We start from the raw sequence: 52,488 nt of genomic DNA on the forward strand, positions 1-52,488 counted from the left end.
GGTGTGGCTGGCCCCGGCGGAGATCCCGCAGACGTAGTCGATGTGGATGCCCGCGCTGAGCAGCGTGGTGACCACTCCGGCCGTGTAGCTGCCGCGCATGCCTCCGCCCTCGAAGACGAGAGCGACGTCCGTGACGTTGCTGGTCAGGGGCGCGCGGGGGATCTCGGGCGCTGACGTCGGGGGCTGCTGATCCACCTGACGGAGCCTACCTGCGCCTGACGACAGGCGTCAGTGCCCCGAGGTCCGGCGCCGAGCTTCAGCCCGTGACCTCCATCGACAGCTGATAGCGGTCGCCGCGGTACACGGAGATCGAGTACTCGATGGGGATCTCGCCGTCCGCGCCCAGGCTGTAGGAGCGGCGGTGGAACACCAGAACGGGCGCCCCGGGGGCGATGTCCAGCAGCTGGGCGTCCTCCGGGGACGCGCCGGCGGCCTGCACCGTCTGCTCTGCACGGGTGATCCCGACTCCGGTCTCGGCGAGCATGCCGTAGAGCGAGGCGGACCAGTCCGTCTCCACCGGCAGCACACCCTCGGGCACCCAGCAGTCGTCGACGCTGACGGGGGTGCCGTCGCCCAGGCGCAGACGCCGGATCCTCAGGGCCCGCGCGGCACCGAGGTGCGCGGCGGCGGTCGGCGGAGCGTCCTCTTGGCCGATCAGGACCGGCACGGTCGAGGGCGCGAGCCCTGCGGTGCGCATGTCCTCGTGGAAGGAGGCCAGATGCAGCCGAGAGCGGGCAGGGGACGGGGCCACGAAGGTGCCGCGTCCGTGCTCGCGCACCAGCAGACCGTCGCGCACGAGCTCGGCGATCGCGTGCCGCACGGTGATGCGCGAGACGCCGTGCTCCTGCTCGAGTCGCCGCTCCCCGGGCAGCTGATCGCCGGGGGAGAGCTCCTGTGTGATCAGGCGCGCCAGCTCCGCACGCAGGCGCTCGTGCTTGGCCGTCGGGGCCTGGTCCTGCGACGGAGGCGGCGACGCCTGCCGTTGCGGCAGCGACTGCGCGTCCGGAGCGGTCACGGCATCACGGCGCGGGCTGCAGTGCGAACAGAGGACCCAGAGCCTCGACGTGCGCGCCGGCAGTCGCTTTCAGCTCGAGGCGCTCGGGCGCAGTGTCCATGGCCACGACCGGAGTGCACAGGCTCAGTCCGGCCTCGCGCACCACGGCGGCGTCCACGCGCAGCATCGGATCGCCGGGCTGGACCGCCTGCTTCTTCTCGACCAGCACCTCGAACCCCCGGCCCTTCAGGCCCACGGTGTCCAGACCGACGTGGACCAGGACCCCGGTGCCATCCTCGGCGATCAGTGCGATCGCGTGCGGCATGGCCTTGAGCACCGTGCCGGCCACGGGGGCCACCACCTCGACGGTCGCGGCGTCGTCGGCGGGCATGAGCGCCAGGCCGGCGCCCACCATGCCCTGGGCGAAGACCGGATCCGGGACCTCGTCGAGCCCCATGATCCGCCCCGCGAACGGGACGCGGATCTGGAGGCTCACAGCAGGTCCTGGATGTCCTCGGCCAGGTTCTCGGCCTCGGGGCCCACCACGACCTGGACGATGCCGCCGGAGACCATGACGCCGTGGGCGCCGGCCGCCTTCAGCGCGGGCTCGTCGATCACGGAGGAGTCCGCGACCTCGGTGCGCAGGCGCGTGATGCAGCCCTCGATGTCCTCGACGTTCTGGGCGCCGCCGAGCGCTCGCAGGATGTCCTCGGCCTTCGACATGGTGTCCTCCTGGTCTCTGCCCGTCCGGCGGGCGTCGGGGCCCGGCTGTCGGGCATCGGGATCGCGGGGGAGCGGATGCTCCCAGGTCATTGACAGGTTCGCATGAGGTCGCGCACAGTGTCACCCATCACTGGTCATAACCAGTAGGGCAGAACGATACGGAGCGAGGAACCCCATGTCCACGGCGAATCCGGCGGCCGCGGCCGGCGACGGGGCAGGCGCGAGCCAGCCCGAGAAGAAGCCCTCGCGGGCCATGCAGCAGCTGCAGCGCTTCGGACGCAGCCTCATGCTCCCCATTGCCGCGCTGCCGGCGGCGGGCATCCTGCTGCGCCTGGGCCAGGACGACATGATCGGTCGGTTCGAGAACAGCGAGCTGCTGATGGGCGTGGCTGCGGTGCTGGCCGGGGCGGGCGACGCGCTGTTCGCGAACCTCGGCTACCTCTTCGCGGTGGGGCTGGCCTTCGGCTTCGCCAAGAAGGGAGACGGCTCCGCCGCGATGGCCGGTCTGGTCGGCTACCTGGTGCTGCTCGGCGTGTTCGATGCCATGGCCCCGATCGTGCTCGGCGCGCCGGAGGAAGGGGCGGAAGACCCTGTCATCAACTACGGCGTGCTCGGCGGCATCCTGGTCGGCGTGATCGCCGCCAAGCTGTGGGAGCGCTATCACCGCATCAAGCTGCCGGACTGGCTCGGGTTCTTCGGCGGGCGCCGCTTCGTGCCGATCGTCGTGGCCGCCATCTGCGTGCCCCTGGGCGTGGTCATGGCGCTGGTCTACCCGTTCTTCGACGCCGGCCTCACCTGGCTCAGCGATGCCGTGGCGCAGAACGCGGTCGTCGGCGGCGGCATCTACGGCGTCATCAACCGGCTGCTGATCCCTCTGGGCCTGCATCACATTCTGAACTTCCCCCTGTGGTTCCAGATCGGCGAGTACGACGGCGCCCACGGCGATATCTACCGCTTCTTCGCCGGTGATCCCTCGGCGGGCATCTTCACCACCGGCTTCTTCCCGATCATGATGTTCGCCCTGCCCGCAGCGGCCCTGGCGATCTACCACGAGGCCAAGCCGAAGAAGAAGAAGGTCACCGGCGGCATCATGCTCTCGATGGCCCTGACCGCGTTCGTCACCGGCATCACCGAGCCGCTCGAGTTCTCATTCATGTTCGTGGCCTGGCCGCTCTACCTGATCCACGCCGTGCTCACCGGCACGTCGATGGCCCTGGTCAACGCCCTGGACATCCACATGGGGTTCAGCTTCTCCGCCGGCGGGATCGACTACCTGATCAACTTCGGCCGGGCGCAGAAGCCGCTGCTGCTGCCGCTGATCGGCATCGGCTACGCGGTGGTCTACTACGTCCTCTTCCGCTTCGTGATCCGCAGGTGGAACCTGCGCACCCCGGGGCGCGAGGACGAGTCCGTGGACGCCGAGATGCAGGGAAAGGTCTGACGTGCTGCGGGTCGTCGTGGTCGAGTCGCCGCAGCGCGCCGGCGAGCTGGCGGGAGAGGCCGTGGCCGCCGTCGTCGCTGCGGCCGAGCGTCCGGTGCTGGGGCTGGCCACAGGCTCCAGCCCGCGGCCCGTCTACCGCGACCTGGCCCGCAGGGTCCACGACGGCAGCCTCAGCCTGGCGCGCACCCGGGCCTTCCTGCTCGACGAGTACCTCGGCCTGTCGAGCGAGGATCCTCGGTCCTACCGGGTGGAGATCGAGCGGGAGGTGGTCGAGCGAACCGACCTGCCGAGTGCGGCAGTGCGCGGCCTGGACGGTGCCGCCGAGGACGTCGAGGCCGAGTGCAGCGCCTATGAGCGGACCATCCGCGGCGCCGGCGGGATCGATCTGCAGCTGCTGGGGGTCGGCACCGACGGGCACATCGGCTTCAACGAGCCGGGCTCTGCGCTGGATTCGCGCACCCGCCCCTTGGAGCTGGCCCCGCGCACGCGGCAGGACAACGCCCGCTTCTTCGGCGACGATGCGGAGCAGGTTCCCACGCACTGCCTGACCCAGGGCATCGCCACGATCCTGGAAGCGGGCGAGCTGCTCCTGCTGGCCTTCGGGGACTCGAAGGCGGAGGCGATCCGCCAGGCGGTCGAGGGCCCGGTTACCGAGCGCTGGCCGGTCACCGCGCTGCTGCGCCATCCGCACGCGACCGTGGTCGTGGATCGGGCCGCGGCCTCCCTCCTGGAACGGGCAGACTCTTCGGCATGACCGAGCGCATCTTCCACTCCACGACCGTCGTCCTGCCCAGTGGTCCTGCCCGCGAGGCCTGGGTCGGGCTCGACGGGGAGCGGATCTCCTCCGTTCTCGAGGGGGCATCGACTGCCGATCTCGGGGGCGCGCCCGTCGAGGAGCTCGGCGACCGCATGCTGGCGCCCGGCTTCGTGGACCAGCACGTCCACGGCGGTGGGGGCGGTGCCTTCTCCGATGGTCCCGAGGGAGCGGCAGCCGCATTGAGCGCGCACCGCAGGGCGGGCACCACGACGTCGATGGCATCCCTGGTCACCGACACGATCGACAGCCTCGAGCAGCAGATTCGCGCGCTCGTGCCGTTGGCGCGGGCGGGGGAGCTCGCGGGGATCCACCTGGAAGGGCCGTGGCTGGCCGAGTCCCGCTGCGGGGCCCACACCCCGGAGCTGCTGCGGGACCCGCGCCAAGAGGACCTCGAGCGCCTGCTGGCCGCGGGGGAGGGCACGATCCGCATGGTGACCCTCGCCCCCGAGCGCAAGGGCGCCCTGGACGCGGTCCGGCTGCTCGCCGATCGGGGCGTGATCGCCGCGATCGGGCACACCGACGCCGATGAGGAGGTCGTCGGGCGGGCTCTCGAGGCCGGAGCGAGCGTGGCGACCCACCTGTTCAATGCCATGCCCTCGATCCATCACCGCACGCCAGGGCCCATTCCGCGTCTGCTCACCGACTCGCGTACGACCGTCGAGCTGATCGCCGACGGCGTCCACGTCCAGCCGTCCGTGCTGCGTCTGGCGATCGAGGCCAGTGCCGGTCCCTGGCTGCTGATCACCGATGCCATGGCCGCTGCCGCCGCTCCGGACGGTGCCTACCGCCTGGGGCCGCTCGACGTCGACGTGGTGGACTCCGTGGCTCGCATTCGCTCCACGGGAGCGATCGCCGGCTCGACCCTGACCCTGGATCGCGCCGTCCGCTTCGCGATCCAGGAGGTGGGGATCGACCCGGCCGACGCCGTCCGGGCGGCCTCTCAGACGCCCGCGGACCTGCTGGGACGGCCCGACCTGGGCCGTATCCAGGCCGGCGCCCGGGCCGATCTGGTCGTACTGGGCGACGACAGGACGGTCGAGCGGGTGATCCGCGGAGGCGTCGATCTCTGAGGTCACGGGCACGGGGGGCGGCAGTGGGATGATCGGAGTCATGACCGATCAGTCCTCCCCCTTCACCGGATTCCCCGTCTCGCCCGTCTATGACGGCATGACCTCGACCGCCGTGCGCGATCTGCTCGATGTGCTCTCCGTCCCCGGCGTCATCTCGTTCGCCGGGGGTGCTCCAGCCGCCGAGTCCTTCGAGATCGACGACGTCCGGGAGTGCTTCGACTGGGTCTTCGCGAACCGGGGCGCCAAGGCCCTGCAGTACTCGTCGACCCCGGGGGAGCCGGAGCTGCGCGAGCAGGCGGCCCGCCGCGTGTCGCGCACGCTGCCCACGACCGCGGATCAGATCCAGATCACCACGGGCTCGCAGGAGGCCATCTACCTGGCGGGCCACGCGATGCTGCGCCCCGGGGACGTCGTGCTCGTCGAGCGGCCCACATACCTGGCCGCGGTCCAGGCCTTCGCCTCCTCCGGCGCGCGGCTGATCGGGATCCCCTCCGACGACGACGGCGCCCAGCCAGAGGCGCTCGAGGAGCTGATCCGCGAGCACGACCCGCGCTTCGTCTACCTGATCCCCACGTTCCAGAACCCGTCGGGCGTGTCCATGCCAGCTCAGCGCCGTCGTGAGATCGCCGAGGTCCTGCTGCGCACCGGGGCCCCGCTGGTCGAGGACGACCCGTACGGCGAGCTGCGCTTCGAGGGCGAGACGGCCCCGCAGATCGCCGCGCTGCCCGGGATGGCGCGGCAGACGCTGCTGCTGAACTCGATGTCCAAGATCATGTCCCCGGGCATCCGCGTGGGCTGGATCCGCGGCGAGGGCCCCATCATGAACACGCTGTCGATCGCCAAGGAGGCCATGGGCCTGCACTCCTCGGTCGTGGATCAGCTGGCCGTGGCCCGCTACCTGGAGCACTACGACGTCGACGCCCACGTGGCCGAGGTCGCTGCGCTGTACCGGGGGCGCCGCGACGCGATGGCCGCAACGCTGCCGTCGATCCTCCCGGAGGGCGCCACCCTCACCCGTCCGGAGGGCGGCATGTTCCTGTGGGCCACCCTCGGCAACGGGATCGACACCACCGCGCTGCTGCCCATGGCCGTGCAGGAGGGCGTCGCGTTCGTGCCCGGGGCGTCGTTCTTCGCCCACGACCCGGACCGCACGACCATGCGGCTGTCCTACGTGACGAACCCGCCGGAGGTCATCGACGAGGGCGTCGAGCGGCTCGGGCGGGCGCTGCAGCGCTGGCGGGGCTGAGAGGCGAATCTCGATGCGGGGATGCATCCGAAACATCCGGAGCATAGGTCACCCTTGCATGAGACGATGAGGACGCCCAGAGTCCCACTGCCGGGGCCGGCTCAGACGCGCGAGGAGATGTTCGGTGCCCGAGTTCACGTTCATGCGGGAGATCCAGATCCCTCAGGACATCTTTCCCCTCCTGATCCAGGGGGAGCAGCCCGTCTGCGCCTTCGCCACGTTCCGCGACGGCTCCGTGTTCACCAACAAGCGGCTGATCCTGCGCGATGTCCAGGGGATGACGGGCAACAAGGTCCAGGTCATGTCGCTGCCGTACTCGCAGATCGTCTCGTGGGCCTCGGAGAACGCCAGCTCCTTCGACATGGACTCGGAGCTGACGCTGAACACCCGCGCCGGGATCTTCAAGCTCAACCTGCGCGGCGGGATCGACGTCCGCGCGCTCGACAACCTGATCGCGCAGGTCGTCCTGGTCTGACCCTCTTCCCCATTGCCGAGTGGATACTCAGTTGCGCTGACCATGCGAACAGCGCAACTGACTGACCACTCGACAGGGGTGAGGACAGGCGGTCCCGTGCGCTGCGCAGCGCACAGGGCCGCCCGTTCTTCGTCCGCGACGCGGGGTGGCTCCATGCGTTTGCGTCTGTTATCGAATCGTGAGCGTCACATAGCGATTGTTTTGCAAACGTGATCGAATGTGCGGTCGCACAGTGGTTTGCTTCAGCTACTGGGGCCGCCGCACCCGCGACAGGGCCTCAGAACTTCCGTTCACCACCCAGACACCGGGAGCTCTGCCATGAAGAAGACCACCGCCACCACTGCCCTGGCCGCCACCATCGGCCTCTCCGCTTGGACCATGACCGCTGCATTCGCCGTCGCGCCCGCACCTGCGCCTACTGAGGCTTCCCCCGAGGATGTCCAGGCGCCCCTCGAAGACGGCATCGTCGACGAGTCGGGTGCCACGGCACCCGCCGCGGAGGAGATCGTCATCCCCGACTGGGCCCGCGACCTGGAGAACAACGTCTCCTGCGCCGATGCCGTGGGCACTCCGTACCAGGACAACGTCCTCAAGCCGGGCTGGCCGTCGATCCTCGATGCCGACGGCGACGGCATCATGTGCGAGTCCAATGGCGACGACGACGCCGCACGGGCGCCTTCGCTCGATCCGTGGGAGGGCGCTGGCCCGCCCCTCCCGGTCGGGTACGTGTACCCGAACTGCGACACCGCCTTCGCCGTCAGCGGCCGGCCCTACCCGTTCCCGATGTTCATGCAGTTCACGGGCCCTCACCTGGACATCGACGGCGACGGCATGGCCTGTGAGACTAATGGCGACGACGACGCGGCCTTCACCGGCGTGATCCACGAGGCCCCGCTGGTGACCGAGCCGGTCGCTCCGGCTCCGGCGCCTGAGACGCCCACGGGTGAGGCTCCGGCCGCCGAGGCCCCTGCCGCTGCCGCTTCGGCCGCGGAGGGCTCCCAGGTCGAGGAGGTTCCGGTGGGCGGTGCCGACACCGGCGTCTCCGAGTCGCCGAACCGCACGGGTCTGCTCGCCGGCGGTGCTGTGCTGTCTGCTCTGGCCGGCGCCGGTCTGCTGGCCCGCCGCGCGCGCCAGCACTGATCCGGTCCGGCCGCTCGACGGCGCTCCGGCGCGGCGGGTCTGCCTCGCCGCGCCGGAGCTCTCGTCTCGCATGATGCAGGGATCGGGATCCGCACGGGTTCGGCTCCCGGTATCGAACATCGGCACCATGTCCGATGGAACCACCCACCGGCAGCACAGGAGCACGACGATGAAGACGCCCTGGCCCCGCCAGCTGATCGCCGCGCTCGGGCTCGCCCTCCTCCTGAGCGGCTGTTCGGGCGGCGAGGTTCAGGACGATCGGTCTCCGGAGTCTTCGGCCTCGGCGGCCTCCGCCGCCTCGACGACGCCCTCCGCGGCAACATCAGCGTCGTCGTCGGGCCAGGACCCCGCCGTCATGCCCGAATCCGCCCCCACGGCCGTGCGGATCCCGGCGATCGGCGCCGACTCCGAGCTGCTGCACCTGGGGCTGCGGGACAACGGCTCGCTCGAGGTCCCGCCCACAGACCCTGACTCGCCGGCCTCCTGGTACGACAAGTCACCGACCCCGGGTGAGCTCGGGCCGTCGATCCTGCTGGGCCACGTCAACGAGGAAGACGGCAGCGACGGCGTGTTCGCGGGCCTGCGCGATCTGCAGCCCGGCGATGAGATCCAGATCGAGCGCGAGGACGGCTCCACCGCAACCTTCGCGGTCGACTACGGCGAGGCCTACCCCAAGGACGACTTCGCCACGGACAAGGTCTACGGCAACACCGACGACTCCCAGCTGCGCCTGATCACCTGCGACGGCTACGACCCCGAGACCGGGCTGTGGGACGACAACTACGTCGTCTACGCCACGCTGACCCCCTGACCCCGCGCCGAGTGGATGCTCAATTGCGCTGTTCGCCCCGATAGCGCAACTGGGTATCCACTCGGCGCGGGGGAGGTGGGACGAACCGGCTTAACCACGCACCCGGGGCTCAGAGCTCGAGCAGCATGGTGCCCTCGGCGGCCGTCGGGGCCTCGCGGTAGCCCATGGACTCGTAGAGCTGACGCGCGGGGTTGCCCGACTCCACGCTCAGCGACAGCGCGCTCAGCCCGCGCCGACGGGCCTCCTCGTGCAGCTCGTGCAGCAGCATCCGGCCCACGCGTCGATTGCGCCACTGCGGCAGCACATGGATCGAGACCTCCGGGATGCCCTCCGCCACGAAGCCGTACCCCGGATCCTGCTCCGGCAGATGAAGCGCCCAGGCCGCTCCTGCCCATTCGTAGGTCGGCAGGGTCGCGATCGGCATGGCGACCACACCGAAGTCCCCGCGCTCGAGCTTCAGACGCGTGTAGTGCGCGAACTCGGGGCGACGATCGATCTCTGCGGGCTCGAAGCGCGGACCCTGCCAGTTGAAATTGCCCAGGGCGGCCTCCCGCAGGATGGCCGGGGCCTCGTTGGCTTCGAGCGGGCGGACCGTCAGGCCGGTGAGGCGTGGCTGAGGCAGCATCAGGCGGCCCCGCCGTCGAGCCGCTGGGGGGAGGAAGCAGAGGATTCGCGGCCCACCGAGCGGAAGAACCACGTGTAGAACGCGGTCCAGCCCAGGAGGAAGATCGCCAGCTCGACAGTGCGCGGCGAGACCCCCAGCAGCCGCGGGAGGCCGCGATCCGGGGCGCTGAGCCCGCAGCGCCGGGACAGGACCGCGATTCCGGAGATCGCGCCGGTGACCGGCACGAAGCGCGCTAGCCGGGCGGGGAGAGTCCAGAGAACGAGCCCGCTGAGGGACATGCCCTGCGCTGCGGCCGAGCGGGCGTAGAGCTTGTACGGGGTGCCGGTGAACGGCCCGATCATCAGCGCGGAGAAGCCCCGGGTGCCCATCTGGGCATCGACCTTGGCGACCATCGTGGAGCTGATGGCGGGGATCCGCGCCGCCAGGGTCGCGGAGCGAGCGGGATCCGTGCGCGCCGACCAGCGGTGGACCACGGCCCCGCCGAGAACGGCCCCGGCTGTGGCTGTGAGGGTCAGGGCCTGCGCCCGACCGGGGCGGCGCAGCCCCACGGCGGAGGTCCAGGCATCCGGGACGACGAAGAAGACCGTGGCTTCCGCGAATCCCCAGGTGAAGGCGACCCCGTGCTGGAGCAGCGCGCGACGGGCCCTGCGGCGCTTCTGCGATGGCTCGGTCATGTCCGCAGCTTGCCAGCTGGGGCTCGCGACGGGGATGCAGGGCTGGACATCCGGGCTCACGGGTGGTCAGATCACATGACGAGCCATGCATTCATGATGGCAAACACTCGCGGCTGCACCGCGGGATCTCGGCTCAGGAGGCGCAGTGAGCACGTCTTCGCAGGAACCGCGCGACGACCGGAGCACCCGGAGCGAGTCTGCGGGGTCAGCGGTCACCGGGGAGCGGACCATGCGCCGCGAGATCCCGCAGCGCAGCACGTCCTGGGCGCGGGCAGTGGCAGCGGCCGTCGGGCGCACGGGGATCACGCCGAACATGATCTCCTCGGCTTCCGTCGTCGTGGCCGCGATCGGGTGCGCGGCCCTCGTGGGCTCGGGGTGGGCGGTCTACCTCCACGACGACGGGGTGCGGGCGGCGCTGCTGATCATCGCCGCGCTCATGGCCCCGCTGCGTCTGCTGCTCAACATGCTCGACGGCATGGTCGCCGTCGAGGACGGCAAGCAGTCCCCGGTCGGCGACCTCTACAACGAGGTCCCCGATCGGCTCGCCGATCTGCTCTTCCTGGCGGGGGCCGGCTATGCGGCCGCTTCGATCCACGGAGGGATCACGATCGGCTGGGTCGCCGCCTCGCTGGCGGTGCTGACCGCCTACGTCCGCTCCCTCGGAGCCGCGCAGGGGCTGTCGAATCACTTCGACGGGCCCATGGCCAAGCCGCGGCGCATGTGGCTGCTGATGCTCGGCTGCCTGCTCTCGCTGCTGGAGCCGGCGCTGCTCGTCCCGATGGGCCTTCCGCGGGGCACGGTGCTGGGCGTCGTGCTGGGTGTGATCGCACTCGGCTCGCTGGCCACCGTCGTGATCCGGCTGCAGCTGATCGGCAGTGATCTGCGGACCAGGGCCGCAGGGGCCGAGGGCGTGCCCGGCGCCGCGCCCGGTGGACAGGAGTGCTGAGCGGCATGGGGATCGCCATGATGCCTTCGGGGATGCTCGGTGCGGGCTGGCTGCCCGAGCGGGTCGGCATGATCGGCGGGGCGGCTGCGTGGCTGCTGCTGGGCGCCGTCGTCGTCCTGGTCCTGGCCTCGATCGCCGTGCTCGCGATCTCCGCCCGGCTGCCGGCGTCCAAGGAGGGCTTCAGCACGGAGCTGCGGCAGCGGACCTGGGCCTGGTGGTACATGATCGGCGTCCTGGGGGCTGCGCTGCTGCTCGGGGAGACCGTGACGCTGCTGCTGTTCGCGGTGCTGTCCCTGCTGGCGCTACGCGAGTTCGCCGCCCTGCTGCCGGATCGACGCCATGACCGCACGGCGCTGATCTGGCTGGGGATCATCACCCCGCTGCACTACTGGTTCCTGTGGGAGCACTGGTATGGGATGGCGGCGATCTTCATTCCGGTCTACGCGTTCCTGTTCCTGCCCGCGGTCGCGGCGCTGCAGGGGCGCACGGAGCACTTCCTGTCCCGCGCCGCCTCGCTGCAGTGGGCCCTGATGGTCTGCGTGTACGCGGTCTCCTACGTCCCGGCGCTGCTGCAGCTGCCGGTGGCTCTCGCGGAGGGGAAGACGGCTGCCGAGGGCTCGGCACCCGGCTCGGGCGGCTGGCAGGGGGCGGCACTGATGCTGTTCCTGGTGATCGTGGTCCAGGGCTCCGACGTCCTGCAGTACGTCTGGGGCAAGACGCTGGGCAAGCACCCGGTGGCGCCGTCGGTGAGCCCGAACAAGACGTGGGAGGGGCTGATCGGTGGAGTCCTCTCCGCCACGGCGCTGGGAGCTGCGCTGTGGTGGGCGACCCCGTTCGCGCCGTGGCAGGCGGCGCTGCTGGCGCTGGTCAGCTGCGTGATGGGCTTCGCGGGAGGTCTGGTGATGTCGTCGATCAAGCGGGATCGCGGCGTGAAGGACTTCGGCGCGGTGATCCCGGGCCACGGCGGGATCATGGATCGCTTCGACTCGCTGGTCTTCGCCGCTCCGGTCTTCTTCCACCTGGTGCGCTTCTTCTTCTCCCCCTGACCTTCCTGGGCCGAGTGGATGCCCAGTTGCGCAGAATGGGCGAACAGCGCAACTGGGTATCCACTCGGCGGAGGGAGGGGAGGGTCAGGAGGGGTCCGGGGCCAGGACGCCCCGACGGGCCAGCTCCGGGCGCAGGCCCTCGCCCACCCAGTACGCCTCCTCCAGATGCGGGTAGCCCGAGAGGATGAAGTGCTCCACGCCCACCGCGTGGTACTGCTCGATCAGATCGGCGACCTCCTCGTGGCTGCCCACGAAAGCCGTGCCGGCGCCGCCGCGCAGCAGGCCGACGCCCGCCCAGAGCCCGGGGTGGACCTCCAAGTCGCGGGCTCTGTCCGGGACGGTGTCGCCGTGCAGCTCGGTCATCCCCTTCTGCGCCGTGGACTCGGACGCGGCCAGATGCTTCTGCGAGGCCTTCACCTCCTCCGGATCCATCTGCTCCAGGAAGCGCTGCGCCACGGCCCAGGCGTCCTCGGAGCGATCCCGGGTGATCACGTGGGCGCGCACGCCGAACTCCAGGGTCCGGCCCTCTGCGGCCGCCAGCTCGCGCAGCCGCTCGATCCGTGCACCGACCTTCTCCGGGACCTCGCCCCAGGTCAGATGCACATCCGCCCGGCGCGCGGCCACGGGCAGCGCGGCCTCCGAGTTTCCGCCGAAGTACAGCGGCGGCACAACAGCAGGCTGCTCGAAGGCCCGGGCGTCGCGCGTCTTGTAGTGGGCGCCGTCGAAGTCGACACCGCCCTGGGCCCAGATCGACGAGACGATCTCCATGAACTCATCGGTGCGCTCGTAGCGCTGATCGTGACCGAGCCAGTCGCCGAAGCGCTGCTGCTCGGCCGACTCCCCGCCGGTGACGATGTTGAACATCAGCCGCCCACCCGAGATCTTCTGGTAGGTCACGGCCATCTGGGCGGCCAGGGTGGGGGTGATCGTGCCGGGGCGGAAGGCCACCAGGAACTTCAGCTTGGAGGTGGCTCCGATCAGCGCGGCCGTGGCGATCCAGGCGTCCTCGCACCAGGACCCGGTGGGGGTGAGCACCGCGTGGAAACCGTTGGCCTCCGCCGCGCGAGCCACCTGTGCCAGGTAGTCGAGGCTCGGCTCGCGAGGCGTCGTCACTGCGCGGTCGTTCGAGTGCGGTCGGTCGACCACGGAGCGGCCGTCGCCGTTGGTGGGCAGGAACCAGTTCAGAGTCACGCTCATCGCGCAGGAAGCCTTCTCTCGAGCCGTGGGATGCTTGCCGTCGGCTCGAATCTACGTCCCCTGAGGCGCGCGTCCGGGAAATGCGACTCGATCCGTAGGAATAGTTGACAGACGCTCATCCCCAGGCTGGGCACTGTGTGACGACATGACGCCCGACCGGGGGAAATCCCCACAGATTCGGTAGGTTTCGGACTCCGAGAGCTTCTCCGCCTTCCCCAGATCGGATGCCCCATGTCCCTCCAGGCCACCGAGACGACCCCGCCGTCGTCGGAGACGCCCGACGAGACGGACAGCCCCCGTCGTCCGCAGCGACGACGACGGCGTGAGCGCCTCCAGCGCATTCGCACCACCGCGGTGAGCCTGGTCGTGCTGGTCCTGCTGTGGTGGCTCGTCACCGCCGTCGGGTTGGTCCAGCCCCTGTTCCTGCCCTCGCCGGGGGCTGTGTGGTCGGCGTTCGTGCAGGCCAGCTCCTGCCGTCCGGTCGACGATGACGCCACCCGATGGGCCTGCGGCGAGCAGGGCTACTTCCTCTGGGAGCACCTGGCGCACAGCCTGCGCCGGATCGCGATCGGCGTGGGCGTCGGTGCGGTCGTCGGCGTGGCCCTGGGTGTGCTGCTCGGCGCGTTCCGCCCGGTCCGCGAGATCGTCGAGCCGTTCCTGCACTTCCTGCGCGCCCTGCCGCCGCTGGGCTACATCGGCCTGCTGATCGTGTGGTTCGGCATCGGGGACACCTCCAAGATCTGGCTGCTGTTCCTGGCCGCGTTCCCGCCGATCGCCGTGGCCACCATGCAGGGGGTCCAGGGCGTGCAGGTCTCCCGCGTGAACGCGGCGCGCTCGCTGGGTGCGACGCGCTGGCAGGTCCTGCGCCACGTGACCATCCCGTCGGCGCTGCCCGAGGTCATCGGCGGCATCCGCATCGCCACCGGCTTCACCTGGACCACGGTGGTCGCCGCCGAGCTGAACAACGGCATCCCCGGCATCGGAGGCCTGGCCTATGTCTCAGGAACGCAGCTGCAGACGCCGCTGACCATCGCCTGCATCATCGTGATCGGCCTGGCGGCGGTGGGGCTGGATGCTCTGATCGCGGCCGTGGGCCGCGTGGCGACGCCGTGGCAGGGCCGCGCATGAGCGCCCCCGGACAGCCCAGCCGCAACGGGCACGACGACCCCCAGCACCGCGCCGATCAGGAGCACTCGCCGATGGATGACCGGAGCGCTGCCGCCAAGATCCGGCTGACGGCCGCCGCCAAGGACTACACGACCGACTCCGGCGACATCGTGCACGCGCTGGCGTCCACCGATCTGGAGATCGGGGAGGGCGAGTTCGTGTGCATCGTGGGCCCTTCCGGCTGCGGCAAGTCCACGCTGATGGACATGATCGCCGGGTTCCACGCGCCCTCGGGCGGGGTCGTGGCGGTCGACGGCGAGCCGGTCACCGGTCCATCGGCGGCGCGAGGCGTGGTGTTCCAGCAGGCCAACCTGCTGCCGTGGAAGTCGGTGCGCGCCAACGTGGAGCTGGGCCCGCTGCTGCGCGGGGCGCCGGCGCAGGAGCGCCGGGAGATCGGCGAGCGTCAGCTGCGGCTCGTGGGCCTGGAGTCCTTCGCGGACCGCAAGCCCTACGAGCTCTCGGGAGGCATGCAGCAGCGCGCCCAGATCGCCCGTGTGCTCGCCAACGACCCGGACGTCATCCTCATGGACGAGCCGTTCGGCGCACTCGATGCCCTGAGCCGCGAGCGGCTGCAGGTCGAGCTGCGCGGGATCTGGCGCCAGGACCGCAAGACGATCGTGTTCATCACGCACTCGATCGACGAGGCCGTCTACCTCGGCACCCGCGTGCTCGTGATGAGCCCGCGCCCGGGCCGGATCGCCCTGGACCTGCCGGTCGAGATCGGCCGGGACCACGACGACGTCTCCGTGCGCACCAGCCCCGAGTTCACCGCCCTGCGGGAGCGGATCGCCGGGGCGATCTACGGGGACGCCGCAGGCACGTCCCGCAGCACGACGGTCGGCGAATGATGATCAGCCACGAGGAGCGCCCCATGACCACCAGCATCCGCAGGGGCTCCGTCGTCGTGTCCCTGGCCGCCGTCGCGGCCCTGCTGCTCAGCGGCTGCACCGCAGCCCAGACCGAGCGTCGTCTCAATGCCGAGCACGGCGGCGCGGTCGCCGAGTGCCCCTGGGAGGCCGATGAGTCCGTCACCGGCACGATCGACCTGGGCTATCAGCTGCTGCCCAGCGGCGACCTGATCGTGCGCGATCAGCAGGTGCTGGAGACCTGCATGCCCAACGCCGACATCCGCTGGACCCAGTACGCCTCGGGTGCCGAAGTCGTGCAGGGCTTCGGCGGCGACTCCCTGGACATCGCGACGGTGGGCTCGTCCCCGGCGGTGAAGGCGCTGTCCGCGCCGCTGGACCTGCCCGTGGAGGTCGTGTGGATCCAGGACGTGATCGGCGAGTCCGAGGCCCTGATCGGCGCGGAGGGCATCACCGACCTCGAGGACCTGCGCGGCGGCAGCGTGGGCGTGCCCTTCGGTTCCACCGCCCACTTCAGCCTCCTGGCGCTGCTGGAGCAGGAGGGCCTGTCCGACGAGGTCACCGTGATCAACCTGTCCCCGGATGCCCTGCTCGGGGCCTGGCAGTCGGGGGAGATCGACGCCGCGTACATCTGGGACCCCACGCTCGGGGAGCTCGAGGCCGACGGCGGCACCCGGCTCGTCTCCAGCACCCAGGCCGCAGAGATCGGGGCGCCGACCTTCGACCTGTCGGCAGCCGATTCCGGGTTCGCCGAGGAGAATCCCGAGGCTATGGAGCAGTGGACCCGGGCGCAGGACTGGGCGGTGCAGATGCTGCAGGACGATCCCGATCGCGCCGCCGAGATCCTGGCGCTGCAGATGGGCTCGGATACCGAGACCGTCCGCCGCCAGATCGACGGCACCGGCTACCTGCGCGCCGGCGAGCAGCAGGAGCAGTTCTTCTCCGGGCCCCTGGCCGATGCCCTGATCGACACCGGGGACTTCCTGGACCAGCAGGGAGAGATCGACGCCCCCGCCGATCCGCAGCACTACCGGGACGCGGCGGCGTCGTCGGCGATCGAGGAGGTCGCGGGCTGACTCGAGGGCAGCAGGCGGGGAACCAGCCGCACGAGCACCACCATGCCCACGAGTTCGACCATGGTCTGCATGACCACGGCCAGCGGGATCAGCGGGGCCTGGTCCGCGACGGCCACCGCCAGGGGCAGCACCACTAGGGAGTTGCGCGCCGTCGCGCTGAAGACTGCGGCGCGCGCCGAGGCCACCGGCAGTCGAGCGGCGCGGACGACCAGCACGGTCAGGGCCGTCATGAGCACCAGGAAGGCCACGTAGACCGGAACGGACAGCGCGATCTCGGCCAGCTGGCCGCGCACCGCAGCGACCTGCGAGGCGATCACGGTGAGCAGCACCAGCATCAGCGCGGGGACCATGAGGGCCTGGCCGAGACTCTCGAAGCCCCGCGCAGCACAGGAGGCCCTGGCGTCGTCGCCGCGGCGTGCCGCGAGCTGCACCACGACGGCCGCGCCCAGCGGCACCAGCAGCATCCACACCAGGGCGCTGAGGAACGGCCCGGGCTCGATCCGCAGGGGGACGTCGGACCCGGCCAGCAGCCACAGCAGCGGGCCCAGCAGGAGCATCTGCGCCAGCATCAGCAGCGGGGCCGCGGCGGTGAGGCGGGCGCGGTCACCTCCGGCCAGCCCGGCGAACACGATGACCCAGTCGATGCACGGCACCAGCAGCACCACCAGGATCCCCAGCACGAGCTCGGGATGCCCGGTCAGCGGGCGGGTCAGCAGCCACGCGACCACCGGGACCACCAGGAAGTTCAGCCCCAGCAGCACCAGCAGGAAGCGGCGGTCGCGCAGTCCGTCGCCCAGCTGGGTCAGCGGGATCCCCAGGAACGTGCTCCACAGCAGCACCGCGATCAGCGGCGGCACGGCCAGCTCCCAGGCGGCGGTCGCGGCGGGGAAGACCAGGCCCAGCGCGGCCCCGAGGACCATGGTCGCCAGGTACAGAGGCACCTGATGCCGCTCCAGCCACGCGACCATGACCCCTCCGCTCCCGAGCTTTCCGAACCTCCAGTCTCCGGTGGCCGTCGCGGCGGCACAAACCGGCGTCGCCGCGCGTTGCACGGACATGACCGATGCACTGCCGCCCTCGCCCACCGCCGATCTCGAGCTGCGCCACGACACCGCCGCGCACGCCTTCCAGGCGCTCGACGGCGGTCGCGTCGTCGGCGAGGCCCACTACACCCCGTACGAGACCGACGGTCGCTCCCAGCGGATCTTCGACCACACCCTTACCCAGCCCAGCCATCGCGGCCGCGGCGTGGCCGATCGGCTGGTCTCCTGGGCGATCGCCGAGACCGTGGCCGAGGGAATCGAGCCGCAGGCCACGTGCTGGTACGTCCAGGGCTGGCTGCGCGAGCACCCGGAGGCGCTGCGGGGCTGAGCCGTTGTCGGCGCACCCCGCAGTCCGTGACGCATCACGTGAACTGTGCTGGAATGTCTCCATGAGCAACGTGGAGCCCGTCCCGCTGGAGACCCTCTGCACCGCCGAGCCAGGGTACGAGATCCAGATCCTGCCGCCGCGCGTGGTCCCGCTGGGCGGGCCGCGCGCCATGGACGTGCGCCGCGTGCTGCCGCAGCGCAAGCGCTCGCTGATCGGCGCCTGGTGCTTCCTGGACTGCTACGGTCCCGACGACGTCGCCCAGACCGGAGGCATGGACGTGCCCCGCCACCCGCACACCGGCCTGGCGACGGTCTCGTGGCTGTTCATGGGCCAGATCGACCACCTGGACTCGGCGGGCAATCGCGCCGTGGTGCGTCCCGGCGAGCTGAACCTCATGGTGGCCGGTGGCGGGATCACCCACCAGGAGATCTCCACCGCGGACACGTCGGTCCTGCACGGCGTGCAGCTCTGGTACGCGCTGCCCGAGTCCACGCGGCACATGGAGCACGATTTCATCCATCACGTTCCGCAGCCCGTGTGCGGCGACGGCTCGCAGATCCGCGTCTTCATCGGGGAGCTGGCCGGCGACGACGTCCAGGTGGAGACCTCCACGCCTCCGCTGCTGGGCGCGGAGATCCTGCTCGAGCCCGGCGCCGTGCTGGAGCTCGACGTCCAGGCGGGATTCGAGCACGGCGTCTACCTGGACTCCGGCTCGTTGTCGGTGGACGGCGTCGCGGTGGAGGCCGAGCACCTGGCGTACATCGGCCCGGGTCGGGAGAGCCTCCGGCTGGAGGTCGACGACGACGCCGAGCCCGTGCGCCTCATCCTGCTGGGCGGGGAGCCGCTGGGTGAGGAGATCGTCATGTGGTGGAACTTCATCGGCCGCACGCACGACGAGGTCGCGGCCTACCGGGCGATCTACCAGCACGAGCTCGCCTTCGAGGATGCCCCGTCCGAGGAGATCCTGGCCGCCGCGGGCCTGAGCCCGGACGATCCGCCGCGCTTCGGGCCCTACCCCGACGGCGAGCCCGATCCGCTGCCTGCCCCGCCGCTGCCGAACACCCGGCTGCGCTCGCGGGGCTGAGGCGCCTCAGCGGGTCTCGGCCGGCGAGCCGATCGCCTCGCGCAGCGCCTCGACAAACCCCTCCGGGAAGCTCACCGCGTGCGGCAGGGGCACCGCGACGGTGTCGCGGTGGGGACCGTCGACCAGCAGGAGCGTGAGCTCGCGGTCGGAGAGGGACACCGGGTAGGCGCGCCCCGTGGCGCAGCGCACGCCACCCGGCGCGTCTGAGTGCTCGGCGATCGGCGTCGACGCCGGGCGAAGCTCGGTGAGAAGGCCCGTCAGGTGCGTGCCCCATTCGGAGCGCAGCAGCTCGACGGTCTCGAGCTCCTCTGCCGGTCCGGGCCACGACGGCCGCGGGGCCAGGGCCTCGCGATCCAGCATGTGGCACCCGGGGATGTGGTGGATCGTCATGCGCAGGGGCTCCACGCGCCACAGCTGCGAGCCCGGCCAGCAGGTGAAGGTCCGGGCGATCTCGCTGGGCAGGGGCCCCTCGGAGAGCAGTGCGGTCTCCTCGTCCTCCGTGCAGCGGGTGACCACGGCATGGCCGCTGAGCTCGGCGACCGTCATGCGGATCTCGGCCACGGGGGCCTCCGCTGCGATCGTCATGGAGACGTGCTGCGGGCGCTCGATCGGCATGGGCGGCCACTGCCCCTCCTGCGGGGACACCACCATGTAGCGGGTGCCGTCCTGTGCGGCCCCGTGGAAGGACGTGTCCAGGAGGTGCCCGCGGACGCCGTCATGGCAGGAGATCGTCATCCGGCCGGCGCCGTTGAGCAGGCGTGCCGCGGCATCTGCGGCGGCGACGTCCAGGTGGCAGGGGGTGCCCTGTGCCGGAGCGGCTGTCTCGGCGTTCTCGCTGGGGGTCATGATCCCTCCAGAGGGTGTCGGCTGCGGTGGTGCGGCGGGCTCTGTCGCACCCTCGATGAGGTGAGCCTAACCTGATCTTGAGGTGCGCCGTCAAGAGCGGATGCCCTGTTGCGGGTCGAGCTGAGCGTCGTCGTGCCAGGATCGGGGCATGCACATGCCCTCTGAGCCCGTCTGGAGCTGGGTCGAGACGCCGATCGGCGACGGCCTGATCGTGATCGGGCCGCAGGGTGCGATCCGGGCGGCGTTCTCCCGCCCCGACGGCACGGGCATGCCCAGCGAGGAGTCCGTTCTGATCGAGGCGGGCGCTCAGCTCGCAGCTGCGCCTGCGCACGACCCTGCCGCGCTGGCCGAGATCCTGGAGCGGATCGAGGCCTGGTTCGACGGCTCCGTGCAGGACCTCGACGTGCCCGTCGACCTCGCTCCGGCTGACGGCTTCAGACGGGCGGCGTGGGAGCGGATCGCGCAGATCCCGTACGGGCAGACCCTGGCCTACGGGCAGCTGGCCGCCGAGGCGGGCCGTCCCCGAGCCGCACGTGCGGCGGGGACGCTGTGCTCGGAGGTCCAGGTGCCCCTGTTCCTCCCGGTGCACCGCGTGACCCGCGCCGACGGCAGCACCGGCGAGCCCGACCCCCGCCATGCCGTGCGCCGCATGCTGATCGACCACGAGCGCGCGGTCCTGACCGGCGGCCCATCCCCCTGGGCGTGAGCGCTGCCCCGTCGAGGCCGCAGCACCGCATGCCCCCACCGTTGAGGCCGCACAGTCGCATGCCATCCGCGCTGATGGGTGGCCCTTCTGCGGCCTCAACGCGTGCGGCGGCGAGGCGATGCTGAATGAGAGCGCCGAGCTGATCACCGGCGTGGTGTGCGGCGTGCGCGTGGAGGAGATCGAGGAGCCGCTGATGCAGCAGGTCCGCTGGTTGGACAAGCTGGTCGACGAGCTCGCCAAGGGCAAGGCGCTCGAGAAGATCCTGCGCGGCTGAGGTCTCAGAAGCTCACGATGCCGGTGATCGTGACCTCCGCAGGCCCGCCGACCCACACGTCCTGACCGTCCGAGCGCACGCGCACCCGTCCGCTGCGACCGATCGCCGTGCCCTGCGCCGCCGTGTACTCCTCCGGTGCCATGCCGGCGCGGATCAGCCATGTCCCGAAGCCCGCCTGGAGGCTGCCCGTCACAGGGTCCTCGCGCATGCCGTGCTCCGTGGGCACGAACGCGCGGACCTCCACGTCGGCATCCCGTCCCGGCTCATGCGGGCCGAAGATGCCCAGGCGCAGATCGTGCTCCGCGATCAGGGCAGCATCCGGCTCCAGGGCCAGGACGGTCTTGGCATCGACCAGCACGATCCCCAGCCACCCGGGCCCGTTGTCCACCCAGTTGGCGCCCTGGACATCGCCGGGCTTCAGCCCGAGCGCCTCGGTGGCCACGGCGAGCGTCGAGGACTCGACCTCGCCGCTGCGGCGCAGGGGAGGGGCCGAGAAGGACAGGCCGTCGTCGTCGGACAGGACGGTGATCAGACCCGCACCGCACTCCTGGACCACGGTCCCGTCCCGGCGCAGTGCGCCGCCGGCCGCCAGCCAGGCGCGTGCCGAGCCCAGGGTGGGGTGCCCTGCGAACGGCAGCTCCTCCTGCGGGGTGAAGATCCGCACGCGGTAATCGGCCCGCTCGTCCTCCGGCGGCAGCAGGAAGGCAGTCTCGGAGAGGTTGGTCCAGCTCGCGAATTGGGCCATCTGCTCGTCAGTGAGCTCGGCGGCATCGTGCACGACGGCCAGCGGATTGCCCCCGTGCGGCACCGCGGAGAAGACATCGACCTGGGAGAAGCGGAAATCGACCATGGTCGTGAGTCTGGCACTGGGCTCGGACGGCACAACGGCCCCGCGCGGTCATGGTGATCGTCGTGCTGAGGGCGGATCGGCTCTTCTGCGACGTCAGCCGTAGGTGGCAGGCTGGAGGCACAGTCAACCGCGGACCCGCGTGCGGTCCGTTCGAGAGGAGCCCGACCATGAAGCAGTTCATCGTCCCCGCCGGCGGCGGTCTGGAGAACCTGCGCCTCGACGACGTCGACGAGCCCGGAGCTCCCGGCCCCGGTGAGATCCGTGTGGACGTGAAGGCCTCGAGCCTGAACTTCCACGACTACATGGTGATCTCCGGCGACATGCCCCCGAACGAGGATCGCGTGCCCCTGGCGGATGCCTCCGGCGTGGTCGCGGAGGTCGGCGAGGGTGTCGACGAGTTCGCGGTCGGCGACCACGTGGTCTCCGTGTTCTTCCCGCGCTGGCAGTCCGGCGACGACGTCGAGTCCTCCTTCTCGAGCTCCCCGGGCGACGGGGTGGACGGCTATGCCCGTGAGTCCGTGGTGCGTCCGGCGAGCTGGTTCACCGCAGCGCCCGAGGGGTGGACCCACCCGGAGGCTGCGACCATCACCACCGCCGGCGCCACCGCCTGGCGCTGCCTGGTGACCGAGGGCGGTCTGAAGCCCGGGCAGACCGTGGTCCTGCTGGGCACCGGCGGCGTCTCGATCCTGGCGCTGCAGATCGCCAAGGCCATGGGCGCCCGCGTGGCGATCACGTCGTCGTCGGACGAGAAGCTCGCCCGCGCTCGCGAGCTCGGCGCCGACATCACGGTGAACTACAACGACGACCCCGAGTGGGGCCGCACGATCAAGAAGCAGACCGGCGGGGCGGACATCGTCCTGGAGTCCGCCGGCGCGCAGACCCTGCCGCAGTCGCTGCGGGCCGTGAAGCCGGGCGGGGTGATCTCGCTGATCGGCGTGGTCGCCGGCGACAAGGGCGATATCCCCACTGCGCTGCTGATGACCAAGCAGGTGCGCCTGCACGGCGTGCTGGTGGGCTCGCGGGCCATGCAGCAGGAGTTCGTGGCGGCCATGGACGGCCTGGGCATCCGGCCGGTGCTGGATCAGACCCTGCCCATGACCGATCTGGCGAAGGCCTGCGAGCTGATGCAGGACCAGTCCCACCTGGGCAAGATCGCCCTGGAGTGGTGAGACCGCGTCCCTGAGTACGCGGCTGCCTGCCGAGATCCCGTTTCCCTGCGCCCGTTCCGCCGAGATCCCGCCAGAATGCGCGGAATCCGGGCACGGAAGCGGGATCTCGGCATCAGCGGCGCACGCAAGCATGATCTCGGCGAGGAGAGAGGGCGCTATGGGCGTGATGTCCTATTGGGCCGGCGTCCGGGCTGAGGTCGCTGGTCTGCCTGAGCAGGTGCCGGATGCATGGACCTTCGGGGGCACGAGCGAGCAGGCCGACGAGTTGCTGGGCCTGGTGCTCGCCGGGACCAAGACGGGGACTGCATCCTCCTGGACGGCCGCGGGGAGCCGCGCGCTGTGATCCGCACGACCGACGTGCACGTGGCCCCTTTCCGCGAGGTCGGCGCAGGGCATGCGCGCGCCGAAGGGGAGAGCACCGGTCCCTGGCGCATTGGTGCACCCGGTGCCGTCCAGCTGACGCTTTCGCGCGCGGCTGCCTGCCGAGCTCACGCTTCCGTGCTCCCGGTCCGTCGAGATCACGCCAGAATGCACGGAATCGCTCATTCTGCCCATGGAAGCGTGACCTCGGCACGGGCGATGCACGGATGCGTCGATTCGACGACCGCCGCGTGTCCATCATCACCCAAAGTGCAGTTGTGCAGAAATAGCGCGAGTGCAAAAATGCACTAGTGCAAGAAGAGAGTCTGAGAGAGCGCAAGAAGGCCCGGACGTGGCATGACATCCATGTCGCCGCCGCCGAGGCCGTTCTGGAGCGGGGTCTCCAGGCCGTGACGGTGGAGGACATCGCCGCGTCCGTGGGGATCTCCCAGCGCACGTTCTTCAACTACTTCCCCACCAAGGACCACGCGGTCATGGGGGTGCGCGAGCCCGCCATCTCGGACGGCGCCGCCGAGCGGCCCCCTGAGGGCGCGAGCACGCTGCGCAGTGTCGTCGAGCTCTACATGCAGCTGCTGGCCTCCGCCATGCCCGCGAACTCCGCGGACTTCCGAGTCCGCCTCATGCAGGTCCACCCGGACCTCGGGCGTCTGCTCAAGGACACGATGCACGGCTGCGAGCACATGGTGCGCGACGTCGTGCACGGCTGGGCCGAGCAGGGCCTGGAGCCGCGGCTGCTGGGCCCCGGGCATGACCTCGACGAGCGCATCAGCATGCTCGTGCTCACGGCCGGTGCCGCCCTGCGCTTCGTGTTCTCCCGCCCGGACCGGGTTCCGGGCTCAGATCCTTCCCCGGAGGACCTCGACCACGCGGTCGACGTCCTCGTCAGTCTCATCAGAACGGACCACGCATGACCACGACACCCCCTTGGGGCGACTCCACGGAGCGTCCCTCCGACGAGCGCCAGCCCACGGGCGCGCTCACGGCCGTCGACTCGGCCAGCCTGGGCCTGCCCAGCTCCTCGCCGATGACCGGCCAGCTCACCGCCGTCCGCGGCTCTTCCGCCGCGCATGAGGCAGAGAGCGCGGACCGGGCGCAGGAGGCCGACCAGCCGCGCCCCCGCCTGATCCCGATCTTCATCGCGCTGATGCTCGCGATGCTGCTGGCCTCGCTGAACCAGACGGTGCTCTCCACCGCGCTGCCCACCATCGTGGGCGAGCTCGACGGCGTGCACCAGATGCAGTGGGTCATCACCGGCTACATCCTGGCCTCGACCGTGACCATGCCCTTCTACGGCAAGATCGGCGACCAGATCGGGCGCAAGCCCCTGCTCGTGGGCGCGATCCTGGTGTTCATGGCCGGCTCCGTCGTGGGCGGGCTGGCTCCCACCATCTGGTGGCTGATCGCCGCCCGCGTGGTCCAGGGCCTGGGCGGCGGCGGCCTGATCATCCTCTCCCAGACCGTGATCGCAGACATCGTCCCGGTGCGCGAGCGCGGCAAGTACATGGGCGTCATGGGCGGCGTCTTCGCGCTGTCGTCGGTGGTGGGGCCGCTGATCGGCGGCTGGATCACCGAGGGTCCGGGCTGGCGCTACGCCTTCTGGATGAGCGTCGCGCTCGGCGTGATCGCCCTGGCCGGCGTCGTCTTCTTCCTCAAGCTGCCCAAGCACAACGGCCGCGTCTCCGTGGACGTGTGGGGCATGCTGACCCTGGGCGTGGCGACCGTGGCCGTGATCCTGACGATCACCTGGGGCGGCAGCACCTACGACTGGGCCTCGGCACAGATCTTCGGGCTGATCGCGATCGCCGTGGTGTTCACCGGGATCTTCATCGTCATCGAGTCCCGCGTGGCCGAGCCGGTGATGCCGCTGTCCATGTTCTGCAGCCGCACGTTCCTGCTGGCCACGGCCTCCGGAATGATGATCTCCGTGGCCATGTTCGGCGCGATCGGCTACATGCCGACCTACCTGCAGATGGTCCACGGCGCCAGCGCGACCAGCTCGGGCCTGCTGATGACGCCCATGATGGCGGGCGTGCTGATCGCCTCGACCGGATCGGGAGCCCTGGTCTCGCGCTACGGCCGCTACAAGGCCTACCCGCTGGTCGGTGCGGTGCTCGTGGTCATCGCCCTGTACCTGCTCTCCCAGCTCACCGCTGAGGCCGCCGTGTGGCACGTGTGCCTGGCGCTGGGCGTCATGGGCGTGGGCCTGGGCCTGATCCTCCAGATACTGGTGCTCGCGGTGCAGAACGTGTTCCCCGGCTCGATGGTCGGCACGGCCACGTCGGGCAACAACTTCTTCCGCCAGGTCGGGGCCACGATCGGCTCGGGAGTGGTCGGCGTGATCTTCGCCGGTCGCCTGACCGACCTGATCGCCGAGCGGATGCCCGCCCAGGCCCAGGCGGCCATGCAGGGAAGCGGCTCGGACGCCTCCTCCGGGCTGACGCCCGAACTGGTGGACTCGCTGCCGGCGCCGATCCAGGACGTGATCACCTCGTCCTACAACGACGCCCTCACGCCGATCTTCATGGTGATGATCCCGCTCGTGGTGCTCGCGCTGATCCTGATGGCCTTCATCCCGGAGACGCCGCTGGCCACCTCCATGAAGCGCGACGTCCGGTCCGAGGGCGGCGGCGCCGACGACGCCCGCGGCGAGGTCTCCGGCTCCGCTGCGCGCCCCGCCGCTGAGGGGGCCGACGTCGACCGGTCCGCTGCCGATCGCACCGCCGACGACGAGCGCCGCGACCCGGCGCCCGAGCCCCTGCCGGTGCTCGACCCCCAGGAGCAGCCCCGCCGCTGACCTGCGCAGCTCAGCCGCTCCCACAGCGCCCCGCCGACCATGGTCGGCGGGGCGCTGTCTCGTTAGGCTCGAGGGCATCGAGCGACGCGGATCACACCTGTTCCGCGCGCATCCCCGCGACGCCCGCTGCGGGCGCGCAGAAGGAGGACAGCCCTGTGACTCTTCTGGACACCTCGGCCTTCGACGGCCGCATCTTCACCGGCACGTGGGAGCAGGGCGAAGGCGAGCCGATCGTCGTGCGCAACCCTGCCGACAACGCCGAGCTGGCCACGATCGGCTCGGCCTCGGCGGAGCAGGTCCATCAGGCCGCCGCACGCGCCGTCTCGGCGCAGGAGAAGTGGATCGCGTTGAAGCCCTCCGAGCGCGCCTCGGTGCTGCGCCGCGCCGGCCAGATCATCCAGGAGAACCACGACGAGCTCGCCGGCTGGGTCATCCGCGAGACCGGCGGCATCCCTGCCAAGACCGGGCTGGAGGTCGGCAATACGGCCGCCGAGTGCTTCGAGGCCGCCGCCCTGCCGAGCCACCCGCACGGCCAGTGGCTGCCCTCCGACGGCGCCCACTGGTCCTTCTCTCGCCGCCGCCCCTGCGGCGTGGTCACGGTCATCGCGCCGTTCAACTTCCCGCTGCTGCTGGCCATGCGCTCCGTCGCCCCGGCCCTGGCCGCGGGCAATGCCGTGCTGCTCAAGCCGGATCCGCGCACCTCGGTCATCGGCGGCTTCGCCCTGGCCCGGATCTTCGAGGAGGCCGGGCTGCCCGAGGGCGTCCTGCAGGTGCTGCCCGGCGGCGGAGACATCGGCGCCGCATGCGTGGAGGCCGAGGAGGTCCGCGTCATCTCCTTCACGGGCTCCACCGCCGCGGGCCGGAAGATCGGCGCCGTCGCCTCGGAGAAGCTCAAGCGCGTGCACCTGGAGCTCGGCGGCAACAACGTGGCGATCGTGCTGCCGGGGGCTGATGTGGACCTGGCCGCCTCTGCCGGGGCCACCGGCTCGTTCTTCCACCAGGGCCAGATCTGCATGAGCACCGGCCGGCACATCGTCCATCAGGACGTCCACGACGAGTACGTCGACCGGCTGGTCGCCCGGGCCGAGGCCCTGGCGGTCGGCGATCCCTCGACCGGGCAGGTCCACCTGGGCCCGATCATCGACGAGAAGCAGCTCAAGAACATCGACTCGGTCGTCCAGGACTCCCTGACGGCCGGCGCCGTGGCGCGCACCGGCGCGGATCACGACGGCCTGTTCTACCGCCCGACCGTCCTCACCGACGTCACGCCGGACATGCCGGCCTGGTCGCAGGAGATCTTCGGCCCGGTCGCCCCGGTGCACCGGGTGGCCTCCGTGGACGAGGCCGTCGAGCTGGCCAATGCCTCCGAGTACGGACTGTCGGTCTCGATCATGGGCCCCGTGGGCGAGGCCATGAAGGTCGCCGATCGCATTCGCTCTGGCAAGGTGCACATCAATGAGATGACCGTGGCCGATGAGGCCAATGCGCCCTTCGGCGGCGTGGGCGATTCGGGCAACGGCAGCCGCTTCGGAGGTGCTGAGGCCAATCTCGAGGCCTTCACCGAGATCCAGTGGGTGACGGTCTCCCCGGACGAGATCCAGCACCCGTTCTGAACCACGTGCCCGCTGCGCTGTCGGGCAGCGGGCTCAGGCCAGCAGGGTCCCCCCGCTGCGGGCGACGACGGCCCCGCCGACCCAGGTGCCGTCGTCGCCGGTGGTCACGCGCATCAGGGCGCTGTGGCCGACGGCGCGACCCTGGGCCACCGTGAACGACGCCGGGGCGAGTCCGCGCGGCACGAGCCAAGAGGCGAAGGCCGCCACGAGGGTCGCGGTGGCCCGCTGCTCGTCGATGCCGCGGGACGGGGCGAAGGAGCGCAGCTCGAAGTCGGCGGGGCTGCCATCGGCGTGCGGGCCCAGGACGCCGACCATGTGCTGGCCGAGCTGGTCGATGTCCGGCTCCATGGCCAGCACGGTCTCGGCGCTGTCCGCGAGCAGCCCCAGGAACCCGGTGCCGGAGTCCAGCCAGGCCGACCCCTGCACCTGATCGGGCTCCAGGCCGAGGACCTCGCAGATGATCTCGACGGTGAGCTCATCGGGTTCTCCGCGGTCGAACAGCGGCGGGGCCGTGAAGCTCAGGGTCTCGTCATCCTGCACCTGGACCGGGGTCAGCCCGATCTCGCTCTGCTGGACGAGGGTGCCGTCGCTCGCCGAGGAGCCTTCGCGGTCGAGCCAGGCCCGGGCGGCCGCGAGGGTGGACATGCCCGCGAAGCGCACCTCGGTCTTGGAGCGGAACGCTCGTGTGCGGAAGTCTGCTCCGCTGTCGGTGGGGGAGAGCACGAAGACGGTCTCCTCGTGCGGCAGCCACTCGGCCAGGCCGTGGATCCGCTCCTCGGAGAGGCCGTCGGCCTCGAGCACGACGGCGATGGGGCTGCCCTCGAAGGGCTCGGTCGCGAAGACGTCGATGACGGCGTGGGGAAGGGCGCTCATGGCCACGAGCGTAGGGCGCGAAAGCCCCTGGATCGGTCGCAGAACAGGCTTTCGGAGCCCTTGCAGAATCAAGAGCGGACGGGTCGATGCGGACTCGTCGGCAGGACCCCGACGACCGCTCAGCCGGCTCGGTCGGAGCCGGGCGTCGGCACGGTGCGACCCCACCGCAGCACCCATCGCACGCTCAGCCCGGCGACCAGGGCCCAGAAGGCCGCGGACATCCCGGCCACGCTGACCCCGGAGGCGACGACGGCGAAGGTCACCGCGGCGGGCACGAGATCCTCGGTGCGCTCGAGCGCGGCCCGCAGGGAGGAGGCGAAGGTGCCGAGCAGGGCGAGTCCGGCCACCGCCGGGATGACGCCCTCCGGAGCCAGGCTCACCAGCGCCCCGAAGGCGCCTGCTCCCCATCCGATCAGCACGAGCAGGCAACCGGAGGCCACGCTGGCGATCCAGCGCCTGGAGCGGTCCTCTCCGGCCTCGGGCCCGGCGGCCAGGGCGGCGCTGATGGCGGCCAGGTTCACGCCCGGGGCCCCGCCGGTGGCGCCCAGCAGCGAGCCCAGACCGGTCACGGTCATGCTGCGGCGCCACGGGATGCGATACCCGAGCCCCTGCATGACCGCGGCACCCGGCACGTTCTGCGAGGCCATCGTGACCAGGAACAGCGGGACGGCCAGCCCGAGCACCGCAGGCGCGCTGAGCTGAGGGGCCGTGAGGTGAAGGTGCGGCACGAACCCGGCCGGGTCGATGCTCTGCCCGGTGCGCAGCACGTGCACGGCCACCACGACCGCGGCCGCGGCGAAGGCCGAGGGCACGGCCCAGCGCGGGAACAGCCGGAGACCCACGAGCCACACGAGGATCACGGGCAGGACGCCGGCGGGCTGGGCCACCGCTGCCTCGATGGGGCCCAGGCACAGCTGCAGCAGCACGCCGGCGAGCATGGCCTGGGCCACCGCCGGCGGGATGCGGGCGATGAGTTCCCCGAGCGCCGGGATCAGGCCGGTGGCGACCACGAGCAGGCCGACCACCAGGAACGCTCCGACAGCGGCCGGCCATCCGCCCTCGACGGCCCCCGTGGAGGCCAGCAGGGCGGCTCCGGGCGTGGACCAGGCGATCGTGATCGGCTGCCGGGACCAGACGGCCAGCAGGATCGAGCCCAGGCCCATCAGCACGGTCACGACCATGAGGCCGCCGGCAGCCTGCGCGGGATCGGCCCCCACCGCGGACAGCCCGGCCAGGACCACCGCGAACGTGGAGGTGAAGGCCACCAGAGCCGAGACGACTCCCGCCGAGATCGGCTGCATCACCTCGGCGCGGGTCGCGCTCAGCGCGCGCTCACTTCTTGGGCGACCAGAAGCGGCGGTCGCGATCCCACTGCACGGTGCCGTCGTGGGCCTTGCGGAAGGCCTTCACGACCGACTGATCCAGGGCGGGGTGTCCGTGGGGGCTGGTGCGCACCCACTCCTGCCCGAACTTCTCCGGCACCAGGCGGACGGCATCGTCCTGGTCGAGCCGTCCCTCCGTGCGGATCGTCTCGAGCATCCAGTCTGCGATCTCCTCAGGCGTCGTCATGCGGGCAACCCTACGCGTCCTGCGGGCTCGCTCCGCGCTCCGATGGCGGGATGCCGGGCCGCGGCGGGCGGTCCGCCTCCAAGGCGGCGACCGCGGCGCAGATCCGGCGGAACGACGCCGGCAGATCCTCCGCCTGCGCTGCGGCCGCGGCCTCCGCGAACCGCTCCGGGCGCTTGGCGGCCAGTGTGCCGCCGCGGGCCTGCAGGGCGGACACGAACGACGGCCACCGGGACAGCTCGTCCTCCAGATCCACCTCGAGCGCGGACCAGGACGGCCCCACGACGGTCGGCCCGCCGAATCCCCACCCGGCGACGGCGGGGTCCTCGCCGCGCCAGCGGGGATCCGCGGCTCGATCGGCGGCCGTCGGGTCGATCGCGGCCGCCGCCGTCGAGCCCGGTGCTGCGGCGGACGACGACCGCAGCGACGCCACGAGCGCCTCCGTGGCCTGGCGCCGACTGCGCAGGATCCGGTGCCGAGCGGTCGAGGACCCCGAGACGGGGCCGCCGTCGCCGTCGAAGAGCACGTGGTGCGGGATCCCCAGGGCCAGGTGGAGGTGGTGCAGGACGGCCAGGCGGGTCTTGCTGCCGGCCGGCTGCACCAGGGACAGGCGGTCGCCGCTGCGCCGCAGCACCTGCTCCAGCACGGCCTGATCCGTGGTGCCCTCGACCAGCAGGGTGCGCGGGGCGGCGAGCATCCGGCCGAGGTCGTGCTCGGGGACGGCCCCGAGCTCGCGGGCGACGTGATTGCGCGCCCGGCCCATCGACCGAGCGAGCTCCTGCAGGCGCACCGTGCGGGGGCCGTCGCGGGTCAGGCGGACGACGGATTCGAGCTGGGACGGCGGGACGGGGGCCGCCCCGGCGGCAGAGGCGGCCACCGGCACCTCGAGCCGCTGCGCGTCCGAGGGCCGCTCGTGCGCCGGCGGAGGACTCAGACGGGGGTCGCGGGATGCCACGCGGCCCAGGGTAGGCGTCCGCGCCGGGCACCGCGCGCCCCGCAGGACGCGCGGGCCTCCCCAGAAAGGATGAGCCGGGCCCAGCTGGGCCCCGAGAGTTCACTCTCTGGTCTGATGCCGTCAGGTGCGCATGTTTGGGAGGATGGCGCACAGCTGATGCGGAAGGCACCACCGGATTCGAGTCCGGCTGCCGCGACGCCCAACCCCCTACACAGGAGGCACCACGATGGAACCCCCGGTCCTGGAGACCGAGAACCTGGTCAAGGTCTACGGCAAGGGCGAGACGCGCTTCGACGCGCTGAAGGGACTCACGCTGGAGATCCACCGCGGCGAGTCCGTGGCCGTGGTCGGCAAGTCCGGCTCCGGCAAGTCCACCCTCATGCACCTCATGGCGCTGCTCGATCGGCCCAGCCAGGGGGTCGTGGCGCTGGACGGCAGCCCCGTCTCCGAGCTGAGCACCAAGGAGATCAACCGTCTGCGCAACGAGCGCTTCGGCTTCGTCTTCCAGCAGTTCTTCCTCAACGCGAACCAGACGGTGCTCGAGAACGTCGTCCTGCCGCTGAAGATCGCCGGTGTGGGCAAATCCGAGCGCAACCGCAAGGGCATGGAGGCCCTCGAGCGCCTGGGCATGGCCGACAAGGCCGCGAACAAGGCCACGAACCTCTCCGGCGGGCAGAAGCAGCGCGCGTGCATCGCCCGAGCTCTGGTCACGGAGCCGTCGGTGATCTTCGCCGACGAGCCCACCGGCAACCTGGACAGCCGCACCTCCGAGGTCGTCGAGGACATCCTCTTCGGCCTGCAGCGCGAGCAGGGCATCACGCTGGTCATCGTCACCCACGACGACGACCTCGCCGCCCGCTGCGACCGCCGGATCAACCTGGTCGACGGCGAGATCACCTCCGTCCAGGACCACGACGACTCCGTGAGCACGGATTCCCCGGCGCGGCCGGCCGCTCCGGGCCGGGGCGCAGCTGCCGAGCAGCCCGCCGCGGCCCCGTCGGCCGCAGCTCAGGACACAGCGGCGGCCGGACCGTGGGCGCAGATTCCCGACGGAGACGGAGCCCACCGCGGGGAGCCGCAGCCGCAGGCCGATGCGGCCAAGGCCCAGGCCGAGCAGACCAAGCACGCTGACAAGGGCGGCCTGCGCCGTCTCTTCTCGAAGGGAGACCGTCGATGAAGTCCACCGACATCGTCGCCACCGCAGCGGGCAACACGCTGCGCTCCAAGGCCAGGACGCTGCTGACCGTCGTCGCGATCTTCATCGGCGCCTTCACCCTCACCCTGACCTCCGGTCTGGGCGTGGGCATCAACAAGTACATCGACACCCTGCTGCAGGGATTCGGCAGCGAGGACCAGATCTACGTCATGAAGACGGCGGATCAGGCCTCCGGCACCTCGCAGGAGGGCCCGCAGGAGTACGACCCCGAGGCGGCGCAGGCCTCGAGCATGTTCGGCGGCTCGGAGATGCTCACCGAGAAGGACATCGAGAAGGTCGAGGGCATCGACGGCGTGGAGTCCGTGGAGCCGGTGGTCTTCGTGCAGCCGTCGTTCCTGGAGGCCGAGGACAGCTCCCAGTACCAGCTCACCATGGGCTTCCCCACGGATGTGGAGGCCTACTCGTACATGGCCGGTGAGGCTCCCGCCTCCGACGCCGACGAGATCACGATCCCGCAGTCGTGGGTCGAGCCCCTGGGCTACGACTCGGACGACGACGCCGTGGGCGGAACCGTCCAGATCGGGCTGTCGAACGCCGTGGGCGAGGAGAAGACCTTCGAGGCCGAGATCACCGGCGTGACCGAGGAGCTCGCCTCCGGCCAGGGCGGATCCCCGACCCCGTCGGATCAGCTGAACCAGAAGCTGTACGACTACCAGACCTCCGGCATGGTCGAGGAGCAGCCTGAGGGCTACATCCAGGCCGTGGCCAGCGTCCCGGACACCGAGCAGCAGGGGGCCGTGAAGTCCGCCCTGATGGACGAGAGCATGATCGGCATGACGGTCGAGGACCAGATCGGCGCGCTCAAGGGCATCATCAACGCGGTGACCTGGGTGCTCAACGGCTTCGCGCTGATCGCGCTGCTGGCCGCCAGCTTCGGCATCGTGAACACGCTGCTGATGTCCGTGCAGGAGCGCACCCGGGAGATCGGCCTGATGAAGGCCATGGGCATGTCCGGCGGCAAGATCTTCGGCCTGTTCTCCGCCGAGGCCGTGCTGATCGGCGTCTTCGGCTCCGTGGCCGGCGTGATCGGCGGCGTGGCCGTCGGCTCGATCGCCAACGCGCTGCTCACCGGCGAGGGCGGCGCTCTGGCCGAGGTCTCCGGGCTGTCGCTCTACGCGATCGCCCCGCTGCAGCTGCTGGTCATCGTCCTGGTGATCATGCTGATCGCCTTCCTGGCGGGCACCCTCCCGGCGGCTCGCGCCGCCAAGAAGGACCCGATCGAGGCGCTGCGCTACGAGTGACGACGCCGGCGGCCGGGCTCCCCGCTCGGCCGCCGGCTCCTGGTTCCCATCCGAGAAGTCCGCACCACAAGGAGAGATGTCATGACGAACACCCCTCAGAACGCTCCGGGCCCCGACTATGGCCAGGGCAGCAAGTACGGCACCGCCGCCTACAACCCCCAGCAGTCCTTCGAGCAGGGCCGGCCCGCCAAGGTCGCCACCCTGCACAAGATGACGATCGCCTCGCTGGTGATCTGGCTGCTCTCCATCATCCCGGGCATCATCATGTCGCTGTCGCCCGAGTTCGAGGAGCAGATGCGGCAGGCCTATATCGACGGCGGCATGGGCGAGGAGATGGCGGCGCAGGCTGCTGAAGCTGCCGGGACCTTCGGCATCATCACGACCGTCGTCATGGCCATCGTGGCGCTGATCCCCTACATCCTGGTGCTGATCGGCGTGCCCAAGGGCAAGAACTGGGCTCGCATCCTGGGCATCGTCTTCGCCATCATCGCCGTGCTCTTCACGATCTACGGCCTGGCGACCTCCGGGATGAGCCTGCAGATCGGCGGGGCCATGTCCATCGTCGGGCTGATCCTCAACGTCCTGTTCCTCGTCGTGAACATCTACTGGCTCGTGCTGGCCTTCAACGGCCGCGTGGCCGACTGGTTCAAGGCCGCCCGCTGAGCTCAGCGGGCTCCCGAGTCGCGGTCCCTCGCGCTCATGACGGCCACGTCGTCGTCTTGGGCGCGGGGGACCGCTCATCTCAGTAGGCTGGCGCCAGAACTCAGGAACGGCGCGATGCGTCGCCGGTCCATCCAGCGTTCCAGAGAAGGAGCACGACGTGTCGCAGAACCCCCACGACGACGCCCGCCCCGAGGGCGAGCAGCCCCGGTACGAGGCCCCCAGCTACCAGGCGCCGCAGTACGGCGCCCCGGCGGAGCAGACCCCATCCGAGCCCGAGGCCGTGAACCCGGAGGCCGCCGCGGATTCCGCGCAGACCGCAGACTCCGCCGAGACCTCCGCCCCGCAGGGCGGCTACAGCGCTCCCGCCTACGGCTCGCAGCAGCCGGCTGAGGGCCGGGCCGGGGCCGCAGACGCGCAGCGCTCTGGCTCCACGGCCGTCCCGGCCGCGGGCGAGGGCGCAGCGCCTTCGTACTCCCAGCCGACCTACGACGCCTCCGCTCAGCAGCAGTCCTCCTATTCCGCCCAGGGGCAGCAGGGCTACGACCAGTCCGGCCCGCAGCAGGCGCCGTCCTACGGCCAGTCGGCTGAGCAGCCGTCGTACGGCCAGCAGGCGCCCTCCTACAGCTCGCAGCAGCCCGCCTACGGCGACCAGCAGCAGCCCTCGCCCTATGGGGAGCAGCCGTCCTACCAGCAGCCGTCCTACGGCTCCGCTCAGCCGTCCAGCCCCTACGGCGAGCAGCCGTCGGCTCCGCCGTTCGGCGGCGCCCAGCAGCCTTCGGCGCCTCAGTATGGCGGCCAGCAGTACGGCGGGCAGCCCGGCAGCCAGGCCCCGCAGTATCAGCCAGCAGGCGGCGGCAGCCAGGCGCCGCAGTACCAGCCGAGCGGCGGGAACCAGTGGGCCGGTGGCGCTGCAGCGGGCGGAGCGGCCTCGGGCGCGGCGTTCGCCAACGCGGGTCGCCTGCGCACCCTGCTCTTCGCCTCGGCGGGGCTGTTCCTGCTGCTGGGCATCGTGCAGGTGCTCGGCCGCACCACCATGGCCTATGCGCTCTCCCTGCAGGAGGCTGCAGACGCGGCCGAGCAGTTCGGGATCGACCTGGGCGGTCAGACCGCCGGCGGACTCGCGATCGGCGTGTTCAACATCATCAGCTGGATCATCACCCTGGGGCTCTACGCCTTGGTGCTGTTCCTGCTCAACAGCAAGCCGGGTGCCGGACGGATCGTGGGCATCATCCTGGCGATCCTGGGCTCCCTGGGGGCACTGGGCGCGTTCATCAGCGCCTTCAACTACGGCTGGGTCGCCATCCTGGTGATCCTCGTGGGCATCGCGTTCATCGCCGTGAACGTCATGTGGATCATCCAGGCGATCAAGGCCAAGCCGGCCGCACGCTGATCCCCGCAGGCTGAGCGATCAGCCCCGACGCCCCGGTCCCTGCCCCTCGGCAGCGGCCGGGGCGTCGTCGTCTTCCGGCTCCGCGGCCGACGACGAGCCCCCGGGCGGCTGCTCCCGGGGCGAAGCCTCCGCAGCGGAGCCGGCCTCTGCGCCGCGACGGCGTCGATCGAGCTGGTGTTGCAGCGCCCCTACGGCCGTGGACCCGCCGCGGTGCACGGCGCGGGATGTGGCCCCGCGCAGCTCGTCCCAGCTGTGCACGAGCGCCACGCGGAAGGCCTGGGCTGAGCTCTCGTCGGCCTCGGGAGACTCATCCCGGGCCCGCTCCTCGTCGGCGGCTTCCCGGAGCCTCTCCTGCATGGCCGGGGTGCCGGTGACGGCGAAGGGGCTGTCGGCCTCGGTGAGCCACAGCGAGCGGGGCAGCCGCCGCGGCAGATCGTCCAGGGCGCTGTCGGCCACGATCCGCCCGAGCTTGCCGGCCATCCGGCGGTCCTCGCGCAGGAAGTCCAGGGTCCAGCGGTTGCGGGGGCGCAGGTCGATGCGATCCCAGGCGCGCAGCCCGATCGCCAGCTGGCGGGCGCGCAGCAGCTCTGCATCCAGGGCGGCCCCGGCGATCAGCACGATGCTTGCGAACCAGGCGAGCACGAGCAGGATCGTCACGCCGTTGAGGGTGCCCAGCAGCGCGTCCACGGTTCCGGCCAGCGAGCTCAGCCAGCCCAGCAGCACGGCCATCGCGAACAGGGCGCCCACGCTCACCAGCGACCCGGCGCTCATGATCCCGAACCGCGGCAGATCCACGTTGGGGCCCATGTGGTAGGCCACGTTGACGTAGACCACGAGCACGAACAGCAGCAGCGGCCAGCGCAGGAGGTTCCAGGCGGCCACCACGGTCTCGTCGAAGCCCAGCGCCTCGCCGAGCGCCGCCGCCATGTCCCCGCCGACCGTGATCAGCAGAGCCGCGGCCGCCACGGCCACCAGCAGCGCGATGGTCTCGAAGAACACGATCGTGCGGAACGGCAGGAACTGCCGGCCCTCGCGGGTGTCGTAGATGCGGTGCATGGAGCGGTGGAAGGCCGCCACGGAGTTCGACGCCGCGATCAGCGTGCCGATGAATCCCAGGACGGCTCCGGCCACGGTGCCGCCGTCGGGGTTCAGGGAGTGCAGCGCGTCGGTCAGGGCGCCGGGGTCCACGGGCGGGAAGAGCACGCTCACCAGGTCGACGATCCCGCGCAGCACGGACTCCTCGAGACCCAGCAGATTGATGATCGAGACCAGCGAGATCAGCAGCGGGGCGATCGACAGCAGCAGGAAGAACGTCATGGACGCCGCCTGGTCCCACACCTGGATGTAGATGAGCTTCATGACCGCTCGCCGGATGACGTGCAGCACCGTGAGGCGGGGCTGCTGGAGGGTCACGGAACGGGTCACGCTGGCGGTTCCCTAGGGCTCGAGTGCCCACTCACAAGGGGCGGGGAGGACGGGGACCATCCTCCCACGATCCTCCCAGCGCGGCTCGCGTAGGCTCTGAGGCATGCTCGGAAGAATCCCCCAGCCGCTGCGACGGGCCATCACCACGACCGCCACGCGAGCCGCTGTCGGGGTGGTGGGCGTCCAGTTCGCCACCATCGCGACCCTGGTCGGCTACGACGCGGTGAAGAAGCGCGGCCGCAAGACTCGCTCTGGCTTCCCCAAGCCTGGGCACTACGCCGCCGACGTCGCCGGCTCGGACATGGACGTCTTCACCTTCGGCGCGGAGCTCTACGACGACATGATCGCCGCGATCGATGCCGCCGAGCGCACGGTGTACCTGGAGACCTACCTCTGGAAGAGCGATGACTACGGCAAGCGTTTCCTGGATGCCCTCAACCGCGCAGGCGCTCGCGGTGTGGACGTGAAGGTGATGTACGACGGCGTCGGCAACATGGTCGTGGACCCGCGGTTCTACCGGTTCGGACCGGGAGTCGAGCACTACCGCTTCCCCGTGGTGCGCCCGCAGCTGCTCGTGACCCCCCTGCGCTCCAGCGGCCTCACCCACCGCAAGCTGCTCATCGTGGACGACGAGTACTCGTACGTCGGCGGCTACAACCTGGGCTCCACGTACGCCACCGAGTGGCGGGACACCCACCTCAAGATCAGCGGCGCGGACTCGTGGCTGCTGCGTCAGGCGTTCGTGTCCTCCTGGAACTCGATCGCGGTGCGGCGCGGGGGCTGCGAGCCCATCGCCCGTCTGGATCCGGTGGAGTGGGAGTCCCGGATCCGGGTGCTGACCAACATGCCCGTGCGCCGCGTCTACCCCATCCGCAACATGTACCTGCAGGCCATCGACCAGGCGGCCAAGTCCATCTACATCTCCACGGCCTACTTCATCCCGGACCAGCAGATCCTCGATGCCCTGATCCGCGCCCGGAACCGCGGTGTGGATGTCCGTCTGATGTTCCCCATGGACTCGAACCACGTCCTGGCCGACTGGGCCTCGCGCGGGTTCTACGCGCAGCTGCTGCGCGAGGGCATCACCGTCCTGCTCTACAAGGACGCCATGATCCACGCCAAGACCGCCACCATCGACGGCGTCTGGTCCACGATCGGCACCGCGAACATCGACCGCCTGTCCCTGAGCTTCAACTACGAGGTCAACATCGAGATCGTCGACCACGACCTCGCGGCCGTGATGGAGCGGATCTTCGAGTTCGACAGCGAGAACTGCTGGCGGATCACCAAGCAGGAGTGGGACGAGCGTCATCCGCTGGCCTGGATGGGGGAGTGGGCGCTGGCTCCCCTGCGACCGCTGCTCTGAGATCTGCCTGAGCCTGCGGGCTGGAGGGGGGGCGGGGACGACGAAGGGGGCGCCGGCATCTGCCGGCGCCCCCTTCGTGCGCTGTTGCGAGCAGCGCGTCTGCGGCCTCAGTCCTCGTCGGCGCGGTGGACGTACCAGGCAGCCACGAGCCCGCCGATGATCACGAGGCCCGAGACGGCCAGGCCGAAGCGGTCGTCGTCGTACCAGGGGCTGCGGCCGGCACGGCGGCGCCCGCCGCGGCGGTCGGCGGAGCCTGCGTCGGAGCGGTCATCACCCAGGGGGCCGCGGGCTGCGGCATTCGGATCCGAGATCGCGGGCTGGCCGTGCTCGGCCGCGAAGGCGTCGGGGGTGGTGCCGGCGTGCTGAGCGGCGATGGCCGTGGGGGTGCCGGCTGCGGGGGTCTCGTGGAACTCGCCGTGTCCGGGGATGGAGTTGTGCGGCACGTGGGACTCCTCTGTGCTCGTGGGGCTGACGTGTGGGCCGGGGCGTCGCCGCCCGGCTTCTGGTCCCAGCGTATCCCGCGTCACCCGGCTTGCGGCTGGTCCGGTCGCGGGGGCGGCCGTCGAGCGCGCACTGCGCGATCCGGGAATGCTGAAGGCGCCCGGTGCGATCGCACCGGGCGCCTTCAGCGAAGTATCAGGTGATCAGTTGATCACGGTGATGTTCGCGGCCTGGAGGCCCTTGGGGCCCTCCTGGACCTCGAACTCCACGCGCTGGTTCTCCTCGAGCGAACGGTAGCCGTTGCCGTTGATGGCGGAGAAGTGAGCGAAGACGTCCTGCTGGGAGTCATCGGGGCTGATGAAGCCGAAGCCCTTGTCGGCGTTGAACCACTTGACGGTGCCGGTCTGCATTGTTCTGGTCGATCCTTCCGGAACGGTGGCGAAGCACCGACTCTCGGTGCTCGCGTGCCGTCGTGCTCCACATGACTACATCCGAGTGGACTACGTCGACCGCTGGGTGCGCGGCAGTGGTCCCGTCAAAAGCGGGGGTCGTACGACAACTAGTATCGACGGTACACGAGTCGGACACGGTGCGGAGGGCCGAGGGCAAGAATTCACCTCCGATTCGGCGATGAGGCCGTGCCGCCGATCACATCGGAGCCGAATGCGGTGTTCAGGCAATCCCCAGTGCTTCCCCCGCCGGGGTGCAAGTCGAGTCCAGGACTGCTTCAGGTGCGCGGTGTTGAGTAGTCATCACCTCGGCAACGAGGGCAGCGGCGTCGACTGGAGGGTTCGCGCCGCTGGAGCTTCCTGCACCGGGAGGACGGTGGTGGTGCGTCGTCCATCTGGAGCGAATCGGTGCGGGAGGGGGACAGACAGAGAGCCGTTCGACGCCAGAGCCTGGCGCCGAGCGGCTCTCTTCTCATCTGGGCTCCATTGGGCGGACACAGAAGGCAGAGATCGTCTGTCGCCATTAGCGGGGACGGCCTTCGAGGGCTCCGGGCAGCCTGTTGCAGCGGCCGGTGGATACCCTGACTGGACCCCTTCATGAGCTGCCGCAGACGGCGGCCCCGTCGTCCCAGACCCGGAGGGCCCGGCCCATGACTCCCGGTCAGCGTGCAGATGACCCCTACCTCACCGACAGTCCCACCGCCTGGCGAGTGCGCATCCGCGTGCTCGATCAGCAGGGGCAGCCGGCGCACGTGGAGTCCGCCACGATCGAGCGCTTCCGAGCCGGGATCGCCCGGATCTTCGCCGCAGCCTTCGACGCCGTGGTCCATGCACAGCAGGCCGAGCGCACGGTCAGGGGCCTGCGCCTGCAGGTCGAGCACAGGGAGCTGGGGCCCGGCAACATCGGCCTGTGGTTCGACGCCCTCGACGAGCGCAGCCGGTTCTCCCGCCTGCTCACCCATGCCTCGGTGTGGGTCGAGACCGTCGGCACGCTGCTCGGCAGCGCGTCGAAGGAGCTGATCGCGGTTCTGCGGGGGCAGGTCATGCAGCTCGATGCCCCGGCAGATCAGGTGCTGGTGCGGCCGATCCCCGGGCCAGGTGGGCCGAGATCGCGGATCGAGCTCTCCGTGCCCGGCGCTGCGCCGTCGCGGATGTACTCCGATGTCTGGGAGTGGATCTACAGCGACGAAGGCGAGAGGGCTCGGCGGGACCTGGTGGCTGCCATCGCTGCTCCGGGGGTCGCGAAGATGGACATCATCTTCTACGAGGGCCAGGAGTCCGAGCACGTGCTGCAGCTGAGCAGCTCACAGAGACTGCGGGACTTCGCGGCAGGACGGTAGGGGGACATGGCAGGAGCAGCGGGGGGCAGTCCGGTGACAAGGTCGGGGCGGCAAGCGGTGCTGGCGCTCACGGGGGCGGCCGCGATGATGCTGAGCGGATGCTCGGCGGTCAGCAGCTCGCCGTCGGGCGGGCAGGGCGCGCAGTGCTCGTCGCCCGCAGCCATGGACGTCCAGGTCACGGCCGATTCGGGCAGCGATCAGCTCACGATCACGACCGCTGGCATCGGGGGCTCGGCGCTGCGCACCGAACCCTCCGACGAGGCGCAGGACGCGCCCGACGGCGACATCCCTCTCCGCGAGCTGCCGCCTGGCGTGCATGTGCGCATCGCCGATCTGGACGACGGTGAGATCGTGCGCACCGAGGTGCTCACCGGCGGGATCGCGCACACCGAGGCTCTCGAGGAGGGCGAGTACGCGGTCGGACTGGTGTCCGTGGACTCCTCCGGCCGCATCTCCGGGCTGGCGAGCTCGCGGGTCGTCGTCGGCGAGAGCGGCGGCGTGATCAGCGATCCGGCGCTCGATCAGTCGAGAGGGCTGTCACTCGAGGAGCTCGAGATCGATGAGGGCAGCGCGGTGGCAGTGCTCGCCGAGCAGGAGGGTGCACCGGGCCCGGCGCAGTGGTGGCTCGAAGGCCCGGGGCAGCAGGGCAGCGGACGGGTCGACGACGACGGCAGAGCCCGCCTGGGCGAGGTCGCCGATGGCACTCACACGCTGATCCTGCTCGAGGAGGATGCGGACGCCCCGGGCATCGCCCAGCGAGCCGCCAGCTGCCGGTTCGGCGTGAGCGACGGAGAGCTCACGACGCCCGGGCAGGCCGAGGGCTCCTCCTGATCAGCGGCGCCGCCGCGCGGTGCCGAACAGCGTGCGCGTGATCTCCCGGCCCAGGACGGTGCCGGCCGAGCGCATCATCGAGCGGACGGCGGGGTTGTCCAGGAAGCCGCCGCCGTCGCCGCGGTCGTGACGGTCATCGTCGCGGCGCTCCGTCTGCGGCTTCGCCTCGCGGGCGGGACGGTCGTCGTCTACAGACGAAGGCGCCTCTTGGTCCTGGCCCTTCTGCAGGCGGGCCGTGAGGATCTCGTAGGCGGACTCGCGGTCCACGGCCTCCGAGTACTTCGGCGCCAGCTGCGAGGACGAGATCACCGAGTCGAAGACCTGCTCCGGGGCGGTGGCCATGAGGCTGCGAGGCGTGCGGATCCGGGTCCAGGCCACGGGGGTGGGCGCGCCGGTCTCGGAGAGCACGGTCACGATCGCTTCGCCGGTGCCCAGCTGGGTCAGCAGCTCCTCGAGGTCGTACTCGGACTTGGGGTAGGTGCGAGCCGTGGCCTTGAGGGCCTTGGCGTCGTCCGGGGTGAACGCGCGCAGCGCGTGCTGGACGCGGTTGCCGAGCTGCCCCAGGACGTCGCCGGGCACGTCCTTGGGGGTCTGGGTCACGAAGAAGATGCCCACGCCCTTGGAGCGGATCAGGCGCACCGTCTGCTCGATCGCGCTCAGGAATGCCTTGGAGGAGTTGTCGAAGAGCAGGTGGGCCTCGTCGAAGAAGAACACCAGCTCCGGCTTCTCGGGATCGCCGAGCTCCGGCAGGTCCTGGAAGAGGTCCGCCAGCAGCCACATCAGGAACGTGGAGAACAGCTCGGGGCGGCTGGCCACCCCCGGCAGCTCGAGGCAGGAGATGATGCCGCGGCCGTCCTCTGCCCTGCGCAGCAGGTCGCGGGTGTCGAACTCGGGCTCGCCGAAGAAGACCTCCGCGCCGCCGTTGGCGAACGTGGTCAGCTGCCGCAGGATCACGCCGGCGGTCTGCTTGGAGACGCCGCCGATGCCCTGAAGCTCGTCCTTCCCCTCCTCCGAGGTCAGGTGCATGATGACCTCGCGCAGGTCCTTGAGATCCAGCAGCGCCAGACCGGCCTGGTCGGCGTAGTGGAAGATCAGCCCCAGGGCGGACTCCTGGGTGTCGTTGAGACCCAGGACCTTGGACAGCAGGACCGGGCCGAACGACGTCACCGTGGTGCGGATCGGAACGCCCCTGCCCTCGCCGCCAAGGGCCAGGAACTCGACCGGGGAGGCCGTGGGAGTCCACTCCTGGCCGGTGCTGCGGGCGCGCTCCGTGATCTTGTCGCTGGGCTGGCCCTCCGCCGCCAGCCCGGAGAGATCGCCCTTCATGTCCGAGAGGAAGACGGGGACCCCGGCTTCCGTGAGCTGCTCCGCCATGGCCTGCAGGGTCTTGGTCTTGCCCGTGCCGGTGGCTCCCGCGATCAGCCCGTGGCGGTTCATGGAACCCAGGGGCAGGCCGACCTGCGCGTCCGGGACCGGGGTGCCGCCGGAGACCGCGGCCCCCAGGTTCAGGGCTGGTCCGGAGAAGGCGTAGCCGGAGCGGACGGCGTCGAGCTGGGCATCGTCATGCGTCTGATCAGTCACGGCGCCGAGCCTACACACGAGTGCTTTCCGACGGCAGGGCTGTGCACCGTCCGCCGCACGCGCTCAGGGCGAGTCCGACGGCCAGGGCGAGGGCGGCGAGGGTGCGGCGTCGGGCGGGGGCCGACGACGTCCGGGGGGAGGTGAGGGAGGACTTGCGCCTATCCTGCCGCCCGATCACCCCTGATGCCGCACTTGAGCACGGACATGACGACCGAGCACGTCACGCTCGCGAAGGGGTGGTGCGGCCGTCGGCGAACACCCTTCATCGCGGCGAGGGGCGGAGGCATGATGGAGGCATCACTCGAGGACGGGGACGGGTCTCGAACCGCCCCCGGGAAACGGAGCAGATCATGACGAACATCGCGATCATCGGCGGCCACGGCAAGGTCGCGCTGCGGCTGGCTCCCCTGCTGGTCGAGGCGGGCGACGAGGTCACCTCGTGGATCCGCAGCCAGGACCAGGTCGAGGACATCGAGCAGACCGGGGCCACCGCCAAGGTCCTCGATGTCCAGCAGCTGTCCACCGAGCAGCTCTCGGACGAGTTCGAGGGCGTGGACGTCGTCATCTGGTCCGCCGGCGCCGGCGGCGGCGACCCCGAGCGCACCTGGGCGGTGGACCGCGACGCCGCGATCCGCACCATGGACGCCGCCGAGAAGGCCGGCGTGGGCCGGTACGTGATGGTGTCCTACCTGGGCGCCGGTCCGGATCACGGCGTGGACGAATCCGACGACTTCTTCGCCTATGCCGAGGGCAAGACCCAGGCGGATGAGCACCTGAAGAAGTCCTCGCTGCGCTGGACCATCCTGGGCCCGGGAATGCTGACCCTCGACGACGCCTCCGGGAAGATCACCGTGCTGCCCGAGGGCCAGCAGCCGGACAACGCCGACACCTCGCGCGCGAACGTCGCCGCTGTGGCCCATGCGGTCCTGTCGGACGACACCACGATCGGGCGCAAGATCAACTTCGTGGACGGCGACACCCCGATCGCGGAGGCTATCTCCGCTTCCTGATCAGGGCGCCTGCAGAAGGCGCACGGTCACGACGATGGCCGCGAGCGAGTTGGAAGCTCGTTCGCGGCCGTCGTCTGCCATGCAGGGACCGGCCCCGGCGCGTGCCATCTCGAGGATCGGGCTAGTGTCAGTCTCCGAAGACGCGGGACATGGAGGTTCCGCGAGGTCGCGGAGGATTGAGAATGAGTCAGGTGCGAACCGGTCGGGCGCAGGGCACAGGCCTGCCTCCCCTGACGTCCGGGAAGCATTCGCGCTTCCTGGACAAGCTGGTGGTCATCGCGACCTTCGGCGGCCTTCTCTTCGGCTACGACACCGGCGTGATCAACGGCGCCCTGGGCCCCATGTCGGAGCCTGGGGCGCTGGATCTCTCCCCGATGGAGCAGGGCGTCGTGACGTCGTCGCTGCTGATCGGCGCCGCAGTCGGCGCGATCATCGGCGGGCGCTGCTCGGACCGTTGGGGACGTCGGCGCACGATCCTGGCCATGGCGGTCCTCTTCTTCGTCGGCGCCCTGGGTTGCGTGCTCGCCCCGACAGCCGGTGTCATGGTGGCCTTCCGCGTGGTCCTGGGCCTGGCTGTGGGCGGAGCCTCGGTCACCGTGCCGGTCTATCTCTCGGAGATGGCCCCCACCGAGCGCCGCGGGGCCATGTCCGGGCGCAACGAGGTCATGATCGCGGTCGGTCAGCTGCTGGCGTTCCTGATCAACGCGATCATCGGCAGCGCGTTCTACGAGGTCCCCGGGCACTGGCGCGTGATGCTGGCCGTGGCCGCGCTGCCAGCCCTGGCGCTGTTCTTCGGGATGCTGCGCATGCCGGAGTCGCCGCGCTGGCTGCTGGCCCAGGGCGACCGCGATGCCGCGCTGAAGGTCTTGGAGCGGGTCCGCACTCCGGAGCGCGCCAAGGCAGAGCTCGTGGAGGTCGAGGAGCTGGCCGCTCGCGATGCGGCTGAGCACGAGGGCGGGCTGGCGACTCTGCGCACCGAGCCCTGGGTGCGCCGCGTGCTGCTGATCGGCATCGGCGTGGCCGTGTCCCAGCAGCTCTCCGGCATCAACTCCGTCATGTACTACGGCACGCTGCTGCTGGAGCAGGCGGGCTTCTCGTCCTCGGCCGCCCTGATCGCCAACGTGGCCAACGGCGTGATCGCCGTGATCGGCATGCTCACCGGCATGGCCCTGATCGACAGCGTGGGACGACGACGGCTGATGATCTTCGGCTTCACGGGCATCACGTCCATGCATCTGCTGATCGGGCTGAGCGCCCTGCTGTTGCCCGAGGGGCTGGGGCGGGCGATCTTCATCCTGATCTTCGTGGTGCTGTTCGTGGGCTGCATGCAGGCCTCGATCGGCTTCGGCGCGTGGATCATCCTGGCCGAGATCTTCCCGCTGAAATTCCGCGGGGCGGGCATCGGGATCTCGGTGCTGATGATGTGGCTGGCCAACGCCACAGTGACCCTGCTGTTCCCGCAGGTGGTCTCGGCCACCGGCATCACGGTGACGTTCTTCCTGTTCGCGGCCCTGGGCGCGGCATGCCTGTTCTTCTTCTGGCGCTTCGTCCCCGAGACCAAGGGCCGCTCGCTCGAGCAGATCGAGGAGTCCTTCGCCGGTGGGGAGCTGAAGCGGATCCACCCCCGCTGATCGCTCGATCGCACTGCTCGGCGCCGTCGGTCCCCGGACCGGTGGCGCCGCCGCGTGTCAGCTGCAGCCCATCCCGGCGAGCTCCAGGCAGTCCCGGCAGACCACGTGGCCCGAATCGGCGGGCCTGAGGTCCAGGAAGCGCACGCTGGGCAGCTGCGCCCGGACGACGGCTGCGGCCACGGCCTGCGTGACGGCCTCCACGTTGCGCTCCGGGACGAGCATGAGCACCGAGCCGCCGAAGCCGCCGCCGATCAGCCTTGCGCCGTCGGCGCCGGCGGACAGCGCTGTGTCCACGATGAGGTCGGCGGCGGCGAACGAGGCCTCGGCGTCGTCGCGCATGGAGGCGTGTCCGCTGGTGAGGATCCGCCCGACGGCGCAGGGGACCGAAACCCCCGTCTCGCCGGCGAGCAGGGCGTCGATCTGCTCGGAGCGGAGCATCTCCGTGAGGGCGTGGCGCAGGCGGCGGAAGGCGTCGCCGGGGTCGCGGCCCTCGAGCTGCTCGGCGGTGGGCGCGGCATCCTCCCAGCGTCGCAGGACGGTCTCGACGTCGTCCTGGGACGGTGTCTCCGGCAGGAGGTCCCGCAGGCGGTCGGCGCCCAGGAATCGGGCGGCTGCCTCGGCGTCCAGGCGGCGGGAGGAGAACTCGTGTCCGCCGAGCCAGTGCGGCGTGCGCGTGTCCACGCCGATCAGCCGGTGCCCATCCAGCAGCGCGTCGGCCGAGCGGTAGGTGATCGAGAAGTCGCGGCAGTCCAGGGAGACCACCTGGCCGGCGTGGGAACGCAGGCTCGCGGTCTGATCCAACCCGCCGGTGCTGGCACCCACCACGCGGACCTCCGCCATCATGCAGGCGTGGGCTAGGGCTGCGCGGCGGGCGTCGTCGTGCTCGTCGGAGCCGGTGATCATCCCCGCGAAGGCGAGGATCGAGGCGCACTCCAGCGCGGCCGAGGACGACAGGCCGCCGCCCACGGGAAGAGTGGAGCGGATCAGCATGTCGGCTCCGAAGCCCTCGGGGATGCTGATCCCGGGGGTGCACTCCGCGACCTCGTGCAGGCCCCACAGGGCGCCGGCCACGTAGCCGGTCCAGCCCTCGGGACGGCCCGGGCCGATGTCCTCCACGCGGACCTCGACGATCCCCTCGTCCAGCGTGGGCTCCAGGGTGCGCATGCGCAGGAGGCCGTCGGTGCGCGGTGCTGCAGCCACGAGCGTTCCGTACGGCAGGGCCATCGGAAGGCAGCGCCCGCCCAGGAAGTCGATGTGCTCTCCGTTGAGGTTCGCGCGGCCCGGGGACTGCCAGATGCCTTCCGGCCTGCGGCCGAAGACCCTCTCGAAGTTCTCGAGACCGCTGCGCGCGATCACCGCATTGTCGGGGTGCGGCACCCATTCGGGCGCGACAGATCCCGGCTCCGCGGGGTGGGGCTGGTGCACTGGGGCCTCCTGGTGCTGAGAAGTGCGCCCCACTCTAGACCCGGTGCCGGACGCGCTATCAGCGCAGGCGCCGCTCGTGCTGCGTGCCACTGCCCTGCGCAGTGCGCCGCGGTCGGAACGACCGGCGCGGCTTGGGCGGCGGGTTCGACGCGCCGTGGGTCGTGACCACCTGCAGAACGCGCTCCAGGTCTGTGCCCACGGTGACCAGCCACCAGTGGTCCCAGGTGTTGCGCATCTCGAGGTTCTCCAGGACGTTCGAGAGATCGCTCACCCGCGCACGGGCCCGCGCGGCCAGGATCTGGACCTCGTCCTTCTCCTCGTCGTCCAGGTTCAGCGGCACGATCGACAGGGAGGTGGTCATGGTTGAGAACGACTCGGTGTCCACCTTCCATGCCACGCGCATGACCTCGGCGACGGCGCGCAGCGTGCGCTCGAGCTCGCGGGAGACGTCGGCGGGGACCACCATGTGGGAGCCGTCCTCGGCGAACAGCCTGCGCAGGGCGTCGGTGAGGTCGCGCATGTAGAAGGAGACGTGCTCCACGCGGATCAGACGGGCCAGACCGGGGTCCTGACCCTTCTTGTTGGGCAGCATCATGCGCGGGTTGCCCTTGGCGGTGGAGGCGGTGGCTTCGACGACGCCGCGGACCTCCGCGGCGACCGAGGCGAGCTGGTAGTTGACCTCCACCCAGTCGGTGCGCGAGGTGGAGCCGGGCGTGCGGACCTCCATGGCGACGTCGCGCAGGTAGAACACCATCAGCCGTTCGATCCGCCCCAGCTCCAGGGAGGCGGAGCGGAAGTCGACGGGCTGAGCCACCACGTAGTTCACGATCAGGCCGATCGTGGCGCCGGTGGCCATCTGGACGATGTAGCCCAGCGAGTAGTTGTCGGCGTTGGGCCCGCCCACCACCAGCACGAACAGCGCGGTGATGGGGATGTAGTCCGCCCCGGCCCCGAACCTGCGGACGCCCGCCAGGATGACGCCGAGGGCGATGGCGGGGAACAGGGTGATGACGACCGGCCACGGCGTGAGCTGGACCAGAAGGGCCAGGATCATGCCCACGCCCAGCCCCAGCAGCGTCTGCCCTGCAGTGCGCAGGGAGCCGGCGAGGCTCGGGTACATGGCCACGAGCGCGCCCAGCGGGGCGTAGTAGGGGTACTGCGCCACGACGCCCGGCATGAACGGAGCGACCATGTAGGCGAGCATGCAGGCCAGCGCCGCCTTCAGGGCGAGCAGCAGGCGCGACGAGTTGATCGTGCTGTTGTGCCAGGGGCGCAGCAGCGAATCATCGTCGTCGCGCGAGGCCGACGACGGCCTGGGGGAGAAGCGCACGGCAGTCCTGTTCAAGCGGGGGGCGAGTGCCCGGGATCAGATGCTTGAGAGGCGTGAGAAGAGATCTACGCGCCGGTCACTTTAGCGGTCCGCATGGCCTCGGGTCGATGGGTGCAGGCGACGGATTTCTGCCGTGACTGTTCATGAAGATTCGACCCGTGACCTGCTGTGACGCACGTTCATCCGGGTCATCCACAGGTCTCGACGACCCCCTGTCGTGACGCTGTGGCTGCGGCCTACGATCACGACACTTGTCGTCATGCACCTGAGACTGCAGGGGCATCGAGCCGGAGGCCATCCGATGATCGCGAGATCCCTCGTCCTGCCTGCCACCGCAATGGTCGCAGCAGTGCTGCTGACAGCTTGCGCCCCGACGGACGACGGCCCCGACGCCTCCAGCAGCACGGCCTCCGAGGCGGCCTCTTCCTCGTCCTCCTCCGAGGCGTCGGCCGAGAAGACCCCGGGCGCCGATGGCGAGTACGTGGAGGCATCCGCCGACGGGCCTGCCCAGAACGTCCCCAAGCCCCAGAAGCCGGCCCTGGCCGATGAGGAGTCGTACGAGGGGGCCCAGGCCTTCCTCGACTACCTGGCCGACGCGCGCGCATATGCCTATCAGACGGGTGACACCACTCTGATCCGGGAGATCACCGCGGAAGAATGCGGCAATTGCTACGAAGAATATGACGACATTGACGCGATTTATGAAAGCGGGGGGTGGGCCTCTGCGGGGCGTGATGAATTGGATATCATCGACAAGGATATGCCGGTTAATTCTTACGGATTCCCGTCGCCGCGTGTAAGTAATGGGTATGAGGGGATGACAGTTTGGGGGCCGAATGGGGAGGTTGAGGAAAAATATCCACCCATTGACCCCAAAGACAGTGTGGTTTATGTCCACATGGCTCATGCGGATGACGGGTGGGTATATGTTTTGTCTACGGACGAACCCGCGTGAGCCAGGACTTCGTGCGTGGTCTGTTGGTCGTCGGCCTAATCACGCTGGCCCTAGCTGCTCTTGACCCAAAGGAAGCGATAGCTGATCCCGGGGAACGGGGTGGACGAAATTTCGCTAATGGATCATACGCGTCGTCTGCAGAGGCACTTGGGGGGTCTGTTGATATCCGTATACGATCGAATGGTGGAGGGGCAAGCCCTTCGGTTTCTAGGCCTCAATCTCGCAGTGACATGCCTCCTCCCGTTCAAGAGATAGGTGTGGGGGGTGAAGCAGGGAGTTGGGTCGAGGAAGAGGGTGAGCTTCGCGACAGAATGCTCCGCCAGTTCGCCGTTCAGAGCAACTATGATGATCGTCTTGCCGGAGGGGCGAATCGTTCGACACCTTCGGCTGATCCCGGCAACTACTCCTTGGTCGACCTCTGCGCGGGAGGTTCGAATGCCGAAGCGTGCGAGGCGAGGGAGTCCTGCACCCTTCTCGATGGATCACAGGGGCAGAACCTCTATGTCGAATACGCCGAGCCTGGGGCTGAAGCAAAGAGGGCCACAAGGCCCATCTGCTCGCCAGCGGATCAGGTCCCCGAGGGCGATGAGCCCATGCCGCTGCCGGTCTTCACCGTCGAGGACCTCCGTCGGCTCGAGGTGAGTCCGGCGGTGACTGCGGTGGAGCCGGAGCCGGACACGCTCGTGGGCCTGCACACCAACATGTACGCCTCAGCGGAGGACCAGGTCTTCGACACCGAACTGGCGGGCTTCCCCGTCCAGGTGCGAGTGACCCCGGTGTCGTACACCTGGGACTACGGCGATGGGACGACCTTCGGCCCCACGGAGCTCAGCGGCGGTCCGCTTCCTGCGGGATCGTGGGATGAGCCCACCGATACGAGTCACCAGTACGCCGACACCGGCGACGTGTCGGTGGTGCTGACCACGGAGTTCTCGGGCGAGTACTCGATCAGCGGAGGTCCGTGGCTGCCGGTCGACGGCACCAGCACGGTCACCAGCGACCCCGTCGCACTGAGCGTCTGGCGCTCGACCGTGCGCAACTACGCCGACGACTGCTTCGAGAACCCGGGCGGAGCCGGCTGCTGAGCCTCAGCCGCGATGGGCCCAGAGATCCCGCAGCAGCGCGACCTCGGCCAGATGGTGAATCACCTCGCGGTTGATGTGCAGGACCAGGTCAGCGAAGGGCCGATCGCCCCACGGGCCCTCGGCCGGTCCGCACGGCTGCTGCATGCGCTCGTCGTCCACGCTGCGCAGGCCGTCGAGCCAGCGCTCGACCTCGCGATCGAGCTGGGCGAGGGCCTCGTCGGCGGTGCCCGCGAACTTCCACGTGCCGTAGGAGGCCTCGGGGTCGTCGAAGTGGCTGTGGCTGCGCGCGGCCAGCACGCCCACGATCGCGTGCCCCAGCCGCCACGAGATCGTCGTGAACGGCTGCGGCTGCCCCTCGACGAGGTCGAAGTCGATGACCAGGTCACCGGCCCCGGCCTGGTGTGCGGTGCGCTGCTCGTCGGCGGAGTGCACCGTCCACGCCTGCTGGTCATCGCCGGTGGGGTCCCAGAGGAGCTCCTCGTCCGTGAGTCCCTCCAGTCGCGGGCGCAGCAGGTTCTGCCAGTGCCACTGCAGCTGCTCGACGGCGGCTGGGGTCAGGGGATTCGTCGTCCTGCGGACGACGATCCCATGCGGCCTCAGCCCACGGCCAGGTCGAAGCGCCTGATGAACGCCGCCATGGCATTGCGCGCTGTGGACTCCAGCGGGCGGAAGGTCCCGTCCGCCCAGCCGGTGGTGATCCCGACGCTGCGGGCCCAGCAGATCTCCTTGTAGAACGCGGAGCGCGGCGTGAGGTCCCGGAAGGGCGAGCGAGCCGGTGCGGCGAACGCCGGAGACCCGGCCGCGCGGTAGAACAGCGCGCAGGTGGCATTGCGGTCGATCGGGTCCAGCGGGTGGAACGTGCCGTCGCTCCAGCCGTTGAGCAGACCGCGCTCCCGCGCCCAGCACATCTCCCGGTAGAACTGCTGGCCGGGGCGCACGTCGGTGAACGGCGATCGCCCCGGCGCGGTGAAGTCCGGCGAGCCGGCCATGCGGTGGAACACCGCGGCCATGGCGTCGCGCTTGATGGTGCTCAGGGGCCGGAAGGTGCCGTCGCCCCAGCCGCGGAGGTAGCCGAGCTCGGAGACCCACCCGATCTCTGCCGCGAAGGCGGATCGGCTGCTGGTGTCCCGGAATGTCGCCATGAGGAGTCCTTTCGGGGTCGTCGGCTCAGTACCAGCCGAGAGCGCGCAGCTTCTCGGCGATGGCGGTCGCGACGATCAGGTAGCCGAAGCGGTTGAGGTGGTAGCTGTCGCCCTTGAGCTCGAGCGGGGCCATGCCCCATGACGCACGCTGACGGTCGGCTGCCGTGGAGCCGATGCTGTAGCGGCGCAGCTCGGGATGCTGCCAGCGCTGCGGATCCGTGAGCACGGCATTGATGTCCAGGTACTGAGCTCCGTATTCGCGGGCATAGGTCCGGTTGACGGTGTCCACCTGGCCGTAGGCGGCGGTGCCCGGGACGTCCAGGAAGTTCTTCCAATGCCCTAGGACGAGCGTCGACTCGGGCTCCACGTCATAGGCGGCGCGGGTATCGGCCAGGACGCGATCGATGTCGCCGATGTTGTTCTTGCCCATCCACAGCAGGTGCGTGCTGCCGCGGTGTCGCGCCTCCAGGTCGGTCACCCAGCGGGAACGAGCCGAGACGCCCACGTGCACGGGGGAGCCGGCGGAGGCGCGGCGGATCTCCACCTTGCGGTGGGTGCCGGGGACGTATCGCAGATCGAACGGAACTCCGTCGATGGTGCCGGGGTAGGAGCGACCGGACTCGGGCACGCGGCGATCCAGGGTGGGCAGAACCAGGGTTCCGGAGGCGGGAAGCATGCCGGCCGCGCCCATGTAGCGGAAGTCCGGGCGCGCTGCGGCCTTCTCGGAGCGGGTCATCAGGATCTCCGGCGACCGAGCGGCGGGCGTGGCCTCCGAGGTGACGGTCGTTCCCAGCTGTTTCGCGAGCTCGGTGTCCAGATGGACCACCCGGAAGCCGTCGGTGATGGCGCTGGCATAGGAAGCGGCCGACGAGCTGCCCCACAGCACGATCGGCCGCTCGGCGGCCGAAGCCTGCGTCGCCGCTGCCCCGGCGGCGCTGACGGTGAGGGCCGCCGCCGTGGCTGCCAGGACTGCGCGGCGTGAGGGGCCGTGTCCGGCGGCGGTCGAGGACAGGGCGGCAGGGCGCCGGGGCCTTCCTGCGGCGTGGGGGGTCATATGGGCGATGGGCTTGTCCAGGTCCTCGTGATCGACGGTGCCGTCGGGCGCGGTCTTCACGACGCGCACGCGCAGCCCGGCCAGCACCGCGGAGGCGGCGTTGGTGCCGTGGGCCGA

Annotated in this window: 55 protein-coding genes and 1 pseudogene (1 of these 56 only partly in view); 33 read left to right on the plus strand and 23 right to left on the minus strand. The window is 70.5% G+C overall.

All coding sequences use genetic code 11. The annotated features are described in order from the left end of the window. The 4 genes from FFS25_RS07985 to FFS25_RS08000 form a co-directional block, all read right to left on the minus strand. On the minus strand, window positions 1-195 hold the beginning of the coding sequence (locus tag FFS25_RS07985; protein ID WP_249933821.1) for a patatin-like phospholipase family protein. Its footprint begins 732 nt before the window's first position; the window shows 195 of its 927 coding nt (coding positions 1-195); it begins with the start codon at window positions 193-195; its stop codon lies beyond the left edge, outside the window. A gap of 61 nt (window positions 196-256) precedes the next feature. Further along, the gene (locus FFS25_RS07990; RefSeq protein ID WP_249933822.1) at window positions 257-1,015 is read right to left on the minus strand and encodes a GntR family transcriptional regulator; all 759 of its coding nucleotides are present in this window, start codon (window positions 1,013-1,015) and stop codon (window positions 257-259) included. Between the two features lie 4 nt (window positions 1,016-1,019). Next, window positions 1,020-1,490 (minus strand): PTS sugar transporter subunit IIA, encoded by a 471-nt coding sequence (locus FFS25_RS07995; RefSeq protein ID WP_212742731.1) that lies wholly within the window; start codon window positions 1,488-1,490, stop codon window positions 1,020-1,022. Continuing rightward, a complete protein-coding gene (locus FFS25_RS08000; RefSeq protein ID WP_006215397.1) occupies window positions 1,487-1,717 on the minus strand; it encodes a PTS sugar transporter subunit IIB in 231 nt (76 codons plus the stop codon). Before FFS25_RS08000 ends, FFS25_RS07995 begins: the two co-directional genes overlap by 4 nt. 175 nt (window positions 1,718-1,892) lie before the next feature. On the opposite strand from FFS25_RS08000, the gene FFS25_RS08005 reads away from it, so the two are divergent. The 7 genes from FFS25_RS08005 to FFS25_RS08035 all read left to right on the plus strand — a co-directional run bounded on the left by FFS25_RS08005 (window position 1,893) and on the right by FFS25_RS08035 (window position 8,717). After that, window positions 1,893-3,158 (plus strand): PTS transporter subunit EIIC, encoded by a 1,266-nt coding sequence (locus tag FFS25_RS08005; protein ID WP_171004139.1) that lies wholly within the window; start codon window positions 1,893-1,895, stop codon window positions 3,156-3,158. Between the two features lie 4 nt (window positions 3,159-3,162). Continuing rightward, window positions 3,163-3,912 (plus strand): glucosamine-6-phosphate deaminase, encoded by a 750-nt coding sequence (nagB, locus tag FFS25_RS08010; protein ID WP_502704725.1) that lies wholly within the window; start codon window positions 3,163-3,165, stop codon window positions 3,910-3,912. Then, complete coding sequence (gene nagA / locus FFS25_RS08015) at window positions 3,909-5,045, plus strand: N-acetylglucosamine-6-phosphate deacetylase (protein WP_137802491.1); 1,137 nt, start codon at window positions 3,909-3,911, stop codon at window positions 5,043-5,045. The genes nagB and nagA overlap by 4 nt, the downstream gene beginning before the upstream one ends. Window positions 5,046-5,085: 40 nt before the next feature. Next, complete coding sequence (locus FFS25_RS08020) at window positions 5,086-6,291, plus strand: aminotransferase-like domain-containing protein (RefSeq protein ID WP_137802492.1); 1,206 nt, start codon at window positions 5,086-5,088, stop codon at window positions 6,289-6,291. A 124-nt stretch (window positions 6,292-6,415) separates the two neighbouring features. Continuing rightward, window positions 6,416-6,766, plus strand: a complete 351-nt coding sequence (locus tag FFS25_RS08025) for a PH domain-containing protein (protein ID WP_231861284.1) — start codon at window positions 6,416-6,418, stop codon at window positions 6,764-6,766. Between the two features lie 318 nt (window positions 6,767-7,084). After that, window positions 7,085-7,906 (plus strand): excalibur calcium-binding domain-containing protein, encoded by an 822-nt coding sequence (locus FFS25_RS08030; RefSeq protein ID WP_137802493.1) that lies wholly within the window; start codon window positions 7,085-7,087, stop codon window positions 7,904-7,906. Window positions 7,907-8,075: 169 nt separating this feature from the next. Then, window positions 8,076-8,717 carry a class F sortase gene (locus FFS25_RS08035; protein WP_137802494.1) on the plus strand — a complete coding sequence of 214 codons (642 nt, stop codon included), beginning with the start codon at window positions 8,076-8,078 and terminating at the stop codon, window positions 8,715-8,717. A gap of 109 nt (window positions 8,718-8,826) precedes the next feature. On the opposite strand, the gene FFS25_RS08040 is transcribed toward FFS25_RS08035, so the two are convergent. After that, window positions 8,827-9,342: a GNAT family N-acetyltransferase gene (locus FFS25_RS08040; protein WP_137802495.1), complete on the minus strand. Its 516-nt coding sequence runs from the start codon at window positions 9,340-9,342 to the stop codon at window positions 8,827-8,829. Continuing rightward, complete coding sequence (locus FFS25_RS08045) at window positions 9,342-10,016, minus strand: hypothetical protein (protein ID WP_137802496.1); 675 nt, start codon at window positions 10,014-10,016, stop codon at window positions 9,342-9,344. Before FFS25_RS08045 ends, FFS25_RS08040 begins: the two co-directional genes overlap by 1 nt. Window positions 10,017-10,161: 145 nt before the next feature. On the opposite strand from FFS25_RS08045, the gene FFS25_RS08050 reads away from it, so the two are divergent. Then, complete coding sequence (locus tag FFS25_RS08050; RefSeq protein WP_137802497.1) at window positions 10,162-10,962, plus strand: CDP-alcohol phosphatidyltransferase family protein; 801 nt, start codon at window positions 10,162-10,164, stop codon at window positions 10,960-10,962. Window positions 10,963-10,967: 5 nt separating this feature from the next. Continuing rightward, window positions 10,968-12,008: a phosphatidate cytidylyltransferase gene (locus FFS25_RS08055; protein ID WP_137802498.1), complete on the plus strand. Its 1,041-nt coding sequence runs from the start codon at window positions 10,968-10,970 to the stop codon at window positions 12,006-12,008. An 84-nt stretch (window positions 12,009-12,092) separates the two neighbouring features. Here the strand turns inward: FFS25_RS08055 and FFS25_RS08060 are convergent, their stop codons facing one another. Beyond that, the gene (locus FFS25_RS08060; RefSeq protein ID WP_137802499.1) at window positions 12,093-13,205 is read right to left on the minus strand and encodes an LLM class flavin-dependent oxidoreductase; all 1,113 of its coding nucleotides are present in this window, start codon (window positions 13,203-13,205) and stop codon (window positions 12,093-12,095) included. Between the two features lie 231 nt (window positions 13,206-13,436). On the opposite strand from FFS25_RS08060, the gene FFS25_RS08065 reads away from it, so the two are divergent. The 3 genes from FFS25_RS08065 to FFS25_RS08075 are packed head-to-tail and all read left to right on the plus strand — an operon-like array spanning window position 13,437 to window position 16,314. Continuing rightward, window positions 13,437-14,333: an ABC transporter permease gene (locus tag FFS25_RS08065; RefSeq protein WP_024289409.1), complete on the plus strand. Its 897-nt coding sequence runs from the start codon at window positions 13,437-13,439 to the stop codon at window positions 14,331-14,333. Then, complete coding sequence (locus FFS25_RS08070) at window positions 14,330-15,220, plus strand: ABC transporter ATP-binding protein (protein ID WP_249933823.1); 891 nt, start codon at window positions 14,330-14,332, stop codon at window positions 15,218-15,220. Before FFS25_RS08065 ends, FFS25_RS08070 begins: the two co-directional genes overlap by 4 nt. Window positions 15,221-15,243: 23 nt before the next feature. Further along, window positions 15,244-16,314, plus strand: a complete 1,071-nt coding sequence (locus tag FFS25_RS08075) for a taurine ABC transporter substrate-binding protein (RefSeq protein WP_171004140.1) — start codon at window positions 15,244-15,246, stop codon at window positions 16,312-16,314. On the opposite strand, the gene FFS25_RS08080 is transcribed toward FFS25_RS08075, so the two are convergent. After that, complete coding sequence (locus tag FFS25_RS08080; protein WP_137802501.1) at window positions 16,266-17,282, minus strand: arsenic resistance protein; 1,017 nt, start codon at window positions 17,280-17,282, stop codon at window positions 16,266-16,268. The genes FFS25_RS08075 and FFS25_RS08080 overlap by 49 nt on opposite strands. 88 nt (window positions 17,283-17,370) lie before the next feature. Here FFS25_RS08080 and FFS25_RS08085 point away from each other — a divergent pair, with 88 nt between their 5' ends. Continuing rightward, window positions 17,371-17,685 carry a GNAT family N-acetyltransferase gene (locus FFS25_RS08085; protein ID WP_006214612.1) on the plus strand — a complete coding sequence of 105 codons (315 nt, stop codon included), beginning with the start codon at window positions 17,371-17,373 and terminating at the stop codon, window positions 17,683-17,685. Window positions 17,686-17,746: 61 nt separating this feature from the next. Continuing rightward, window positions 17,747-18,769: a pirin family protein gene (locus FFS25_RS08090; RefSeq protein WP_137802503.1), complete on the plus strand. Its 1,023-nt coding sequence runs from the start codon at window positions 17,747-17,749 to the stop codon at window positions 18,767-18,769. Window positions 18,770-18,775: 6 nt separating this feature from the next. Here FFS25_RS08090 and FFS25_RS08095 read toward each other — a convergent pair whose 3' ends face one another. Beyond that, a complete protein-coding gene (locus tag FFS25_RS08095) occupies window positions 18,776-19,615 on the minus strand; it encodes a hypothetical protein (RefSeq protein WP_137802504.1) in 840 nt (279 codons plus the stop codon). Between the two features lie 148 nt (window positions 19,616-19,763). Between FFS25_RS08095 and FFS25_RS08100 the strand changes: the two genes are divergently transcribed. Next, window positions 19,764-20,321 (plus strand): methylated-DNA--[protein]-cysteine S-methyltransferase, encoded by a 558-nt coding sequence (locus tag FFS25_RS08100; RefSeq protein WP_137802505.1) that lies wholly within the window; start codon window positions 19,764-19,766, stop codon window positions 20,319-20,321. Between the two features lie 115 nt (window positions 20,322-20,436). Further along, window positions 20,437-20,595: pseudogene (locus FFS25_RS08105) on the plus strand (DUF2200 family protein); the annotation flags it as partial. A 4-nt stretch (window positions 20,596-20,599) separates the two neighbouring features. Here FFS25_RS08105 and FFS25_RS08110 read toward each other — a convergent pair. After that, the gene (locus tag FFS25_RS08110; RefSeq protein WP_137802507.1) at window positions 20,600-21,445 is read right to left on the minus strand and encodes a PhzF family phenazine biosynthesis protein; all 846 of its coding nucleotides are present in this window, start codon (window positions 21,443-21,445) and stop codon (window positions 20,600-20,602) included. 167 nt (window positions 21,446-21,612) lie between these two features. On the opposite strand from FFS25_RS08110, the gene FFS25_RS08115 reads away from it, so the two are divergent. The 6 genes from FFS25_RS08115 to FFS25_RS08135 all read left to right on the plus strand — a co-directional run bounded on the left by FFS25_RS08115 (window position 21,613) and on the right by FFS25_RS08135 (window position 27,402). Next, window positions 21,613-22,614, plus strand: coding sequence for a zinc-dependent alcohol dehydrogenase family protein (locus FFS25_RS08115; protein ID WP_137802508.1), 1,002 nt, complete (start codon window positions 21,613-21,615; stop codon window positions 22,612-22,614). Between the two features lie 157 nt (window positions 22,615-22,771). Continuing rightward, complete coding sequence (locus tag FFS25_RS13790; protein WP_349654418.1) at window positions 22,772-22,957, plus strand: hypothetical protein; 186 nt, start codon at window positions 22,772-22,774, stop codon at window positions 22,955-22,957. Between the two features lie 14 nt (window positions 22,958-22,971). After that, window positions 22,972-23,286, plus strand: a complete 315-nt coding sequence (locus FFS25_RS14025; RefSeq protein ID WP_502704726.1) for a hypothetical protein — start codon at window positions 22,972-22,974, stop codon at window positions 23,284-23,286. Then, the gene (locus FFS25_RS08125; protein ID WP_137802509.1) at window positions 23,286-23,906 is read left to right on the plus strand and encodes a TetR/AcrR family transcriptional regulator; all 621 of its coding nucleotides are present in this window, start codon (window positions 23,286-23,288) and stop codon (window positions 23,904-23,906) included. Before FFS25_RS14025 ends, FFS25_RS08125 begins: the two co-directional genes overlap by 1 nt. After that, the gene (locus FFS25_RS08130; RefSeq protein ID WP_137802510.1) at window positions 23,903-25,789 is read left to right on the plus strand and encodes a DHA2 family efflux MFS transporter permease subunit; all 1,887 of its coding nucleotides are present in this window, start codon (window positions 23,903-23,905) and stop codon (window positions 25,787-25,789) included. Before FFS25_RS08125 ends, FFS25_RS08130 begins: the two co-directional genes overlap by 4 nt. Window positions 25,790-25,944: 155 nt before the next feature. After that, window positions 25,945-27,402, plus strand: a complete 1,458-nt coding sequence (locus FFS25_RS08135; protein WP_137802511.1) for a benzaldehyde dehydrogenase — start codon at window positions 25,945-25,947, stop codon at window positions 27,400-27,402. Between the two features lie 33 nt (window positions 27,403-27,435). Here the strand turns inward: FFS25_RS08135 and FFS25_RS08140 are convergent, their stop codons facing one another. The 4 genes from FFS25_RS08140 to FFS25_RS08155 form a co-directional block, all read right to left on the minus strand. After that, window positions 27,436-28,275, minus strand: coding sequence for a PhzF family phenazine biosynthesis protein (locus FFS25_RS08140; RefSeq protein ID WP_171004141.1), 840 nt, complete (start codon window positions 28,273-28,275; stop codon window positions 27,436-27,438). A gap of 119 nt (window positions 28,276-28,394) precedes the next feature. Beyond that, window positions 28,395-29,576, minus strand: a complete 1,182-nt coding sequence (locus FFS25_RS08145; protein WP_137802535.1) for a benzoate/H(+) symporter BenE family transporter — start codon at window positions 29,574-29,576, stop codon at window positions 28,395-28,397. A gap of 31 nt (window positions 29,577-29,607) precedes the next feature. Next, complete coding sequence (locus FFS25_RS08150) at window positions 29,608-29,844, minus strand: DUF6953 family protein (protein WP_024289393.1); 237 nt, start codon at window positions 29,842-29,844, stop codon at window positions 29,608-29,610. Between the two features lie 10 nt (window positions 29,845-29,854). Continuing rightward, on the minus strand, window positions 29,855-30,796 hold the full coding sequence (locus FFS25_RS08155; RefSeq protein ID WP_137802513.1) for a TOPRIM nucleotidyl transferase/hydrolase domain-containing protein: 942 nt from the start codon (window positions 30,794-30,796) through the stop codon (window positions 29,855-29,857). A gap of 226 nt (window positions 30,797-31,022) precedes the next feature. Here FFS25_RS08155 and FFS25_RS08160 point away from each other — a divergent pair, with 226 nt between their 5' ends. The 4 genes from FFS25_RS08160 to FFS25_RS08175 all read left to right on the plus strand — a co-directional run bounded on the left by FFS25_RS08160 (window position 31,023) and on the right by FFS25_RS08175 (window position 35,306). Next, a complete protein-coding gene (locus tag FFS25_RS08160; protein WP_137802514.1) occupies window positions 31,023-31,973 on the plus strand; it encodes an ABC transporter ATP-binding protein in 951 nt (316 codons plus the stop codon). Continuing rightward, a complete protein-coding gene (locus tag FFS25_RS08165; RefSeq protein ID WP_137802515.1) occupies window positions 31,970-33,253 on the plus strand; it encodes an ABC transporter permease in 1,284 nt (427 codons plus the stop codon). The genes FFS25_RS08160 and FFS25_RS08165 overlap by 4 nt, the downstream gene beginning before the upstream one ends. Window positions 33,254-33,334: 81 nt before the next feature. Further along, window positions 33,335-33,916, plus strand: a complete 582-nt coding sequence (locus tag FFS25_RS08170; protein ID WP_058871563.1) for a hypothetical protein — start codon at window positions 33,335-33,337, stop codon at window positions 33,914-33,916. Window positions 33,917-34,073: 157 nt separating this feature from the next. Further along, entirely contained in the window at window positions 34,074-35,306 is a 1,233-nt protein-coding gene (locus FFS25_RS08175) for a hypothetical protein (protein ID WP_137802516.1), read from the plus strand. An 18-nt stretch (window positions 35,307-35,324) separates the two neighbouring features. Here the strand turns inward: FFS25_RS08175 and FFS25_RS08180 are convergent, their stop codons facing one another. Then, a complete protein-coding gene (locus FFS25_RS08180; RefSeq protein ID WP_137802517.1) occupies window positions 35,325-36,731 on the minus strand; it encodes a YihY/virulence factor BrkB family protein in 1,407 nt (468 codons plus the stop codon). 103 nt (window positions 36,732-36,834) lie between these two features. Here FFS25_RS08180 and FFS25_RS08185 point away from each other — a divergent pair, with 103 nt between their 5' ends. Then, window positions 36,835-38,097 (plus strand): phospholipase D-like domain-containing protein, encoded by a 1,263-nt coding sequence (locus FFS25_RS08185; RefSeq protein WP_249933824.1) that lies wholly within the window; start codon window positions 36,835-36,837, stop codon window positions 38,095-38,097. Between the two features lie 107 nt (window positions 38,098-38,204). On the opposite strand, the gene FFS25_RS08190 is transcribed toward FFS25_RS08185, so the two are convergent. Beyond that, the gene (locus FFS25_RS08190; RefSeq protein WP_137802518.1) at window positions 38,205-38,540 is read right to left on the minus strand and encodes a hypothetical protein; all 336 of its coding nucleotides are present in this window, start codon (window positions 38,538-38,540) and stop codon (window positions 38,205-38,207) included. 201 nt (window positions 38,541-38,741) lie between these two features. Next, complete coding sequence (locus tag FFS25_RS08195) at window positions 38,742-38,948, minus strand: cold-shock protein (RefSeq protein ID WP_006214589.1); 207 nt, start codon at window positions 38,946-38,948, stop codon at window positions 38,742-38,744. Window positions 38,949-39,637: 689 nt separating this feature from the next. Between FFS25_RS08195 and FFS25_RS08200 the strand changes: the two genes are divergently transcribed. Both FFS25_RS08200 and FFS25_RS08205 read left to right on the plus strand, forming a co-directional pair. Next, complete coding sequence (locus FFS25_RS08200; RefSeq protein WP_137802519.1) at window positions 39,638-40,327, plus strand: hypothetical protein; 690 nt, start codon at window positions 39,638-39,640, stop codon at window positions 40,325-40,327. Between the two features lie 84 nt (window positions 40,328-40,411). Then, window positions 40,412-41,158, plus strand: a complete 747-nt coding sequence (locus tag FFS25_RS08205) for a hypothetical protein (RefSeq protein WP_137802520.1) — start codon at window positions 40,412-40,414, stop codon at window positions 41,156-41,158. Here the strand turns inward: FFS25_RS08205 and FFS25_RS08210 are convergent, their stop codons facing one another. Then, window positions 41,159-42,739: a helicase HerA-like domain-containing protein gene (locus FFS25_RS08210; protein WP_249933825.1), complete on the minus strand. Its 1,581-nt coding sequence runs from the start codon at window positions 42,737-42,739 to the stop codon at window positions 41,159-41,161. Window positions 42,740-43,089: 350 nt separating this feature from the next. On the opposite strand from FFS25_RS08210, the gene FFS25_RS08215 reads away from it, so the two are divergent. After that, window positions 43,090-43,749: an SDR family oxidoreductase gene (locus FFS25_RS08215; RefSeq protein WP_040560767.1), complete on the plus strand. Its 660-nt coding sequence runs from the start codon at window positions 43,090-43,092 to the stop codon at window positions 43,747-43,749. A gap of 182 nt (window positions 43,750-43,931) precedes the next feature. Further along, on the plus strand, window positions 43,932-45,380 hold the full coding sequence (locus FFS25_RS08220) for a sugar porter family MFS transporter (RefSeq protein ID WP_137802522.1): 1,449 nt from the start codon (window positions 43,932-43,934) through the stop codon (window positions 45,378-45,380). Between the two features lie 57 nt (window positions 45,381-45,437). On the opposite strand, the gene FFS25_RS08225 is transcribed toward FFS25_RS08220, so the two are convergent. Together FFS25_RS08225 and FFS25_RS08230 are read right to left on the minus strand one after the other, a co-directional pair. Next, window positions 45,438-46,805 carry a galactokinase gene (locus FFS25_RS08225; protein WP_137802523.1) on the minus strand — a complete coding sequence of 456 codons (1,368 nt, stop codon included), beginning with the start codon at window positions 46,803-46,805 and terminating at the stop codon, window positions 45,438-45,440. Window positions 46,806-46,863: 58 nt separating this feature from the next. Then, the gene (locus tag FFS25_RS08230) at window positions 46,864-48,135 is read right to left on the minus strand and encodes an FUSC family protein (RefSeq protein ID WP_137802524.1); all 1,272 of its coding nucleotides are present in this window, start codon (window positions 48,133-48,135) and stop codon (window positions 46,864-46,866) included. A 259-nt stretch (window positions 48,136-48,394) separates the two neighbouring features. On the opposite strand from FFS25_RS08230, the gene FFS25_RS08235 reads away from it, so the two are divergent. Next, entirely contained in the window at window positions 48,395-49,090 is a 696-nt protein-coding gene (locus FFS25_RS08235; protein ID WP_137802525.1) for a DUF6318 family protein, read from the plus strand. A 593-nt stretch (window positions 49,091-49,683) separates the two neighbouring features. Then, on the plus strand, window positions 49,684-50,175 hold the full coding sequence (locus FFS25_RS08240; RefSeq protein WP_137802526.1) for a hypothetical protein: 492 nt from the start codon (window positions 49,684-49,686) through the stop codon (window positions 50,173-50,175). A gap of 3 nt (window positions 50,176-50,178) precedes the next feature. Here FFS25_RS08240 and FFS25_RS08245 read toward each other — a convergent pair whose 3' ends face one another. The 3 genes from FFS25_RS08245 to FFS25_RS13415 form a co-directional block, all read right to left on the minus strand. Beyond that, complete coding sequence (locus FFS25_RS08245) at window positions 50,179-50,862, minus strand: DinB family protein (protein ID WP_349654420.1); 684 nt, start codon at window positions 50,860-50,862, stop codon at window positions 50,179-50,181. Further along, complete coding sequence (locus FFS25_RS08250; RefSeq protein ID WP_137802527.1) at window positions 50,772-51,317, minus strand: S-layer homology domain-containing protein; 546 nt, start codon at window positions 51,315-51,317, stop codon at window positions 50,772-50,774. The genes FFS25_RS08245 and FFS25_RS08250 overlap by 91 nt, the downstream gene beginning before the upstream one ends. Before the next feature lie 25 nt (window positions 51,318-51,342). Then, window positions 51,343-52,488, minus strand: a 1,146-nt coding sequence (locus FFS25_RS13415) for an SGNH/GDSL hydrolase family protein (RefSeq protein ID WP_171004142.1), incomplete at its 5' end; no start/stop codon positions are given.

It is taken from the genome of Kocuria sp. 2SI, assembly GCF_005502825.1.
Lineage (GTDB): Bacteria > Actinomycetota > Actinomycetes > Actinomycetales > Micrococcaceae > Kocuria > Kocuria palustris.

Excerpts from the sequence above, each read along its gene's own strand:
- FFS25_RS08000 (WP_006215397.1), bottom strand. The coding sequence starts at position 1,717 with ATGTCGAAGGCCGAGGACATCCTGCGAGCGCTCGGCGGCGCCCAGAAC.
- FFS25_RS08005 (WP_171004139.1), top strand. The coding sequence starts at position 1,893 with ATGTCCACGGCGAATCCGGCGGCCGCGGCCGGCGACGGGGCAGGCGCG.
- nagA (WP_137802491.1), top strand. The coding sequence starts at position 3,909 with ATGACCGAGCGCATCTTCCACTCCACGACCGTCGTCCTGCCCAGTGGT.
- FFS25_RS08020 (WP_137802492.1), top strand. The coding sequence starts at position 5,086 with ATGACCGATCAGTCCTCCCCCTTCACCGGATTCCCCGTCTCGCCCGTC.
- FFS25_RS08030 (WP_137802493.1), top strand. The coding sequence starts at position 7,085 with ATGAAGAAGACCACCGCCACCACTGCCCTGGCCGCCACCATCGGCCTC.
- FFS25_RS08035 (WP_137802494.1), top strand. The coding sequence starts at position 8,076 with ATGAAGACGCCCTGGCCCCGCCAGCTGATCGCCGCGCTCGGGCTCGCC.
- FFS25_RS08040 (WP_137802495.1), bottom strand. The coding sequence starts at position 9,342 with ATGCTGCCTCAGCCACGCCTCACCGGCCTGACGGTCCGCCCGCTCGAA.
- FFS25_RS08045 (WP_137802496.1), bottom strand. The coding sequence starts at position 10,016 with ATGACCGAGCCATCGCAGAAGCGCCGCAGGGCCCGTCGCGCGCTGCTC.
- FFS25_RS08055 (WP_137802498.1), top strand. The coding sequence starts at position 10,968 with ATGGGGATCGCCATGATGCCTTCGGGGATGCTCGGTGCGGGCTGGCTG.
- FFS25_RS08060 (WP_137802499.1), bottom strand. The coding sequence starts at position 13,205 with ATGAGCGTGACTCTGAACTGGTTCCTGCCCACCAACGGCGACGGCCGC.
- FFS25_RS08065 (WP_024289409.1), top strand. The coding sequence starts at position 13,437 with ATGTCCCTCCAGGCCACCGAGACGACCCCGCCGTCGTCGGAGACGCCC.
- FFS25_RS08070 (WP_249933823.1), top strand. The coding sequence starts at position 14,330 with ATGAGCGCCCCCGGACAGCCCAGCCGCAACGGGCACGACGACCCCCAG.
- FFS25_RS08075 (WP_171004140.1), top strand. The coding sequence starts at position 15,244 with ATGACCACCAGCATCCGCAGGGGCTCCGTCGTCGTGTCCCTGGCCGCC.
- FFS25_RS08080 (WP_137802501.1), bottom strand. The coding sequence starts at position 17,282 with ATGGTCGCGTGGCTGGAGCGGCATCAGGTGCCTCTGTACCTGGCGACC.
- FFS25_RS08085 (WP_006214612.1), top strand. The coding sequence starts at position 17,371 with ATGACCGATGCACTGCCGCCCTCGCCCACCGCCGATCTCGAGCTGCGC.
- FFS25_RS08090 (WP_137802503.1), top strand. The coding sequence starts at position 17,747 with ATGAGCAACGTGGAGCCCGTCCCGCTGGAGACCCTCTGCACCGCCGAG.
- FFS25_RS08095 (WP_137802504.1), bottom strand. The coding sequence starts at position 19,615 with ATGACCCCCAGCGAGAACGCCGAGACAGCCGCTCCGGCACAGGGCACC.
- FFS25_RS08100 (WP_137802505.1), top strand. The coding sequence starts at position 19,764 with ATGCACATGCCCTCTGAGCCCGTCTGGAGCTGGGTCGAGACGCCGATC.
- FFS25_RS08110 (WP_137802507.1), bottom strand. The coding sequence starts at position 21,445 with ATGGTCGATTTCCGCTTCTCCCAGGTCGATGTCTTCTCCGCGGTGCCG.
- FFS25_RS08115 (WP_137802508.1), top strand. The coding sequence starts at position 21,613 with ATGAAGCAGTTCATCGTCCCCGCCGGCGGCGGTCTGGAGAACCTGCGC.
- FFS25_RS13790 (WP_349654418.1), top strand. The coding sequence starts at position 22,772 with ATGGGCGTGATGTCCTATTGGGCCGGCGTCCGGGCTGAGGTCGCTGGT.
- FFS25_RS08130 (WP_137802510.1), top strand. The coding sequence starts at position 23,903 with ATGACCACGACACCCCCTTGGGGCGACTCCACGGAGCGTCCCTCCGAC.
- FFS25_RS08140 (WP_171004141.1), bottom strand. The coding sequence starts at position 28,275 with ATGAGCGCCCTTCCCCACGCCGTCATCGACGTCTTCGCGACCGAGCCC.
- FFS25_RS08145 (WP_137802535.1), bottom strand. The coding sequence starts at position 29,576 with ATGCAGCCGATCTCGGCGGGAGTCGTCTCGGCTCTGGTGGCCTTCACC.
- FFS25_RS08150 (WP_024289393.1), bottom strand. The coding sequence starts at position 29,844 with ATGACGACGCCTGAGGAGATCGCAGACTGGATGCTCGAGACGATCCGC.
- FFS25_RS08160 (WP_137802514.1), top strand. The coding sequence starts at position 31,023 with ATGGAACCCCCGGTCCTGGAGACCGAGAACCTGGTCAAGGTCTACGGC.
- FFS25_RS08165 (WP_137802515.1), top strand. The coding sequence starts at position 31,970 with ATGAAGTCCACCGACATCGTCGCCACCGCAGCGGGCAACACGCTGCGC.
- FFS25_RS08170 (WP_058871563.1), top strand. The coding sequence starts at position 33,335 with ATGACGAACACCCCTCAGAACGCTCCGGGCCCCGACTATGGCCAGGGC.
- FFS25_RS08185 (WP_249933824.1), top strand. The coding sequence starts at position 36,835 with ATGCTCGGAAGAATCCCCCAGCCGCTGCGACGGGCCATCACCACGACC.
- FFS25_RS08195 (WP_006214589.1), bottom strand. The coding sequence starts at position 38,948 with ATGCAGACCGGCACCGTCAAGTGGTTCAACGCCGACAAGGGCTTCGGC.
- FFS25_RS08200 (WP_137802519.1), top strand. The coding sequence starts at position 39,638 with ATGACTCCCGGTCAGCGTGCAGATGACCCCTACCTCACCGACAGTCCC.
- FFS25_RS08205 (WP_137802520.1), top strand. The coding sequence starts at position 40,412 with ATGATGCTGAGCGGATGCTCGGCGGTCAGCAGCTCGCCGTCGGGCGGG.
- FFS25_RS08215 (WP_040560767.1), top strand. The coding sequence starts at position 43,090 with ATGACGAACATCGCGATCATCGGCGGCCACGGCAAGGTCGCGCTGCGG.
- FFS25_RS08220 (WP_137802522.1), top strand. The coding sequence starts at position 43,932 with ATGAGTCAGGTGCGAACCGGTCGGGCGCAGGGCACAGGCCTGCCTCCC.
- FFS25_RS08235 (WP_137802525.1), top strand. The coding sequence starts at position 48,395 with ATGCACCTGAGACTGCAGGGGCATCGAGCCGGAGGCCATCCGATGATC.
- FFS25_RS08240 (WP_137802526.1), top strand. The coding sequence starts at position 49,684 with ATGCCGCTGCCGGTCTTCACCGTCGAGGACCTCCGTCGGCTCGAGGTG.
- FFS25_RS08250 (WP_137802527.1), bottom strand. The coding sequence starts at position 51,317 with ATGGCGACATTCCGGGACACCAGCAGCCGATCCGCCTTCGCGGCAGAG.